This window comes from Proteus vulgaris (assembly GCF_033708015.1).
Classification (GTDB): Bacteria; Pseudomonadota; Gammaproteobacteria; order Enterobacterales; family Enterobacteriaceae; genus Proteus.
Genome location: NZ_CP137920.1, coordinates 346,029 through 403,699 on the forward strand (window position 1 = coordinate 346,029; position 57,671 = coordinate 403,699).

Here is a 57,671-nt window from a genome sequence, read left to right on the forward strand (position 1 = left end):
ACCTGAACTTTCCATGATTTTACCTGCACAGATTATTTCTAATTTAGAACCATTAACGCACGCCTTAAATGCGATGTTTGATATCTTCTTAAGAGAAGTATCATTACAAGGTATTTTATATGTTTGTTCACTTTTGCTGATTTATCCTTTTGCTATCGCCTTCTTGGTTCGCAAACGTATTTTTAAACGATTGGAATTACAGGTAGGTGTTGCATGATGCAGATGTACTTTCAAACTTTTAAGCGTGTTCTATTGGGGATGTTAGAAAAACCCATGTGGATGCTACTTATCGTTTCCCTATGCATTATGAGTTTGGTGTATGCCAAACCTGTTTTATGGGATTTGCCTGTGGCGGTGATTAATCAAGATCATAGCCCAGCAAGTTATTCACTTATTCGAGCATTAAACTCGACACCAAAATTAAGCATTAAGAACTACGATAATTTAGATGAAGCGTGCCATGATATGATTATGCGTGAGCTTTTTGCCATCATTATTATTCCAACTGATTTCGAGAAAAAACTACTTAATGGTAAAAATGTCACTGTGCCAGTCTTCGGTGACGCCACAAACCGCCTTGCCAGCGGGCAAATTCAGCAGGAATTGATGTTGGCTTATCAACGGTTATTAGATTCTTACAATGGGCGCATTTTACAAAATGCAGGCTTTAGTGTTGAACAATCAAAAATTCTATTAAAGCCCATTCAGGGTGAAACCATTGCGATGTATAACCCTGGAGTAAGTTTTGCTGCGATTATTTTCCCAGGATTATTAGTGATGTTATTGCAACACTCCCTTTTAATTGCCTGTGTGCGTGTCAGTATTGCCGTCAGGAGTACGCCAAAAGGAAAGCCACCTTTAGCGGTTTATTTAGGGGCATTATCGGCACTTATCCCTATTTGGTTATTTTTATCTGCGGTATTCTTTGCATTATGGCCTTGGGTATTAGGTTATCGGCAAGAGGCTCCGCTTTACCAAGTATGGATGCTCACTTTCCCATTCCTATTGGCAGTATTAGGTCTCGGCAAGTTAATTACAGAATGCTTACGCAGTGTCGAGATGATTTATCTGACACTGGCATTTGTCACAACCCCCGTATTCTATATTTCCGGCACGATTTGGCCTTTACAAGCGATGCCTGACTGGGTATTTGCCATTTCATCTGCATTACCGTCTACATGGGCAGTCAATGCCATGGCAGGGATTAATCAAATGGGACTATCATTCCAAAGCATATTGGGTGATATCGTGATGATGCTGGTTTTAGGTGTGATTTACACTGTATTAGGCGTACTAGTGGGCATGTTACGTAATGGGGAATTAAGACATATTACGCACCAATTTAAACATTGGTTACATCATCGTGGCGAATCAAAATAAAAAGCCCTTAAGGGCTTTTTATTTCATCATGTTATGATTTACTAAAATATTTTTATTCTACCAATTCCAATCCTGCTAACTTACGCCAATAACCATTACAATCATGGTGATGAACAGTTGTCAGTGGTTGTTGACCCTGTTCATTTTGGCGAAATTGTTTCAAGGTATCAAAAATAGCGTCAGATTCAGGAGATAAGCGGATAATATCGACTAGTCCTGCCATTGATGTTTGATCGTTACCCAAGTTATAACAATAGCCACTTTGTGTCTGAATACCATTAAGAACAAATACTTGCTGATTTTCTTGTGAGCGTACTTCACGGCCTTGAGGATAATTTTGACAGCAGGTTTCACAATCATCTTTAGCGCGATTTTCAGAACGAGCCGTAAAACAGCGCGCTGAATAAGCTAAAGGAAGATGCCCATAAGCCAGTACTTCAACGTCAAACTTATTGCGAATACCTAATTCTTCACATTGATTTAAAAGATTATTTAACCATTCGCGCGAAAGCTCAACGGGCATACACCAGCGCATCATGCCTTGTTTATATAATAAACGTAGTGCATAAGCGTTGTAGCAGTTAAGCCCGTGGCCTGCGACAAAAGGAAGATGCCGTTCATAAAGCATATTGATCACACCAAAATCATGTGCTTCAACTAAAAACTCACCGTTATCAACTAATTTAGCAATTTCTTTTAATTCAGAGGGGGCTTGTAATAATGCTAAGGTCGAAAGAACCACTTGCTTACCGCTTTTAGCGACTTCTTTGGCGAGATTTATCCAATCTTGTGGCTTGGTCTCCCGACGTTTACTACAAACCGTTTCACCTAAATAAATGATATCAGCATCACTCTGTTTTGCTTTTTCATAGAACGCTTCAAGTGTTTCTTTTTGCCAATAATAAAGTACAGATCCTAATGCATATTTCATTTTCTTATCCTTATTATTGCCATTTACGGTGATAAGCACCCAATGTTGTTTGTGTCCCTTCTGACATTTTTCCTAATGCGTTCATCCAACGTGGATCCGTGTTAAAGCCTTGAGGATCCTTCTTACATTGATCAATTGCCGCGCGCCAAACTCTTGCGACCTCTGTGACATAAGCGGGACTACGTTGACGACCTTCAATTTTAACGGATGCAATATTCATCGCTATCAGCTCAGGTAATAGAGAAAGCGTATTGAGGCTTGTTGGCTCTTCTAATGCGTGATAACAGTGATCATCAACAAAATAGCGTCCTTTACATAATGTTGGGTAACCTGCATTTTCATTGGGTGAATAGCGGTCGATAAGCACCTCATTAAGGCGAGATTCCATTCCTTGTGGTGTCTGTTGCCAGCGTACAAAACGGGCAGGAGAGCAAGCACCTACGGTATTTGGAGATTCACCTGTTAAATAAGAAGAAAGATAGCATCGACCTTCAGCCATAATACATAAGCTACCAAAGGCAAAAACTTCTAAAGGTACTGGGCTAGTTTGTGCTAATTGTTTGACCTGATGAATAGATAGAACACGGGGAAGAACAATGCGCGCCACATCGAAGTTACGTTGATAAAACGCAATCGCTTGTGTATTGGTTGCAGAAGCTTGTACCGAAACATGACGTTCAATATGAGGATAACGCTCGGCAGCATACTCTAACATGGCGATATCCGCCAAGATCAGCGCATCAGCACCTAAAGATGCCGCCATATCAACGGCTTTTTGCCAGCGTTCAAACCCATCGGGGTGAGCAAAGGTATTTATTGCGATATGCAATTTTCGCTGGTGGCGATGAACATAATTAACCGCTTCTTGTAACTTCTTTTCTGTGAAATTTAGACCTGCAAAATGTCTTGCATTAGTATCATCTTTTAAGCCGATATAAACGGCATCCGCACCATTATCTATGGCCGCTTTTAAGGCAGGTAAGTTACCCGCAGGGCACAGCAATTCCATCTTCACTTCCCTTTAGAAATTAAGAATGATCAGAAATTGTAATGAGCAAGATAAAAAAAGGTTTTGATTTAGGGCAGAGAACGCTGTTTTTTGCTTAAGTAAAATCAAAGAACTCAAAATGTGAACAACGGATTAACTGAATATTGATATAGGATCGCAGAATATCTGTCTATATCTGGCACAATAGCCCATAATTTTATTTATAGGAGTCCGAACGTGTTTAACAAAATTCGTACCCATTTGGTTAAAGAGGGACCTCGTTTTTTACGTTACCCTTTACAAGTTACGCCATTTGCTTTGCAACGCGATATCTTAGAACAGTTTTTAAGTTGGCAGTTTCGTGAATCATTAGCTGAGGGTGATTTACATTTTTTAGAAGATAAATGGCTAAAAGTTGAGATAAGAGACTTACATTTACAGTGGTTTATCAGTGTTCGTGATGATAAATTAGTGGTCAGTCGCTTAGAAAAAGAAGATGTCAGCTTTAGCGGAAATGCGAATGATCTGATTTTAATTGCTGCTCGCAAAGAAGATCCTGACACCTTATTTTTCCAACGTCGTCTACAAATTGAGGGTGATACAGAACTTGGGTTATATGTTAAGAACCTGATGGATGCAATTGAATTAGACTCAATGCCGTCTGTGTTGCGTTTTGGTTTATTACAACTGGCTGAGTTTGTAAAAAGTGGGCTTCAAGAAGAAAATGAAGACACTTTGCGCAGCCATGAACTGAGCTCAACTTCATGCTAATACGTGTTGAAATTCCCGTTGATATTCCTGCAATTGATAACCTTTTACGTCAAGCGTTTCCGACAGGCGCTGAAGCAGATTTAGTCGGGCATTTACGTGAAGAAGGGTTATTAACATTAGGTATGGTGGCAATTAGCGATGAAGGCCAATTGGTTGGCTATATCGGTTTTACACCTGTTGATATTGATGGAAAAGATTGCCAGTGGGTTGGGCTTGCACCTCTGGCTGTTGCACCTGATTTCCAGAAACAAGGTATTGGACGTCAACTGATTAATGAAGGGTTAGATAGCCTAAATGAATTTGGTTACGGTGCCGTTGTGGTGTTAGGGGATCCTGAGTACTATCAAAAATCAGGTTTTATTCCAGCTAACTCACAGGGTTTACATTGTAAATGGCCTGATACAGAAGATGCTTTTCAGCTTTATACGTTAGAAAATGGCAATGTTGATGATATCCATGGTTTAGTCAATTATTCACCATTATTTGACCAATTTAGCTAAATTTATTTAGTTGTATTAAATACAGTGCAATGTCTGAAGGCTGGTCAATGATCAGCTTTTCTTTTTGTGTCTTTTTCAACTGCTTTAATTGGTATTCAAGCTGAGAAGCACGTTGCCGATCTCCTACTTGACAATAAAACGCCAGTAATAAAGGACCTTTGCCTTTCAGAGCTTTAGCGCCAGTTCCATTCTGATGTTGTTGAAAACGTCTCTCAACATTTGTTGTGATCCCTGTATAAAGAGAACCGAGACGATTTCTAACAATATAGAGTGACCATATTGTCTCTGTCATCATTTTTTCCTTTTTGTGCTATTTTTTCTTTTGATAAATAATACTTCTTAATTTTTTAAGTGAGTCATTTATCGGTTTATCAAAATAAAATCTATTAGATATATCAATATGTTGTGAAAATTTTGTGACAATAGACACTATTATTAAAAAAAAGACATTCAATTTTTTTGAAATTGAACAGCAATTATTGCTAATTTTAAAGTTAAATTAAAGCGCATAATATGATCCACATCACAGAGAGACACTCCGCGATACCTAACAAAATTAGAATTTATTTGGAGTTTATTATGAAAAAATCTACATTAATCGCTGCAACATTAGCTTTAAGTGCTATTTCATTCGGTTCACTGGCATCTGATAGTGTATCAAAAAGTCCTTCAGTTAATGGTGAGTATATCACAATCACAGGTAGTGATACTCTAGATGGTTTAACAACTAAAATTGCTCAAATCGCAAAAGATGAAGGCGCAAAAGGTTTTAAAGTTGTTGGTGCAACAGGTGATGATTACCTCACTGTAAATGCTGAAATTTATCGTTAATTTTCACTGCTGACGATAAATAGCCTGTAATAAGAGACACGCGGTAAGACGCTCGTTTTGGTGATATAATTATCAACTAAACAGCGTCTCTTTTTGTATCTATACAGGTATATTATGTCTTCCTTAGACTCGATCAAAATAATTAAACAATATATAAGTGGCAACCATGTGTTTACCGTATGCACAACGTGCTCGGTAGATGATATTTGGTGTGCGAATTGTTTTTATTGGTTTGATGAAAATCAGATGAGGCTTGTTTTTCTTTCTGAAAAGAAAACACGGCATGCTCAAATGATGCAGAAAAATTTATTAGTTGCAGGCAGTATTAGCACACAAGAAATGGTTGTATCCGAATTGCAAGGTATTCAATTTACTGGGACTGTTTCTTTATTGACAGGTAAGGACGACATCAACGCAAGAAAACATTATTGTTTACGCTTTCCTGTCGCATTAGCCGCCATCCATGTGCCTTTATGGGAACTGCAATTGCAAGAAATTAAGATGGTCAATAATCAGCTAGGTTTTGGTACTAAGCTCTATTGGCAGCGTGATTAAATTTCTTTTTTAATTTTCGACTATTCCCAAAAATAGTGGTTTTTCTGTTCCCATCCTTTTAAAGACATACAAGAAGTGTAAAAGGTTTTTCTGTCTTCTTGGTTTATGTCTTCAACATAGCTTTCTGTCATAGGGACACGTTCAGTATAGGTTTTTTTATCACCACAGTGGTCTTTATCATCTTTGCGACACGTCTTTTGCACATCACGATAAACGGTACGTTGTAGCACTTCTTTGCGGATAGGGTAGCGAGTATTCGCATCAAACTCACAAAGCATTTTAGCTTCCTGTAATGTGTAATCTGATGCACCTTTAGGTTCCCAAGTACTACTACAACCTGAAAGTAAAGTTATTGAGAATAAAGAAAAAATTGCTAATTTCATATCAAATACAATCATAAAAAGAATAGTTAAGAGAGTTAATAATAAAACAAAACTAATCTCTTTGACTATCTTTTTTGAAAATGATTCGCATTTGATAACTGGCGTGATTAAGTCAGAGTGGTAAGAGAAAAAAGCCCATTATATAAATGGGCTTTTAAGGATTACTCAAATGAGGAAAGATTTTTTTCTATCTCAGCATCTATTTCAGTATGTTGGAGATGTTTAGCACCGAGTTTCTTTTTCAATTCGGTGCCTAGTTTCACGAGTTGTTCTCGATTCGCTTTAGACTGCTTCTTACCCCATTTTTTTAAATGGTAGTTCAGTTCATGATCTTCAGAAAAGCTTACATATTTATTATCACTTAAAGGCATACATCCTCCAGCTAATTCAATGTGTATTACTTCAATTTATGGATCACCTGATTACTACTACCACGCCACAGTAATGCGGGATCATAAAGTTCTTGTACGAACTTCCCATCAATCAGTACGTTAATATGGTTAACAACTTCTTGCTGCTCTGGGGTTAAGTCAGCCAGTAAGTAGCCAGTCCAAACCCAAATATCTTTATCAGGGCATTCCGTTTTAATACGTAGTACTAATTTTAATATAGCAGAAAGATTTTGAGGGTGTAGGGGATCGCCACCTGAAAGTGATAATCCTTGCCGTTTTATACGAGTGTCTTGGAGATCAGCAATGATCTGATCTTCCATTTCTTGGGTAAAAGGTTTGCCGGACGTTAATGACCACGTTGATTTGTTATAACAGCCTCGGCATTGATGAATGCACCCTGCAACGAACAGGGTGCAACGAGTACCAGGGCCATTGACTACATCAACAGGGTAATATTGATGGTAATTCACACTATTAACCTAACTGGCCATTTGCCAGATGTTTTACACGACGCTTAACTTCTTCTTGTTTACCTGCATTAAATGGACGTGAGTCTGGACTGCCTAAATATCCACAGACACGACGAATAACTGAGACTCTTGCTGGATTATGATTACCACAACGCGGGCAAGTAAACCCTTTACTGGTACAAGAGAATTCACCGGTATAACCACAATCGTAACATTCATCAATTGGCGTGTTTGTACCGTAGTAAGGAACTCGGGTATAGCTGTAATCCCACACATCCTCTAACGCTTTAAGGTTATGTTGTAGGTTAGGGTATTCGCCATAACAGATAAAACCGCCATTAGCTAAAGGAGGATAAGGCGCTTCAAAGTCTAATTTATCGTATGGGTTTACTTTCTTTTCAACATCTAAGTGGAAGCTATTGGTGTAATAACCTTTATCTGTAACACCAGGAATAATGCCAAATTCAGCCGTATCTAAACGACAGAAGCGATCACAGAGGTTTTCACTTGGTGTGCTGTAAAGGCTAAATCCATAACCTGTCTCAGCTTTCCATTGATCGGTTGCTTCACGTAGACGATGAATAATGGCGACCGCTTTTTCTCTTAAGGTTTCATCATCAAAAACGTGTGTTTGAGTGCCAAACAGTGCATTAATGGTTTCATGGACACCGATATAACCTAATGAGATTGAGGCTCTGCCATTTTTAAAGATTTCAGCTACATTATCATCTGCTTTTAAGCGAACACCGCACGCTCCTTCCATATAAAGGATTGGGGCTACACGGGCTTTGACATTTTCTAAACGCGCAATACGTGTCATCAGTGCTTTTTTCGCTAATTCGAGGCGATCATCAAGTAGTGACCAGAAAGTGGCTTCATCACCTTTAGCTTCAATAGCAATACGCGGTAAGTTTAGGCTGATGACCCCAAGGTTATTACGACCTTCATGGATCATCTCACCATTTTCTTCGTAAACACCTAAGAAGCTACGGCAACCCATTGGCGTTTTAAATGAACCTGTTACTTTAACAACTTGATCGTAATTTAAGATATCGGGATACATACGTTTACTTGCGCATTCAAGAGCAAGCTGCTTGATATCGTAATTAGGATCACCAAATTTATGATTTAAGCCATCTTTGATGGCAAAAACGAGTTTAGGGAACACTGCCGTTTTACGGTTTTTTCCTAAACCAGCCATACGATTTTCAAGAATAGCGCGTTGAATTAGACGGGCTTCTTTTGAGGTACCGAGACCAAATCCAAAAGTAACAAATGGTGTTTGTCCATTCGCAGTATGTAGTGTATTAACTTCATACTCTAAAGATTGGAATGCGTCGTAACACTCTTTTTCAGTGCGTGCATTAGCATAAGCTTCTTTATCAGCTATTTGCCATTCTTGCGCGACTTTATAGTGTTTGTCATAACTTGATTTTACAAATGGGGCTAATACTTCATCAATACGATTTATCGTTGTACCGCCATAAATATGGCTTGCCACTTGTGCAATAATTTGTGCAGTTACTGCTGTTGCTGTTGAAATAGATTTAGGGGGTTCTATTTCTGCATTTCCCATTTTAAAGCCGTTGTTTAACATGCCGTTAAGGTCAATTAGCATACAGTTAAACATAGGGAAAAACGGTGAATAATCGAGATCATGATAATGAATTTCACCACGCTCATGAGCCAGTACCACATCTCTTGGCAGGATATGTAATTTTGCGTAATGTTTAGCCACAATGCCTGCGAGTAAATCGCGCTGGGTCGGGATAACCTTACTGTCTTTATTTGCATTTTCATGAAGAATAGAGACATCACTTTGTTCGATAAGACCTCGGATTTCCTGAGTGAGTCTTCCTCGTTGCTCACGAGCAACATCTCGGTCATGACGGTATTCAATATAGGCTCTGGCGACATCTTTATGTGCGCCAGCCATCAGCTGATTTTCTACGGCGTCTTGGATCTCACGGATATCGACATTCGAACGTCCTGCGAGAGATTGTGAAACAGATTGAGCGATGGATTCGCAATAATCATCATCAGTGATCTCACAAGCTACGGCGGCTCTTTTGATAGCATCGCTGATGCGGGTTTGGTCAAAAGAGACTTTACATCCGTCTCGTTTTATCACTATGGTTTTCACAATCTTGCTCCTTAATTATTTATCCACAGGCTCAAATCCCATAAAAACAGGTGATGGCACAGCATTCAGGCTTATTGTGGATAAGATGTGCATAATTACTATATATTGTAGGTTGGTGTGTATTAAAGCACAATATGTAGTAATTGAAAGGGAAATAATCTTCATTAAAACTGATCTACATCAAGGTATTTTTGCTACATCAGGCATCAAGAGGGATTGGCTGAATTGTAAATATGTGCCAAACACAGAAGTGATAAATTATTCATCAAAAAGTGAGAACATAAAAAAAGCAAAGTGCTCATAAAGAGACCTTTGCTTTTTTATGGCTTGCTATCGAGACGAAATTAACGGATAGCGATAACTTCGATTTCTACTTTTGCATCTTTTGGTAAGCGTGCAACTTCAACACAAGAGCGAGCAGGAAATGCCGCGTTATGCTCTTTGAAAAATGCTTCATAAGCAGCATTGATTGTACCAAAATCATTTAAATCTTTTACGAAAACAGTTGTTTTGATGATATTAGCAACAGTTAAACCTGCTTTTTCAATGATTGCTTTTACGTTTTCTAAAGATTGACGAGCTTGTTCCGCTGCATTATCAGAAACAAATTCACCAGTTGCAGGATCAACAGGTAATTGACCTGAAGTGATCACTAAATTACCTAAATCAACCCCTTGTACATAAGGGCCGATCGCTGCTGGGGCTTTATCGGTATTAATTTCGTAAGACATGTAAAACTCCTGTTTTTATAAGATTAACGCTAACATTCGATTAGTGTGGCGCTATTATAGCCAGTGCTTTAGGTTAGCAATATGACAGATGTCAGGCTTTATCATAAAGTCTACAAGTCTAAAAAGAAAATAAACGTAGAGCTAGAGGGGGGGTTAACACTGGTTTTAAACCATAAAAATGGGCAAGTGATAGTAATATTTTTTATAAAAAAGAAAAAATAGACTATTTTTATTTTTACTAAAAATAGTCTTGGGACTTTTAAGAGATAATTATTCTATTTTTATAAAAAATGATCTGCCCTTGCGGGCAGAGAGTGAAAAGAATTAACGAATGACGGCGTGGCGTTCGAACTCTTTTTCACAATACTTGCAGGTTAATACAACATCTGAGGCCAGTTTTTTTACTCGGAAACTACTTTGTACTGGCTCGTTATGACTAATACAGTTGCTATTAGGACAAGGTACTACATCTTCAAGTAGCTCTGGTAAGCTTAATGCCATCTTATTAACGACTTGATAATCATCGATAATATTTACAGTTGCTTGAGGCGCATACATTGCTAAACGGTTTGCTTGTTCTGAGGTTAAAAAGACATTTTCAATTTTTATTAAGTCTTTCTTGCCTAAGTTTTCAGATGGTAAATTAAAGCCGACTGTAATTCTTTCGTCCGTTTCAGTTAAACGAAACAGGGAGAGAATTTTAAAGCCCACCTGCGCTGGAATATGATCAATAACAGTCCCACGTTTGATAGCTTCAACTTTTAGTTTGTGATCATGTGTCATGGTGTGCTCCTTATTAAAGAACTAAGTTTTTATTCAGAACTAAGGCAAGTAATGCCTGACGTGCATAGATACCGTTGCCTGCTTGTTGGAAATAATAAGCGTAAGGCGTTTTATCGACATCTGTTGTGATTTCATCAATACGTGGTAGTGGGTGTAGGATCTTGAGATTTTCTTTCACATTCACAAGGTCTGCACTGGTCAAGATAAATTGTGCTTTAACATTTGCGTATTCAGATGGGTCTAAACGCTCTTTCTGCACGCGTGTCATATAGAGGATATCCAGCTCTGACATGACTTCATCTACGGTTTCATGCTGGCTATATTCAACACCTTTTTCGTCCAGTAAGTGAAGAATATGTTCTGGCATGGCGAGTACTTTAGGGGCAATAAAATAGAGATGATTGCCTGTAAATTTCGCTAATGCTTGTGCTAGTGAGTGCACTGTTCGACCATATTTTAAATCACCAACCATTGCGATATTGAGATTATCTAAGCGACCTTGTGTTTCTTGAATGGTAAACAAATCCAGTAAAGTTTGTGTTGGATGTTGGTTAGCACCATCTCCAGCATTCAGTACTGGAATATCGCCCGCAAATTCAGAGGCTAAACGTGCTGCGCCTTCTTGAGGATGGCGAATAACAATGGCGTCAGCATAAGTACGAAGAACCGAAATGGTATCCGCTAATGTTTCACCTTTTTTACCCAGTGAAGTGTTGCTTCCATCAGAAAAACCGACAACTGATGCGCCTAGACGGTGGATCGCTGTCTCAAATGATAAGCGAGTACGTGTTGATGCTTCAAAAAAGCAACTCGCAATCACTTTGTCTTTCAACAATTCGTTGTTAGGTTGCTGTTTTAGTTTATTAGCAACGTGAAGAACAGACTCCAAATCTTCTCGGTCCAGATCATTGATGGAGATAATATGCTTTTGGTAGAGCGGATTAGTCATTAGAGTTCTCCTTTAGCGATGAATTGTGCGATAGAGGGTTTTTTATAGGCCAAAAAAAACCCCTCAATAAGAGGGGTTTTAAAAAATTGGGCTATTGGAAAAAAGAGAATGCGCTTGCGACCCGCTAAGGTGCTTGTTTTTGTTACAAATTGGAATAGGCGCTGTTTCATCTTTCCTCCTGACAAATTGTGGCGCATTATACGCATCTTAATGTTGCACGCAAGCGTTTGCTTTTATTTTTTACAAAAAAAAATTTTTTAATTTAAAAATCAATAAGCTTGAGTTTGAACGAAGAAAACACCTATTTTTTATCAATAAAAAAATAGGTGTTTTGCATGATTATGTATTTTAGAAAGGATTGGCAAGGGTAGCGACCATCACCGCTTTGATCGTGTGAAGACGATTTTCAGCTTCATCAAATACAATGCTGTGTTTTGATTCAAAAACCTCATCCGTAACTTCAAAACCCCCATATAGGTTAAATTCTTCAGCTAATGCTTTACCCATGGTTGTTTCTTCATCATGAAAAGCGGGTAAACAGTGAAGGAATTTAACGTCTGGATTGCCTGTTAATTTAATCACATCCATATTGACCTGATAAGGCTTGAGTAAAGCAATACGCTCTTGCCAAACTTCTTTCGGTTCACCCATAGAAACCCACACATCAGTGTAAAGAAAATCCGCATTTTTAACGCCTTCAGCAACATTTTCAGTGAGTGTGATATTTCCACCATTCTTCTTGGCAATCTCTTGGCATTGCGCCACTAAATTTGCTTCTGGCCAACATGCTTTAGGGGCAACGAGGCGTAAATCCATACCCGTTAATGCCGCCGCTTCCAGTAGGGTATTTCCCATGTTATTACGAGCATCACCAAGGTAAGCAAAGATCGTTTCTGATAACGGCTTAGCTTGATGTTCAGTGATAGTGAGTAAATCAGCTAATAACTGTGTTGGGTGAAATTCATTAGTTAAACCATTCCAAACAGGTACACCTGAATATTGAGCAAGGGCATCTACCGTTTTTTGACCGTAACCCCGATACTGAATACCATCATACATACGGCCTAGTACTCGAGCGGTATCTTTTATCGATTCTTTATGCCCAATTTGGCTTCCGCCTCCTAAATAAGTCACTCTTGCGCCTTGATCAAAGGCAGCAACTTCAAATGCACAACGGGTACGTGTTGAGTCTTTTTCAAAAATCAGTGCGATATTTTTTCCAGTAAGATATTGCGTTTCCTGACCTGATTTTTTAGCTTTTTTCAATTGTGCTGACAATGTAAGTAGTTGCTGAATTTCTGCAGGTGAAAAATCAAGTAAACGTAAGAATGATTTTTGATAAAAAGGGTTCATAGCGTAATATCCTATTATTGAATTTATATTCAATTTATATCAATAAATATTCATCATCAACCCCTAAAGGAAAACTTTTAATTTAAACAGTCTGCGATAAGGGTGGCATATTAAGTATGGAGTGTTGATTCGCCCTGTGGGAGAATGAAGAAGATACCTTTCAGACTATTGCGGAGCATGATTATGGCGGACAGCAAAGAATTAGCAGAACAACGTGAAGAAACACGTCTTATTATTGAAGAATTACTGGAAGATGGCAGTGATCCTGATGCACTGTATGCCATTGAGCACCATATTTCTTGTGAAAATTTTGAAACCCTAGAAAAAGCAGCAGTTGAAGTCTTTAAATTAGGTTACGAAGTCACTGAGCCTGAGGAAATCGAAGTCGAATCAGGTGAGATCTTAGTTTGTTTTGATGCAGTGAGTGAAAGTGGTTTGAATGCTGAACTTATTGATGCCCAAGTTGAGCAATTAATGAATTTAGCTGAAAAAATGGGTGTCTATTACGATGGTTGGGGGACTTATTTTGAAGATCCTGACGCAGAGTATGATGATGAAGACGGTGAAGACGAAGACGGCGAAGAAGAAGAGTCTGATAAGTCATCTCGCTTACATTAATTTTTGCTAAATGTTGTCCCTTGTACCTGAGTTATCAGTGCAAAATAATAGCACCAGCCACAAAAGTATTGCTTTGTGACTGGTGTTATTGGTTTTAGGGGAAGGTCATTAATTCATTACACCAAATATGCCATTGTCATAATCATCAAAAGCTTGTTGTAACTCTTCTTGAGTGTTCATCACAAAAGGCCCTTGGCCTGCAATAGGTTCATTAATCGGCTTACCCGTTAGAATTAAAACAATGGTGTCACCCATTGATTCTAATGTCAGTGTATCGCCATGATTATCTAACACTACCATATCGTGTTGGCGTGCAATTTCACTGTCATTGATATGTACCGCACCTTTCACCACAAACAGCATTGCATTGTGACCTTCTGGAATACGGTAATGTGAAACACCTGCGCGATTTAAACGCAGATCCCACACATTTAGCGGTGAGTAGGTCATTGCGACACCTTGTGTATTGGCGTAATCACCCGCAATCACTCTGACATAACCTTGGTTATTCGGTAATTCAACATGAGGGATATCCTCTGCTTTCAGCGCCTGATAACGAGGCTGTGTCATTTTGTACGCTGCTGGCAGATTCACCCAAAGTTGTACCATTTCCAAAACACCGCCTGCTTTGGTCATTTTTTCAGAGTGATACTCTTTATGCAAAATACCCGAAGCGGCAGTCATCCATTGCACATCACCTGCGGTAATAGTACCTGCATGACCTTTAGAGTCATGGTGAGAGACTTCGCCTTGATAAGCGATTGTCACGGTTTCAAATCCACGATGAGGATGAGCCCCTACACCACGGGCATTGGTAACAGGTTTAAACAGTGTTGGCTCGGCATAATCCATCAGCAGAAACGGGCTATGTTTCTCACCATTTTCCTGATAGGAAAATAAGGTGCTGACTGGAAAGCCATTACCTACCCAGTGTGAATTTGGCGCCGAATAAATATGATTAATCTGTCTGATAGTCATGATTGTTCTCCGAGTTAAGGAAAGAAACCGCAATAACCAAGACACAGAAGGAGGTAATACAGATTATTGCGATTTCTTAATGAGGTTGATCATAAAGTGTTCGCGAGATGAACAAAATAGGGGGAATTTGTTGATGGTATTCAAAAAAAATGAATGACTTTAATCAGTGGGAATGAAAGAAAAAGAATGTAATAAAGAGAATATAAATAATAAAGTGGTTATATTTAAATAATTAATAAAACAGTGATTGGTTTAATAGAATTTAATTTGATCCTTAAAAAGGAAAATAAAAACTACATTCTTTCTTAGCAACAATGAGTCAGAATGTAGTTTATGAATACGTTTATTTCTTAAATCTTATTTGCTTGTGTCGCCACAACCGCCAATAATTTTAGAAATAGAAACAGCAGGGTGCAGTAAGTAGTCGTAGTTACAGTCTTTTTCTTTATTGTATACGCTACCAGTACAACCCGTCATTACGGTAATTACAGAAGCAATAAGTGCAATTTTAACAAAGTTTTTCATGAAGAAATTCCTTTTAGATTTTAGAGTTATAAAAGTCAATGCATGACTTTATCTGCATAAAGATATTAAATTAGATATAAATAGCAATATAAAAAAATCTTTTTTTTTAAATATAAAATAAGATAAATAATATTTTATTTAAGAAGAGAAATATCATTATCTAGAGTGAAATGGAAAAAAAATTAAACTTGTGAATTTTAATGAAATTAAAGATAAAAATTTCATTAATAATATTTTGGTAATAATTAATTAAGAAATTAATTGTGAAAATAAGCATGGAAATATACCGTATTTATATCATTTTGATAAATAGGATTTGTGCTAATAGGTACTATTTTTGCTAATAAAAACCCGCATAAAAATGCGGGTAAAACAGTGCTTATTTTATTTATTGTATTACGTAGGGAACAGCAAGAATGCTTAAAGTGATTTCACCATACGGATCTCACAGTCACTATGTCCCGTGTTACCTAATGCTTCATCAATAAATTCGAATCCGAGTTTTTCATATAAACCGACAGCTGCTTTTAAGATGTCTGTGGTTTCTAAATAGCAACGGCTAAAGCCTTGCTCTTTACCAAATTCAAGAGATTGTAGAACAATTTTTTTCGCAATACCTTTGCCACGTAGTTTGGATGAAAGGTACATCTTTTGTAATTCACAAGTATTGCCATCACCTCCAGCAAGTGGCGCGACACCACCACCACCAACAACTTCCCCCTCCATTTCAACAACCCAGTAAGCACTGCGTGGCTGATGATAAACTTCATAGAGGGTATCTAAAATGGGATCGGCAACCGCAAAGCCTTTATCGGCGGTTAAGCCATGCTCAGCAGAGACTTCACGAATAACGCGTGCAATACCTGCGTTGTCTTTTTCTTCAATAGCTCGGATAACAATATTTGGGGTTATAGTTTGGATTGCAGTCATAGTTGCACTCATCGTTTCACTTATTAGTAGAATATTTTTTGATTATTTATTGAGAGAGCACCGGAAAGGAACTTCTTCATTGAAAGTAGCACGGATAGCTACAAAAACTATCTTAATTGATTAAGTGGGTTTGTAAACCGTTAACCCTTTTTCTTTGCTTACTTATTCTGTTTATTTTTAGCGTTATATTTTAGTGAGTGAGCAAATTTAAGCGAAAATAAGGAATGAAAAGGCACATTGGCGAGAATAGAACTGGGAATAATAAAAAATGAAGTGAAAAATGGTTTTATTTTTTAGCTGAATAATATTAAGTAAAAACCCGCGATAAACGCGGGTTTTCATTATCAATCTCAGTACCTTTAAAGCGATAGTGCTTATAAAGAGGCGATAGAGATTTTCTGTGCGATTAGCTTCTCTTTTGCATTTAAGCATGTCGCTAAGCGTTCACGCTCTTTAGCAACAACCGCTTCTGGTGCTCGGCTAACAAAACCATCGTTAGATAATTTACTGTCTAAAGTGGTGATATCTTTCTCTACTTTTTCAAGCTCTTTATCTAAACGAACAAGCTCTGCATCTTTATCGATAAAGCCTGCCATTGGGATCAGCAATTCTGCGCCGCTAACCAGTTTGGTCACTGATAATGGCGCTTCTTCACCTTCTGCTAATGGACGAATATCCGCTAAACGCCCCATAGCTTTTAAGAAACCAATATTGTCGCTGACACGGCGCTTAGCATTGTCATCTGCACCACGTAAAATAACCTCAAGTGGTTTGCCTGGAGCGATATTCATTTCAGCACGGATATTACGAACCGCAACAATCACTTCTTTGATCCACTCAAGATCGTTAAGTGCATGTTCATCCACCAGCGATGCATCGAACTCAGGGAAAGCTTGTAGCATGATGGTTTCACCTTCAATGCCTTTCACTTCCTTCACTCGTTGCCAGATGGTTTCTGTGATAAATGGAATGATTGGATGAGCAAGACGTAATAAGCCTTCTAATACTTCAATCAGCGTATGACGTGCTGCGCGTTTTTGTGCATCATTACCTTTGTGTACTGCAGGTTTTGATAGCTCAAGATACCAGTCACAGAATTGGTTCCAAGTAAATTCATATAAAATACCCGCAGCGATATCGAAACGATAGTTGTCTAACGCTTCACGATAAGCTTTAACGGTATTGTTGAATTCTGCTAAGATCCAACGGTCAGCGAGTGAGTATGTCATCTCACCACCTTGGTAGCCACAATCTTGCTCTTCTGTATTCATCAGAACAAAGCGACTTGCGTTCCACAGCTTATTACAGAAGTTACGGTAACCCGATAAACGTTTCATATCCCAGTTAATATCGCGACCGGTTGAAGCCAACGCAGCTAAGGTAAAGCGCAAGGCATCTGTACCGTGTGCTTCAATACCTTCTGGGAACTCTTTGCGAGTACGTTTAGCAATTTTTTCAGCCATCTGAGGCTGCATCATATTACCTGTACGTTTTTCTAACAGGTTTTCTAATGAAATACCGTCGATCATATCCAGAGGGTCGAGTACGTTACCTTTGGATTTTGACATCTTCTGACCTTCTTCATCACGAATAAGACCTGTCATGTAAACCGTATTAAATGGAATTTGCGGTTTACCGTCTTCATCTTTGATAAAGTGCATGGTCATCATGATCATGCGGGCGATCCAGAAGAAAATGATATCGAATCCACTGACTAAGACATTCGTTGGATGGAATGTTTTCAGTGCTTCGGTGTTTTCAGGCCAGCCTAATGTTGAAAATGTCCACAGTGCAGATGAGAACCACGTATCCAGTACGTCATCATCTTGGCGTAATGCCACATCTGCTGCGATATTGTTTTCACGACGAACTTCTTCCTCGTCACGACCGACGTAGACATTACCTTCATTATCATACCAAGCAGGAATACGGTGACCCCACCACAGTTGACGAGAAATACACCAATCTTGGATATCGTTCATCCATGAGAAGTACATATTTTCGTACTGTTTTGGTACAAATTGGATATCGCCATTTTTAACCGCTTCAACAGCAGGTTTTGCTAAAGGCGCTGCGCGAACATACCATTGGTCTGTTAATAGAGGCTCGATAACTACGCCACCACGGTCGCCGTAAGGTACCGTTAAATCGTGAGGTTTGATCTCTTCTAATAAACCTAGGCGTTCAAATTCAGCAACCATAGCTTTACGTGCAGCAAAGCGTTCCATACCTTGGTAGGCTTCTGGAATTTCAGTGCTGTAAACATCAGATTCAACACCATTGGTGTCTAATACTTCTGCGCTAACACGGATATTGCCGTCAAAATCCATGATATTAATCATGGGTAATTGATGGCGGCGTCCAACTTCGTAGTCGTTAAAGTCGTGAGCAGGGGTGATTTTTACGCAACCGGTCCCTTTTTCCATATCAGCGTGTTCGTCCGCTAAAATCGGGATACGACGGTTAACGATGGGTAAAATAATTTCTTTACCAATTAAATCTTTATAGCGAGGATCTTCTGGGTTAACTGCAACACCGGTATCACCTAACATGGTTTCAGGCCGTGTTGTTGCAACAATGAGGTAATCTTTGCCTTCCGCTGTTTTTGCTCCATCAGCTAAAGGATAGCGCAGGTGCCACATAGATCCTTTAACTTCACGGTTTTCGACTTCAAGATCAGAAATCGCGGTGTGTAATTTAGGATCCCAGTTTACAAGGCGTTTGCCGCGGTAGATAAGATCTTCTTTATGTAAACGAACAAAAGCTTCTTTTACCGCTTTAGATAATCCTTCATCCATGGTGAAACGTTCACGTTCCCAATCAACAGAATTACCTAAACGACGCATTTGGTTAGAAATGTTACCACCTGATTCTGCCTTCCATTCCCAAATTTTGTCGATAAATGCATCACGACCATAGTCATGACGATTTTTACCTTCTTCAGCAGCAATTTTACGCTCAACAACCATTTGAGTTGCGATACCTGCATGGTCAGTACCTGACTGCCATAAGGTATTTTTACCTTGCATGCGCTGATAACGGATCATGGTATCCATAATGGTCTGCTGGAAAGCATGACCCATATGTAGACTACCTGTGACGTTTGGCGGTGGGATCACGATACAGAAGCTTTCTTTTGTTGTATCGCCATTGGCTTTGAAATAGCCATTTTTTTCCCAATGCTGATACAGAGGTTGTTCAATCTCTGCTGGATTATATGTTGTGTCGAGCGATGGCTCTTTCGGTGCGGATTTATTTTCCATATTCTTTACGTATTCAATAGGTTGGCGGCGTAGCCATTGTCAAAGTAAAGCCGACGCTACGATAAATTTTATATCGTTCACGCGCCAACTGTTTCAATTGTTCATCAATAGGTACAAAGTCTATCACTTCATGGAAAGCTGTGGCAAAGTCTACGAATTGCGATTGCAAATTAATCAAGAGATCACGAGGTGCATTACCACGTTTTCCAGGCCAACATAATTCAACAGGAGAGCCATAACGAGGTCCTTCACCTGCAAGATTATGAGGAACAAACTGATGAGGTTCTCTTGCCCATAATGCCTCATCAAGCAATTCAGCTTGAGCTTGAGACTCACAAACCAACAAAATACGTTTGCCTAATCGCCAATGTTCAGCGGTAAGTTGACAGGCAAGCCACTCATGAGCCTGTAAATCATCATGTATTGATGGGTGTTCCATTAAATAAAACGTGGCGTTTTTCATGATATCCCGATAACAGAAGGGTATTGCGTTGCAATACCCTTCTTGGAGTCTGCTCTATTTACCCTAATAATAGGGTAATACCTTAACCTTGATAATTATGCGGTATTACTCGTCGCTATTCAAACCTGCGCGATTAAGTAAGAACTGAGACAATAAAGAAACAGGACGGCCTGTTGCCCCTTTTGCTTTACCTGAACGCCATGCTGTACCGGCAATATCTAAGTGAGCCCAGTTATATTTAGTTGCAAAACGCGCTAAGAAACAACCCGCAGTAATTGCCCCCCCTAAACGCCCACCTGTATTGGCTAAATCAGCAAAATTAGATTCGATTTGTTCATAGAACTCATCGCCTAATGGTAAACGCCAAGCGCGGTCACCTGCCTGCTCTGATGCATTCATTAATTCATGCGCTAATGGATTATGATTAGACATTAATCCGCTGTAGTGATGGCCTAAAGCCACCATACATGCACCGGTTAAGGTTGCGATATCAACAACTAACTCAGGTTCAAAGCGTTCAACATAGGTTAATGTATCGCACAGCACTAAACGACCTTCAGCATCGGTGTTTAATACTTCGACGGTTTGACCTGACATAGTTGTTAAAATATCACCAGGACGATACGCTTTTCCACCCGGCATATTTTCACAACCCGCAAGCACACCAATGACATTGATTGGTAACTGGAGTTCAGCAACGACGCGCATCACACCATAAACCGTTGCGGCACCACACATGTCGTATTTCATCTCATCCATGCCATCAGCAGGTTTAATAGAAATACCACCCGAGTCAAATGTCAGCCCTTTACCCACTAACACAATTGGGCGAGCTTCAGGATCTTTATTGCCTTTATATTCGATAATCGACATTAAAGATTCATTTTGAGAGCCTTGCCCTACCGCAAGGTAAGCATTCATATTTAGCTCTTTCATTTGTTCTTCGCCAATAACACGCGTAGAAACATTGGTAGATGAATCGGCTAGTTGGCGAGCTTGAGAGGCTAAATAAGCAGCATTACAGATATTGGGAGGCATGTTAGCTAAATCTTTACATGCTTTAATACCTGATGCGATGGCTAAACCGTGTGCAATTGCGCGTTCACCACTTGGCAATTCACGACGAGTAGGTACATTAAAGACCATCTTACGTAATGGACGACGTAATTCTGTCTTATTGCTTTTTAGTTGATCAAAGGTATAGAGGCAGTCTTTTGCAGTCTCAACCGCTTGACGCACTTTCCAGTAATTATTACGACCTTTAACGTGTAACTCAGTCAGAAAGCATACGGCTTCCATAGAGCCAGTTTCATTGAGTGTATTAATGGTTTTCTGAATGATCTGTTTATACTGGCGTTCATCCAATTCACGCTCTTTACCGCAACCAATCAGTAAAACGCGCTCAGAGAGAACATTAGGTACATGATGTAACAGCAATGATTGTCCGACTTTGCCTTCCAGTTCACCTCTGCGTAACAAGGCGCTGATATAGCCATCACTGATTTTATCAAGTTGCTCCGCGATCGGAGATAAACGACGAGGCTCAAACACCCCCACGATAATACAAGCGCTGCGTTGTTTCTCTGGGCTGCCGCTTTTTACATTAAACTCCATGCGTTCTCCTGAATATTAAAGACAAAAACGGAAAGTATCGTTTAGAATAGTGATCCGCATTAATCTACCCCATAGAAAGTTTACTTTTTATGTTAAGCTAAATGCATTAATTGAACACAACTAATTTAGCTAACTTATAAGCTTGTTCTTATTGGGAACCTGTTTATAGCATGTTTTGATATCATTTGGGCTGCAAGAATGTCTAACTGAGATGCACAAATGATAGATTTACAACGAAGTTAGCGATTTTCCTGCAAAAAGACAAGTTTTCACAGGCATAACTAGCGTGATTATAATTCGATATTTAGCTCGGGAAACCCTTAAAAGTCAGATAGCCATCTTATTTATTCTGATGCTTATCTTTTTTAGCCAGAAACTGGTTGAAATTTTAGGGGCTGCTGTTGAAGGTAACATTCCTACAAACCTCGTGGTTTCTCTGCTGTGGCTGGGAATTCCTGAGATGGCACAGCTTATTCTTCCATTAAGCCTTTTTCTTGGGCTTCTGATGACTTACAGCAAACTTTATGTTGAAAGTGAGATAACCGTCATGAATGCGTGCGGAATAGGTAAGAAAGCATTAGTGCAAGCTGCACTGTTGCTCTCATTACTGACCAGCGCATTAGCAGCAGGAAATGTCATTTGGCTTATTCCTTGGTCTTCAGCGCATCAAGAGCAAGTACTTGAGGATGCTAAAGCCAACCCAAGTTTAGCGGCATTGATGGAAGGGCAATTTAAAATGTCCAGCGACCGTAATATGGTGCTCTATCTTGGTAGTGTAAAAGGAAATCAATTCCAAGATGTCTTCCTTGCACAACTGCGTCCAACGCAAGATCAGCGTCCTTCTGTTGTGGTGGCAGATAAAGGCTATACCAAAGAATTACCTAACGGGAATCAGATAGTCGTATTAAGCGAGGGAACTCGCTATGAAGGTACGGCGGTACTACGTGATTTTCGTATTACCGATTTTAATGATTACCAAGCGGTTATTGGGCACCGTGAATCGACCATCAGCAGTAATCGTGTAGAACAAAAGACGATGACTGAACTTTGGCATTCGAATGAAACAGAGTCTATTGCTGAATTCCATTGGCGCTTAACCTTGATTTTCTCTGTTGTCATTATGGCTGTGATGGTCGTACCCTTAAGTGAGGTTAATCCACGTCAAGGCCGCGTATTAAGTATGTTACCAGCTATGCTGCTTTATCTGGTGTTCTTCTTGCTACAAAGTTCATTGCACTCTAATGGTGAAAAAGGAAAAGTTGATCCTCTCATTGCGATGTGGAGTGTTAATGGCGTTTATCTCGCCTTAGCTCTCTTATTAAATGTTTGGGATACCTTGCCTATGCGTAAATTCCGTGCTCGCTTTAAGAAAGGAGTTGCCTGATGTTTGGTGTATTAGATAGATATATCGGGCGTACTATTTTACAGTCAATTTTGATGACACTATTTTTGCTGGTTTCATTATCCGGCATTATCAAATTTGTCGATCAACTTCGTAAAGTAGGGCAAGGTGATTTCACCACGCTGGATGCAGGTGTTTACGCCATTTTAAATATCCTTAAAGATGTGCAAATTTTCTTTCCTATGGCTGCCTTATTGGGGGCATTATTAGGATTAGGTGCATTAGCAACGCGTAGTGAGTTGGTAGTAATGCAAGCATCAGGATTTACCCGCTTGCAAATTGCAGGCTCGGTGATGAAAACCGCTATTCCGTTAGTTCTGTTAACAGTACTGATTGGTGAATGGGGGGCTCCACAGGGTGAACAATATGCTCGTAACTATCGTGCTGAAAAAATCATGGGTAACTCTTTAGTTTCTACTAACCGCGGTATGTGGGCTAAAGATGGCAACCAATTTATTCATATCAACCGAATAAAGAGCCAAAATGAGATGCAAGGCATCACGCTCTATGATTTTAATCATGATAGAAAACTAGAAACGGTACGTTATGCATCAAGCGCAACCTACGATACGAATAAAAAAACGTGGATGTTGAAACAGGTTGAAGAGTCAGATTTAACGGATCTACAAAAAATCACCGGTAAAAAACAGGTATCACTTGAATGGCAAACACGACTCACGCCAGAAAAATTAAGCGTTGTGGCGTTAGATCCGGATGCTTTATCGATCAGCGGGCTTTATCAGTACGTTAAATATCTAAAACAAAGTGGGCAAGAGTCAGCAAACTATGAGCTGAATTTTTGGAAAAAAATCTTTGCCCCAATCTCTGTTGCAGTAATGATGTTAATGGCATTGTCATTTATTTTTGGTCCATTACGTACTGTACCAATGGGATTAAGAGTTTTAACCGGTATCTCTTTTGGTTTCTTATTCTATATCGTCAATGAAGTTTCAGGACGATTAAGTTTGGTTTATGGCATACCCGCAGTGATTGCAGCATTAGTCCCGGGAATACTCTTTCTAACTCTGAGTCTATGGTTATTGATGAAGCGTAATCGCTAAGTCAATATCAGCCAGAAAAATAAAAGCGCCTTATTAAGGCGCTTTTATTATCACTATCGAGTATCTGACTACTGATAAAAATCTTTTGCCAGAGCACGAACAAGCGCATTCGTACCTTGAGTCACTTCACTAAACTTAGTGCCGTTAGGTTTACGGGTGATCACCACAAATACACCGATATTTAATTCAGGAATGGTTGCCATATAAGTATTAAACCCACCGCCACCGCCTGTTTTTTGGTAAATCGCGGGAATACCATTGGCGGGAGCCATATAAACCCATCCTAAACCCACGCCATCAGCACGACCTGCAACATCCATCCCTTCTATTGAAGAGAGCCGATTACGTGGGAAGTAGACTGCCTGCTCTTTACTTGCAGTTGTTTTTCTCATGGCATGATGAGAAGTCAAAAAGCCTTGCATCCAACGTTGCATATCAGCAGGTGTTGAGTACACACCACCACTCCCAGCGGCGGCAATAGTATCAGAGCATGGACTGGGCTTATATCCCACTAATAGCCGTTGACATTGTGCTGGTGTCGGCGTCAATGTGGTATTAGTCATACCGGCGGGCTGAGTGACATATTGCTGTAAAAGTTGAGGGTAACTTTTACCTGATGCTTTTACCAAGGCATCCGCTAATAGATCGTAAGCTAGGTTTGAATAAGCCGCTTGCTCTCCTGCGGTAGCTGTCAGTGTCGCTTTTTTCAGCCAGTTCCAGCGGTCGCCATGCGTTGGCCATATAAAAACAGGTCTTCCCCATTTTCCACCAGGTTGTTCTCGCGGAAAACCACTCGTGTGGCTTGCTAAATGATAAAGACGGATAGGGGATTGAGCGCTGACTAATGGAATGTCGACACCATAGTAGCTGTATTTTTGCAGTGGATCAGTGACTAATAATTTTCCATCCTCTTGTAGTTTTAACATCACTTCGCTTGTCATTAGCTTTGTGATAGAAGCGATGCGGATCAATGAGTTCATGGAGGGGGCGTTGCGACTTTTAGGTGTTGTTGTCCCAAAAGAACGATTCAAGGTTTGAGAGTTATTGATCATGACAATAACCATACCTTGAGGATTACTTTTTTGATAAATCTGTGAAGCGTATTTATCAAACAGTGTTCTTGCATTATTGACATTAGGACTTAATGCCGTAGGCCATTGTGTTAATTCAGGCACACTGTTCTGTTGGTTTAACATGGAAGGCGGTGTCGCTGGTGGTAATGACGAACGTTGGCTACACGCATTCAATGTCAGCAAAGCGACAGGGATCATAAGATATTTTAGAAAATGTTTTTTCATTTTTACTTTCAACAGAAGTCAGTGAGGTGAAAGGAATGCGATCAACATAAACTTATTTATGTTTTAATTTGGTGCCTGTTTTATCGCGCTATTTTTTCTTTATCATTTTTAATACGGCACCTAAGATAATACCAACAAATATGCCTGTTATAATCCAGCCAACAATGCCCATAACACCGCCTTCTAATCAGATTTAAACCAAATTTTGATTATATTATCAGAAATAAGAATGTCTATCAGTGCGAGAGTCAGTTATCAAAAAGTTGGCATTAAATGTGTCAAATTGTCTCTAAGAAAAAGATAGTGAAGAAAAACTGCATCATAAAAAGATATTTTTCTTATATTTTTCCTCTAAAAATGAGGTAAATATTACAGCTAAGTTACAATCTTCCTCTGTTTATACCCGTTTTCAATCCTATTATTAGTTTTTCTTTATTATTAAGTTAAAATGTGTATATCAAGAAAATGTTAATTAACAGTGTTATAGTTTGAGTTACATTGATTTTATAAACTATTATGCTGTTGTTTGTTTTTGAAGTGATTTATATTGAAGCTTTATAAAGATAATATCAGTGTATGTCATATTTTGTAATAATTTACTGATTGTGGGATTGTGAAATTAAATTTATTATAGATTCATCAAGTCGAGAGACTAAGAATATAAACGTTAAAGAGCAAAGATAGCGCAGCAATAATAGAGAGAAGTAATAAGAAGACATATTATTAAATAGCCTCTTCAATAATAAATAAGTTATATATTAGTCGTAATATTTCAACACCATTTTATTAAAGAGTAAAACCTTCTTTATAGTAGTCGAACAGTCCTTTTATATTAGATAGTCGTAGCATTATTAAATTGTTAAATAAGTTCCTTTATATTAGAGAGTAGTACCTTTGTTAAAGTAGTAAGCCCATTATATTAATAAGATACAGTATAAATAAAGAAGTACATTATATTAATAAAATATAATTACCCTCTTCCTCACACCAGGGAAGAAAAGGGCAGTGACATTATAAAAACAACTTATAGTCATTAAAATAAAACTAAGCCCTCAATTAGTAGTACTATTGGATCAAAACAACTAACCCGAGTTTTGATCCTTTTTTTATTTACCGTTATGTATTTTAAAATATATCGATTAAGTCAATTAGTTTTAACTCATTTATATAATGATGATGTTATATTAAAAAAAGATAAGAAAAAATAGAAATAAGGTAATGAATAAATAGAAATAAGGTAATGAATAAATTTAGATAAAATAACAGCAAGATAATTGATCTATTGATACAGCATGATTAAAGTATTAATGGCAGATACCTGATGTAACTAATAACTCGTGTTTTATGATAGTTATAAACCCTGACGGCTTCTCGCTCTAGGTGAGGATTTACGGTATTTTTTTCGCTAAATGCACTTTTTTTCGCCAATCAAACTGAAAACTAACAATAATTGTTGCGAGGGTTCTTCACGCAAGTATAATGGGCAGGTTTTCCAAATACACTTCAGTGCCGGAGTGGCGAAATTGGTAGACGCAGTTGATTCAAAATCAACCGCCTTCGGGTGTGCCGGTTCGAGTCCGGCCTTCGGCACCAAAAATCAGACGCTAAGAGCGTCTTTTTTTATGCCTGAAATCTCAGTTTATCTAAGACTTTGTAACCCTCTGTCCTTTAAGGGCGGTTAGGATGCCAATGGTTTTTAGTGCGTGAAGATATCTTTGATATTGTTGCTGAAAAGCGAGAACAAATACAATCTCTTATGTTACCACCACCACAACAAGCTTTAGCGCAAGCGGCACTCACGTATCGCTATGGCTGTATGGTCAAGTAAAAGTTGGAAATATTACAATATTACCAAGTAAGGCTTGTCTTCACCCTTCAGGAACTTTTTATACAGAGGACGGAGATCCACGAATATCAGGTTTAGACTGGATTACTTTAGCTAGTTTACGAGATTCTGATAACTCTATGATGAGTTACAGTGAAGTGGACGACAGCGTAGTTTCTGGCATCACCTTTTGGGGAATATTGACGATAATTAACTCTAGTTGTTTCCTTCACAATGGAAACAACTGTTTATTATCACCGTTTACTACGGCAGGATGATTATTCATAATAATTATAGATAGAAGTCATTATTAGTTTTCTACTACTATTAGATCTTTCACTTAAAGTAGAACAAGTTAATGGATTTTTATTTATATCAAAATCAGTACACTCTACGTCTGTATTTGTTAATAATTTCATCATGTCATTCTTAGGTTGAATCAATTTATTAAATATTATATCCGTTAATTGATTTTTATTATTAAATTTAAAACGTTTTATAATTTCACCATTTTTTGTAACTGTATTTATTAGGTTGTTTTCGTAAGTGTAATTTATGTTATTTTTTAGATCTTTAATTATATTGCAACTTGAATCTAACAAATACATTTCTTCTTTAAACTTTCCTTTTATATCTTTGTTAAATACCAAGTTGTTATTTATTCTATATAATTTAACTCTATCCTCATTATTCTCATTTGTTTTCTTTATCATCTCTATAGCGTCAATACACCCATTTGGAGATAGACTTAACCTAATGCCTTGAAATGGTAAGGATTCAGTATCATAATTGAATACTTGTACTGCACTTTCAATATTTCCTTTTATGGGTGAGAATTCAAATATAGCAGCGTATGAAGCCATTTTATCTGAATATTCTTTATCATTTGCAAAAGAACCTAATGATATACTTATCAGTATAAAAAATAATATTTTTTTCATAATGCTAAATCCTTTTATGATCACAATAAATTGATTTTATCAGTAGCCATTTTTAACCACAATTTTTAAATATCTATCCTACAATGGATAAAACATTATTAATCGATTTTTGGAGGTATGGCTTTTAAGCCATTAAGATAAGTATGAAAAAGATTTTTATTATCTGCATTTCATTGTTATTTACAGCGTGTACTTTAAATGCTGATATTACTCCCTATGGTAATTCTCTTCCAGATGCAAGGATTGGAATATTTTACACCAGTGAAATAAATATAACTGGGGGCGCTGTATCAACTTTGGACTCGAATGGAAGAGAAAGATTTGTCGGCGAGATAATCCCATCAGATGTAGGATTAAGTTTAAAGTATTGCAACGATTCTCCAGCCCATAATTGTATAAAGATTCAAGGTATACCCGTAAAGTCAGGAATAGTTACTGTACGGGTATATGGTGGATTATTTGGCACTAACATAGCTACCGGCGGTGAATTCGACAAAACTTATTCCATTAGGATAAAATAGATTAATGAGTTGCACTGTAGCTTCACTAACATCTACAGATGTTATGTTATAGATTGATATCTTATAAAAAATCATTGGATTGTTTGAACAGTCTTCTCACCGATGCAAACAATTTCTTTTCATATCACCCCCAGCAATTCTGAATTATCATGGAGCCCAATGATTGCATACCACTCTCTGGGTAAAGTTCAAAAAGATATAGATTTCCATACAATTACTATATCAGAGATCCCATTAAAGAAGGAGGGTATCCAAATTAAGATATCAGGCTTTACCTATGAAACCATATGTCTAGGAAAAGAGTTTAATAAACTTAAGAAATAAAAGTCGATTAACCCATTTTTCAAACTCTATACTATTGAGTATATATTTAAGTATACAAAAAATTTCATATAAATTTATATCAAATAAAAACAATGCATTGCCTAATAAAAGCGAGTCCGGCCTTCGCACCAAAAATCAGACGCTAAGAGCGTCTTTTTTTATGCCTGAAATTTAGGGCTTATGGTGTGTTTTCCTTCTGTCCACTCCCCCTGATATTTCACTTGCAGAAGCCCAGAGAGAAAAGAGATACAGCCAGAAAGTTAATTGCTAATGGTTTTGATCCCTGCGAAAAACGTAAAGAAGTGAGAGAGGGTTGCCGAAACAGATTTGAGTCGATAATGGTCTTGAACTCATTTCTGTTAACTTATTGAATTATTGTGAAGATAACCAAATTTCGCTGTGTCGTATTCAACCGGGAAAATCGCAACAAAATGGGGTTATCGAGTGTTTTAATGGTTTATTCCTTCGTGAATTTTTAATGTGGTATTTATTTGGATCGTAAAGCCAAGTTCGAAAATTAGCGTGGTTTGGGCTGCAAGGATATAACCAAAATCGAACTTACGAAAGTTTCAATCAGCCCCCATCGGAGGCCTATGGTAAACAGTTAGAAAACTCTATGTTGGTGTGTCTCAACTAACCCCACATTAACAATATAATCTTTAGTGACTGCTCCCCGCCGTAAACGGCGAGGCTTCCCACTTCTCAGACCGCAACCCTCTGTACGACGGATTTACGCGGGTCTCCATGGGCTGAAACGACGAGTCCCGCCGCGTGTAATTCCAATATGCCCTTGTGTCGGATATTGATTGCCGCATTGATATCTCGGTCATGTTCAACTCCACATTCAGGGCATTGCCAGATACGCTTATGTAGTGGCATTTCTGACATTTTATGACCGCAACAATGACAGGTTTTCGAACTGGCAAACCATTGATCCAGTTTTACCAGATGGACGCCTTTTTCTGCGGCTTTATATTCCAGCTTTGTGATAAAACCATGCCAGCCTGCATCACCGATAGCGCGAGCCAGACAGTGGTTTTTCATCATATTCGCCGATTTCAGTGTCTCGACAATTACCGCTTGGTTTTCGTCAACAATTGCACGAGAGAGTTTGTGTTGAAAATCAGCACGGGCATTGGCTACCCGTTCGTGTACACCTGCAAGCTGTATTCGGGCTTTACGGCGATTAGCACTCCCTTTTTGCTTGCGAGATAAGGCTTTTTGTTTTCGACGTAGGTGACGGCTGGCATTGATAAGGTGGCGCGGATTAGCAATCTTATTGCCGTCTGATTTGATGGCGTAATGACTCAGCCCCACATCAAGCCCCGTGATATTTGATATCAATGTTGGCTTTGCCGGTGCTTCTACCCCGTCATCACAGAGTAGTGACGCATAGTATTTTCCGGTTGCGCTGCGGCTCAGTGTGATACTTTTCAGCGCCCCCGTAATTTCACGATGTAAACGCGCTTCAATCGGTGCGATTTTCGGGATTTTTATCGCGCCATCAATGACTTTGATCCCGACACAATGATAGCTAGATTGTCTGCCATGCTTACTTTTAAACGTGGGAAAACGGGCTTTTAGTTTCGGATTAAAAAAGTTGGAGAAAGCCACGTCAAGGTTAATCACCGCCTGCTGCAATGCAATTGAATCATATTCTTTAAGCCACCCATATCTGCGGGATTTTTTCGCCACGGCAAGCAGCGGTTTAAGGTCTTTACGCGGGTTTAAATTTACGCCGTGCCGCTGGTAAGCGTCTTTCTTGATGTGCAGCGCTTTGTTGTACGCAAAACGAACCGCACCGAACTGAGCGTTGAGATATTCAGCCTGTTCTGGTGTTGGGTAGATGCGTACTTTTGTTGCTCTTAATATCATCAGCGCTCATTGATATAATATTTTTATTTTAACATGTTAGGGCAATATATCAATTGAGTAATCATGATGATTTACTGGCGGGAACCCTCAGAAAGCGGCACAGTGTCAGTAAACTGGTCGTGCCTCTGATCTTTACGACAAAGTATCGACGTAAGCTATTTGACGGACAGATGATCGCTCAACTGCGTGATGCATTTGACTCCGCTGCGGCAAAACTTGAATGCGAAATTATTGAGATGGACGGAGAGCCTGACCATGTGCATCTGCTGGTTGCTTACCCGCCAAAACTGGCGGTCAGTGTGATGGTCAACAATCTGAAATCAGTATCGTCGCGCCTGCTGCGCCAGCAAAACACACATTTACGGACACAAAGTAAAACGGGACTTTTGTGGTCAAGGTCGTACTTTGTCTGTAGCACCGGAGGGGCAACGATTGAAACACTCAGAGCCTACGTTCAGAGCCAGTCAACGCTTGATTGATCTTTAAAGCCCTGCAGGCCTTTCGCCTTATATCTCCGCCCGCACTGGGCGAGGGTTTACGGCGTTTTTCGCTAAATACTTTTTCATAACCTGCTTTTTCAAACCATTTTGCTAATACCCACCATGTGGTCGCGCCAGAAAGGGGGGAATCTATAGTATCAAAGCTAAGTATTGTGCTTTCTGTGTCTCTAAGGCTTGCTAATGTTACCCAATCAAGTCCTGAAATAACTGAGCCATAAGCATCATTGAAATGTCCATTAGGATTACGGCAACCTTTACTTGGTATTATTCTTAAGTTGCCAATCTTAGTTGTACCATATTGCCATAGTTCTTTTGCAGCTTGTTCATAGATATCAGGTCTATCTCTTAGCAGACAATAAAAAAATGCAGCAGATCCACACAAGCTTGTTCCTCCTTGATTGGGATAATCAAAATGCTCCATTCGCTGAGGTAATTCAAACTTAAATAGGCTCTTTTCAAACGGATCTTTAGCACTTCCTTGGGGTATTCTTTTGCAATAAATTGTCTTTCAGGCACAGTAAGTTGCAATTTAATGGTGTTATCACCTTCATTAGCTGGCTTTGTTTGCCCACTTGATTCGAAATAACAAGCTTGGTCAGACTGCTTTCTGTACGAGTGCTAGATTTTATTGATGGTTCGGTTACATAACAATCTTGAATAGAATTAATGAGTTTTGCTTTGCAAGGGCAGGCGCTAAAGCTGTCTAAGGTTCCTGCGATACGCGGTTATTTCCCAAAACATAACTAATACCACCCAGTATTTGGTAAGTTCCAGAGTGTTTACCACAGGTAACAAGATCGCCTTCGCGTGCTGCGGAGGAGCCATAAAACTTAAAAGTATCATCACCTGTTATTATTTGACCACCACAGGTTGTTTTATTACCTACTCGTAAAAAATATCCATTAGCCATATAAATTCCCTTTTGACTTAAGTGAAATTACATTGTTGGCTAGATAAAGATAATTAACAAGTTATTTTTAAGTATCTATTTGATTTTTAATTTTTTTATGTAGGCTGATATTTTCGAATAACATTATGGGAGGTAAAAATGATCAACAGGAAACGGTCTGATTGACTATTTTTTGGACAATACTCTAATCTTATTCACCGCATTCTTATTAAAAAATCCCCATATCAAATAACTAATTTTTAATATGGGGAAAGTAAATAATCATCACTATTTAAATGTTTATATAAAAATACATTTAAATTGAGTAAATTATATTTTAGTCAGATCCTTCACTTTCTAAAATCAATTTACATGATATCCTATTGAGCTCAATGAATTCATTCCATGTGTATTGTTTATGATAATGCAATAGATATTGCCGATCGACTCGGCATATATCAGGGCGTTCATGATAAATTGAGCATAGCATGGTTTTTTCATCATAATTCATGCAAATTCCATCACCTCTATCAAGAAACTGTGTTTCTTCAGCTTGATTGACATGACGACAACATGCTCCACATTTTTCACATGGAAATGAATGTGTAGTAGTTAATATCATAATGAATTTAACCAGCCACCAAATGCATTATCATCATTAGCATCGAATGGTAACTCTATGTTATTGCGTTTAATTTCATTATTAAGAATTAATTTTCTTTCAAATTCTGAATTTGTGTTTTGTAGAGAAGTGACAAATTGCTGCATCTCTATAATATTGAAATTAAATTCAAGCTTAGTTAATTCCTCTAAATATCTATCAAGTTCTCGATTAACATTCTGATAATATTCTAATGTTAATTCATATTTATCACGAAATTTATTTAAAAAATTCCATACTCGTTGCATCAATGCGCTATGCTCTAAAAAATAACACATTGTTAATGTTAATAACCCTGAAGACAATGCACCAATAAATAAGGCAACATCATTACCAAATGGGAATGTAAGAATACCATTAAGCCAAGATGTTATTATCGAACCTAAAATAACAGAAATACTAGTAGAAATAATTTTAGTTGTTGCTTTTAATAACTCACCAAGTGGTAAATTATCTGGGTTAAAAAATATAAGTTTTAAAGCGGAAACTAAACTACTCCAAGACTCTCTAATTAATTTTCCTATCAATTTTGTTGAGGTCAGAAAAATATTAAGCAATGTTGTCGTTACGCTAGCTAATAAGCCACCAAAAAAACCATTTTTAAACTCAGTGAAAAAATCTTTAAATCTAATTTTTAATCTTTCCCAAATATTGGCAACAACGTCACCAAGATCCTTTAAGAAAAAATCAAATTTAAAGTTTGATTTATGATTAGTGATAAGTTTAGGAATGGAATCTTTTAATTCAAACCATAGTTCAGCAAATATAATTCCCAGCATTTGCCTTGTACCCATTCGAAAACCAATATTTATTGCTGAAGAGGCTGTGCTAGAAAAAAATTTGCTACTGGTATAATACTTACTATCAATTTCAGCATCATATTTTTTTCTTGCTTTGGCATCTATAGCAACCATTTCTTCAAAATTGGCTTTTTCTTTATTTTTAAGAGAGGTTAATCTTTTTCTTTCATTATCTGTTAGTTGTGCTTTTTTTTCTAAGGTATTAATTTCAGAATTTATTTCAGTCTGTTGGGTTTGTAACCTTAGGATAAAATCAGACATCGAATCTGCTTTTTTGGATTTATTTAATGTCTCATTTGTAAAAGTAAGATTATAATCTCTATTCGCTAAATCTTTACCATCAAGCTCAGCAAGAAGACGTGCAGGATCATTATGTATCTCGTGGGCAGCGATAATATGGTCTAGGTTAATTTTATCGTTTTGGTTAAAAGTCTCGCCAGTATAAGAATCTTTTAATTCCCCATTTAATTTATGCTGCTTTCCTTCTCTGTTTGTATTTATATAGTTCTGATGTTTATGATAAGCATCTTTGTCATATTTTTCACGATTTTCATAATTGGATTTTTCAGTATCCGTAGCCCAAATATTTTCTCTCACATTATGTGTTGTATCAACATCACCACCTTTTTTGTCTTTTAATAATAAAAAATCTAAACCAAAAGATGTTACAAGGCTTTGAACAATCGTATTATTAATTTCTTGTTGCCAATTATAATCTGTACGTTCCATGATTTTGTACCTATAAATAGCAGCATAATTACTGCTATTTATTTTGAATTAAGCTCTTAAGATAATGTCGCGTTTTTTGCTATATTCAATTGCTTTTCTAAAGCATCTTGATTCAGTACTTGCAAGCCGTTACTATCAGTTTGAATTTGAATAACTCCATCAGTAATAACTGCTTCTTGCTTATCATTTAACTGCGGTTTAAAAAGTGGGGTAGTGATTAAGTGTGTCATGATTGCAGCTAATTTATAGCCATTTTCAATTGTTTTAATAATGTTTTCACTAACACCTTCTAAATTAGCTCTTCCCATCGCTTTGTTTTGTTGCATTTTTTTATCGGTATCGATTAAATCCAACAGATAAGGCTCAAAAATTTTAAATTGGGCAGTCAGAACATCATAGATTGAAACTACATATTCTTTTGTTTTGATTAAATGTTTTTGTGCTAATTCCATTTTTTTGACAGCTGAAGAGACTTCTGAACGAATTTTTTGTGCATTATCTAATGCTTTTTCAGCGTGATTTGCATAAGCCCAGCCAGCGATTGCAAGAATAGGCGCGACAACTGCACCACCAAGCACCATTGCGCCACCTGCCATGCCCCAACCGCCTGCTGCTAATGAGCCACCACCAATTGCAGCCATTGTTGCATTATAGGCTGCCGCTCCTGATAAAGCTGCAATAGGCGTTCCTGTTGAAGCCGCCGCAAATGCCATCACACCACCATATACAGCGAAACCAGCTGCGGCACTTGACGCACCAGCACCTACAACAGTACCTAAATATTCTGTTGCAGAAATAGCTAAATTTTCAATTTTATTGATTTCATGACGTGGTATGGTGATGGAAATGTCATTTCCAGACTTATTAATTTTTTTCAAAATCTCTTGGGCTATTGTATTAAATTTATTGAAATCTTTACCTATTTGTAATTCAAGAGCACCCAATTTTTCTAAATGAATAGAGGTATTATTGTTTACACGATCAAGTTCTTCTTTTTTACTATCATATTTATCTTTAGCAGTTGATAAAATATCATCAGCTTCTGATTTTGTTTGATATCCATCATAAGCTTTCTTTCCGCCAAATGCAGCAGCAGCGATCGCAGCACCTGCAATAATAAATGGTATTGCCATAACCTATTCTCCAATTATCTATAATTGATTAATATATTCTCGTAAACTCTCTTCAAATTTCAACTTCAACCACTGCGGTTCTAATATCTTAATATTAGGAAGCCAATATTGAATAAGAGGTAAAATCTGTTTTTCACTCACTGCGGAGCAAGATATAGTTAAAAATTTGTTATCTTCATTCACTATTAATTGACTTGGTAAGATATCCCTTCTTTTAAAATAATGAGCAATAGAAGATGATACTGATATTAAAACATCAAAATGTTCATTAGTCGTCCATGGATCTTTACTCTCAATGAGTATGTTTTTTATCTTTTTATCAGGTAAAAAAGTTTCTTTATCAATATCAAGCCATTCGATTCTATTGAGTGAAAATGATTTTAGTTTATCTTCTTCAGTGGCCTTTAAATACCAAATAGTATTGTGACAAATAAGCTTGTATGGGTTGATGATTCGATTTTTACCCTTGTATAAAATCTTACATTTTCTTTTATTTTCAATGGCATATTTGATTGAATCATAGTGTTTTTTAAGATAGCTTTTGATCTTATGTTCAACACCATTGAACTCAATAGATACACTTTCATTTTTTATTGTGCTCGGAATACTTTTTAAAAATGCTTGATTAAAGTCAGGCAAATATTTATCGATACCAAAAAATGAAATCATTTTGTAATATTCTACAACAGTGGAAAACCCATATTTCGAGTTTCCTTTGTGTTCTAAAATTAAACTCAATGAACCTAAATCTCGATAAATTGTGCGTTCGCTTACATTAAAGCGATTTGCAAGTTCATATTTATCGACTTCTCCATGTAAGTATGTATCTAGAATAATAGTTGCTAATCTTATTCCTTGATTCTTTTTATCATCATCCATTTTTGACTCAGAAATAATATAACGTTTAATTTTATTTGAAATTAATATACCAAATAGAATGACAAATGGTGTCAGTGGAAAGTAGTTTATTTTATAAGATAAATCTTAAAATCAGTGTTATTTAAATTAATGCTATGAATAACGATTATTTTCATACCTAATTCATGTGATGAAAAGAATAGACGTTTATTTTAAAAAGTTAAGTTAATTACTTATATGTTTATTATATAGGTAAGTATAAATAACAACCAATGTACATAAATGATTGGTGTTTTTATATAAAACAAAGTTTAATCTTATGGTTTTTAAATTTAATAAGTTGATTTATATCAATAAAATAATTTAAGAATTTAACTCGGTTAAATGAGAAATTTATGGCTTCAAGATAAAATGTATTTTTATAACTATCAGCATCAGTTAGAAAATGATACCTAATTAATAACTTATTTCCTGTGTTGCTAATAAAAAAACGCCATTAAATTTGATTTAATGGCGTTCAGACAGCTGACAAAGCCCTCACTTCCCTTTATGGCTAGCGGTTTTTTGTTTCTTAATTAAAGTGCTCATGATGATAAAGGGCGACATTCGTTGTCTGCTATGTCAACCATATCACTTAAGAGATCATCTGTTTTTGCAAAAATAAACTGCTTTAAAAACTGATCAATGCGAATATTTAATTTAAATGGAGGTAAAGTGACACCATCTTGTTTTTCAAGGTAGATTTTAGCTTTTGCTTTATCTACGGTCGCTTTTAATGCATCGAAGCGACCAAAATTGTTAAGGTTTTTCTCAGTAACACTATCAGCCATTAATGCCATCAGTAATTCTTTATTTAAACCAAGTGCATTAACAACGGCACTTATTTGTGCATTCTCGGCGTTATCTTTATAGGTATTGATATAGTCCCTAAAAGTATGACCTTCAATTAATTGCGCATCGCCACGTTGTAAGTCATGTAAGAAAAGTTTCGCGTATTTCTGTTCGTTTTGTGTCAGTGAGGCAAACGACTTATGCAGCTCGTTTAATGTGTTTTCAATACTTGCAACGTCTTGAGGATCATTAAGTTCTTTTAAATATTTATCAAAGCGACTATTCATATAGTCAGCGTCGATTTTCCCAGTATCTATTTCAGTTAAGTAACCGCTGATATCAAAAGGAACATCTCCACCATCAGAACCACTTCCATCCTCTTTACTGACTAACTCTTTATAACGAAGGACGAGGCTTAAATAGGTTTGTTCATCTATGGATAGTGTGACTTCATGTTCTTCATCGTTTTCAGTAGATGGTTAACATGAATTTCTATACTATGGCACTGAACTTCACGGATGTTAAGTTAGAGATGGAGTGTATTATAACTGTCTATAATTAGGCGCTTACTTCAAATTCAAATAATTATAATTATCTTATCCTTTCAGCTCCGGCTCTCTTCCTAGTTTTGTTTTGATCCCTAGTGATTTTTTATTTTCCTATATAAAGTCGCAATACTGATACCTAAGATTTTTGCCGCTTTTTTCTTTCCTTCCAATGTGGTTCCTGTTTTTTCTAATATATTCATAATGGTTTGATACTCTGAGGTCAGGTTCTGCGTTTTGAGACATTCGTGTGTGTTTAACGATTGCGTTTTAGCTTTTGTATAAACCTCACTGCGTTTTTCTTTTTCTGATGTATCAGTATGTGTTGTTTCTACTAGGTAAGGAGGAAGATGACTAAGATTAAAATCAGCGGTATCACCTTGCATAACATACATATATTCAATCACATTACGTAGCTCTCTGATATTACCCGGCCACTCATAAGAATATAAATAGTTAATAATAGAGTTAGGGATCTTCGTCGTAGGACGTTTATAGGTTAAAGCTAAATCATCAGCAAAAAACTGAGCGAGCTCTGCGATATCTTCTCGATGATCACGTAGGGCGGGCGTGTGAATAGGGACAACGTTAAGACGATAAAACAGATCTTCACGGAATTGCCCTTTATTGACCATGTCGCGCAGATCTTTATTTGTGGCTGCAATAATACGTACATCGATATTAATCATATTGTTAGAGCCAACACGCGTAATGCTTTTTTCTTGAAGTACACGCAAAAGTTTGGCTTGTAAATGTAACGGCATATCGCCGATTTCATCAAGAAATAGGCTTCCACCGTGGGCTAATTCAAATTTACCAATGCGTCCTTTAGGATCTGCACCACTAAACGCGCCTCGCACATAACCAAAAAGCTCACTTTCTAACAGCTGTTCTGGAATAGCAGCACAGTTAATAGTAATAAATGGCTGCTTTGTCCGTAAACTCTGTTGGTGAATGGTATAGGCGACGACTTCTTTACCTGATCCACTTTCTCCAGTGATAAGTACGCTGGCGTGGCTAACCGCAACTTTGCTTAACATGCTTTTTAATTGGAGCATATTGTGTGAGTTGCCAATTAAAGGGGAGTGCGGATTTTCATCAACAGATAAGGTATTTACCTGTGTCATATAATCACGAGCATCATGGAAAATGACCATGGTGAGTTGGTCATTATCGACAGAAGAGAAGGTGATTTTTTTACAGAGCACATGATAACGCTGTTTATTTAAAATCAGCCAAGCCTCTTCATCGCCATAAAGAATATCGCCAGTCATATCGATATCAAGAGATTGCCCAATTAATTCACAATCAAAGAAACGTAGAGCAGATAGGTTGGCATGCCAAATTTTACTTTGGCTATCGATGGCAATTACCCCTCTATCCATGACATCAATCAAGTTTCGAAAAGTACCAAATCGCTCTTGCTCTCTCAGCCTTTCAAGGCATTCAAAAACACGACTTGAAATCATCTCCGAAAACTGTTCGATAAAGGTGATAAAGGCTTGTTTTTGTTTCATCAAAAACATTTTCTGTTCTCGGTTAGAACAGATAATACCAATGACACCAATAACTTGGTTATTGAGAAAAATTGGCGCATTGAGATCAAGCTCTTCGGTACAAGTTAAGCGATTTTGACATAGCTGACAGAGATCGTTTTCTTTTGGATCTTCAATGAGAATTGTTTTTTGGACTTGCAGTACATGGCGATAAATATACCCATTGCTAGAGACATCTTGATTGAGCATATAGCGATAACGTCCCGTACCTGCAATACGAATTAAATTGTTATCAATAATTTCAACATCGGTACCGGTGATACCCGCAATGGCATCGGTGTACTTGCTGATTTCATCTTGCAGGGTACTGAGTAATGAGTGCATCACATTCTCACCTTAAAATTATCATAATTGATAATAAATTATCATTATTCATTTAATGGGTTTAATTAAATTATTATTTATTAGTTAGTTATACGTTTTTTGTGTAAAGCTCACACAGTTTCTTATTATTGATAATTTATCATCTAAATAAAACCGCCTAGATCACAGCTTTTCTGCATGATTAATCCCATATTTTAATCGTTTAAATAATAAAAATGTTTTAAATCAGTTAATTATATCTTTATTAAATGCTTTTTGAGTGAGTTGGCATACATATTGCGATACAGGGGATAACCCTATGTATTCCGATTAATCGCGATATTGGGTTATCGCGAATTTTAAAGTGTGATTAAGAGGTAATTCCATGCAGGAGCAATTGCAGTACCTGATTAACCAAAGTTCATTTACGCGAAAACCAACCGCTGAGCTTGCCCCTTTTCGTTATGAAGAGTTAGCTAAAGCGTTAGATTTTCACCGAACTATTCCAGGATACGCACCTACACCGTTATTTCATTTACCCCATCTAGCCAAAACATTAGGAGTGGGTGAGTTATATCTCAAAGATGAATCTTTTCGTTTTGGTTTGAAAGCATTTAAAGCGTTAGGTGGTGCTTATGCGATGGCACGCCATATTGCTGATTTCCTCGAAATGGACATCAGTGAATTACCTTATGAGGTCATGATCAGTGATGAGATCAGAAAAAAGTTAAATGGTGTCACTTTTGCGACAACCACTGACGGGAATCATGGACGTGGTGTTGCTTGGATGGCAAGACAGTTGAAGCAAAAAGCCGTGGTCTATATGCCAAAAGGATCGTCACAAGAACGTTTAGATGCCATCTTGCGTGAAGGTGCAGTCGCTGAAATCGTTGATATGAACTATGACGATGCCGTGAGAATGACGGCTGAAATGGCTGAAAAATATGGCTGGATTGTGGTTCAAGACACGGCATGGGATGGCTATGAAGAGATCCCTCTTTGGATCATGCAGGGCTATGGCACGTTAATGCTGGAATCTCTTGCGCAATTACATGAAGTCCCCCCAACGCATATTTTTGTGCAAGCCGGAGTGGGCTCTTTTGCGGGTATGGTACAAGGCATGGTTACCGCCGCTTATGGCAAACAAGCACCCAAAGTGATTGTGGCTGAAGCGCGTATTGCCGACTGTTTATATCAATCTGCGGTATCAGGAAAAGCGGATGCAACGCCTGTTGGTGGGGATTTACAAACCGTTATGGCAGGGCTGGCTTGTGGTGAAGCCAATAGTATTGGGTGGAATTTATTACGTGATTATTCAGCGGCATTTTTCTCTTGCCCTGATGCCGTCGCAACGAGGGGAATGCGGATTTTAGGGAATCCTTTACCCGGTGATCCGCACATCATTTCTGGTGAATCTGGTGCCGTGACAACAGGCTTGCTCTCTATTTTGATGCAATCACCTGTTTATCACAGTGCGAAGGAAGAACTGGGATTAGATGAAAATGCAAGAGTGCTTGTGATAAGCACTGAAGGTGACACCGATCCTGAACGTTATCGCGATATCGTGTGGGATGGCGAGTTACCTAGCTTCAAACAATTTTAAAAAACAAATAAGTCTTTTGGAGTGAACAGTATGTTATCAGCAAACCGATTTGATCAAGTTATTAAGAATTGCCAATTATTAATCCAACAAAAAAGCTATTCAGGTGAAGAAGGTAATGTTGTTAAAGTCATAGAAGAGATGATGAAAAACTATGATTTTGACGATATTCATATTGATAAATACGGCAATATTATTGGTGGAATTATAGGTCAACATCCAGGGAAAACCCTTATTTTTGATGGTCATATCGACACTGTGCCGGTTAGTGAGCGTGACTGGAAAGAAAAGCCTTATGGCGGAGAAATAAAAGACGGCAAGATTTATGGTCGTGGCACCAGTGATATGAAAGGCGCCGTTGCTGCGATGATTTCAGCGATCGGTTTTTATGGTCAAGATAATCAGCGTAACTTTGCTGGTCGTATTTATGTCTCTTGTATTGTGCATGAAGAGTGTTTTGAAGGTGTTGCCGCAAGACTCGTTTCTGAGCGCTATAAACCAGACTATGTCGTGATTGGGGAAGCTTCCGAATTAAACCTCAAAATTGGACAACGTGGTCGTGCTGAAATTGTTGTTGAAACCTTTGGTAAACCTGCTCACTCCGCCAATCCAGATGCCGGGATCAACTCTGTTTATAAAATGGCAAAACTGATCGAGAAGATCAGAACCTTAACCCCCTCAGTTCATCCCGTCTTAGGAAAAGGGATCTTAGAACTCACAGATATTAAATCATCACCTTATCCGGGCGCTTCGGTTGTGCCTGAATATTGTCGTGCTACTTATGATCGCCGTTTATTAGTGGGTGAAACGAAAGAAGCCGTGCTCGCACCATTACAAAAAGCTATTGATGAACTCGCCTCTCAAGATGCTGATTTTAAAGCTAAAGTTTCTTATGCCTACGGCACTGAAAAATGTTACACCGGCGCCACTATTGAAGGTGAGCGCTTCTTCCCTGGGTGGGTATTAGAAGAGAGTGATCCTTATGTACAAAGCGTTTTAAAAGGGCTGCATGAGTCCGGCTTTAAACCGACGGTCACACAATACTCTTTCTGTACTAACGGTAGCCACTATGCCGGTGAAGCGGGTATTAAAACCATTGGTTTTGGCCCATCTCGCGAAAACTTAGCACACACCATTGATGAATATATTGAAATTGAACAGTTAAAAGGTGCTGCGAGTGGTTATTACAGCATTATGAACAGCCTTTATCACCTTTAAGTCTTACGAAATAAATCCTTACTAGAAGAGTATCTGGTGAAACTGTCAGATGCTCTTTGGAGAAATAACAGAATGAAAACAATATTTAAAAACGCCACTGTTATTGATGGAACAGGGGCAAGTGCATTTCAAGCTGATGTTGTGGTTAATGAAGGTAAAATAATAAAAATCGGTCAGTTTGAGGCGAAAGTGAATGATCAGATTATTGATGCCACAGGAAAAATAGTTTGTCCCGGTTTTATTGATACTCACACTCACTCTGATCTTTCTGCTCTGTTAAATCCCGCTTTATCCGCCAAAATCCGTCAAGGGATCACCACTGAATTGTTAGGGCAAGATGGTGTCGCGTTAGCGCCATTACCAGAACAATATATCTCAGCATGGCGTAAAAATATTGCGGGGTTAGATGGTGATTCTGACCGCATTGATTGGCATTTTAAAAATACCGAAGGTTACTTAGGTATGTTAGAAGCGAGAGGCTCTGCAACGAATCTTGCTTACCTTGTTCCTCATGGCAACATTCGGATGGAAGCGATGGGATTAGAAGGTAATCCGTCTACTCGTGAAGATGTCGCCAAGATGTGTGAGATCTTAGAGCGTGAGTTAAAAGCAGGGGCATTTGGCTTATCAACAGGACTGATTTATATGCCTTGTGCCTTTGGTGATACCGCTGAAATGATCGAACTTTGTAAGGTCACTGCAAAACATAATGGTATTTTTGTTGTTCACCAGCGTAGTGAAGCCGACGATATTATTGAATCAACTCAAGAACTTATTGATATTGCTAAAGCATCGGGTGTTTGGTTGCATATTTCCCATATGAAGGTTTGCGGTAAGAAAAACTGGGGATTAATCGATGAAATGCTAGGTATGTTAGAGCAAGCACAGAAAGAGGGCATTCGTATCTCTTTTGACCAATATCCGTATGTCGCAGGCAGCACCATGCTTGGGGTGATTTTACCGCCTTGGGTTCACGCAGGAGGTACAGAGAAATTATTAGAACGCTTAGCTTCTCCTGAGCTGCGTAAAAAGATGATTGAAGATATCGAAAAAGGCATTCCAGGTTGGGATAACTTTATTGATTTTGCGGGGTTAGAAAATATTTATGTGACGAGCTCTAAAACAGAAAAAAACCAAGATGCCGTTGGTCTTAGTCTTGTAGAGCTAGGCAAATTAAGAGGTAAAGATCCGTATAACGCAACCTTCGACCTGCTATATGAAGAAGAAAATGCAGTAGGAATGGTGGATTTTTATGGCACAGAAGAACACGTTATCAAATTCTTATGTCGCCCCGAACAAAACGTATGTACTGATGGATTAATGGGAGCCGGTAAGCCTCATCCCCGTGTATTTGGTGCATTCCCTCGTGTTTTAGGGAAATACGTCAGAGAAGAAAAATGCCTTACATGGGAACAAGCTATCCGCAAAATGACAGGTAAACCTGCTGAAGTTCTTCGATTAACGGACAGAGGATTAATTAAAGAGGGATATGCCGCAGATATTGTGATGTTTGACCCTGAAACCATTATTGATAAAGGCACGTTTGTTGAACCAAACCAATATCCCGAAGGGATCGATTTAGTGATGGTTAATGGCCGTATCGCATTAGTTAATGGGATCGAAAGTTACGCCTGTAGTGGCCATGTTTTAAGAGCATAACCACACAATAACGCTCTTAAACGTTAAATCTTATCTCTGTTTATCACGGTTGTTCTTCAACCGTGATGGTTTTCCCTTACCTGAGGAACAGGAAAATGAGTTCAAATATTATTCCAGACCTTCAACAGAAAAAAACATGGAAAGCTCGTTACACCGTTTTATCCTTAATTTGGTTAGCTTGGTTACTTTCATTCTTAGATAGAATGGTAATGAGTGTTTCATTACCTTTTATTGGGCGTGATCTTAATCTTGATACCACACAACAAGGCTTAATAATCAGTGCGTTCTTTGTCGGTTATGCCGCATTCCAAATACCGGGGGGGTTTTTAGCTGACCGCTTTGGTGCTCGTAAAATTATGGCTATCGGGATTGCATGGTGGTCAGTTTTCACCAGCTTAACGGGGATGGTATTTACATTACCGTTAATGTTAGCGGTGCGCTTCTTATTTGGTATTGGTGAAGGCTGTTTCCCATCCGCTTCTTGGAAAATGATCTCAACGTATTTCCCATCGAAAGAGCGTGGTCGTGCAACAGCAATTCAATCAACCGTAAATACCTTAGGACCAGCATTAGCGGTTATTGTTGCGGCGAGTATTATCGGTGCTTTTGGCTGGCATATGGTGTTTATTGTTTTAGGTATTCCTGGTCTATTAATTGCAGCCGGTATTTATTTCTTCACGCGTGATAATCCTAAAGATCACCCAAGTATTACTCAACAAGATCTCGATGAGTTAGCCGCAGATGGCACATTATCGGATAAACCCGCTGAAGCAGTGCCTTTTAAAGATGTTTTAAAAATGCCCGTATTGTGGCAAATGGCAGCAATTTGGTTTCTGTTTGATATTACCTTTTGGGGATTCTCAACATGGTTACCCAGTTATTTAATTACTGTTCGTGAATTCTCTTTGGCGAAAACAGGTGTAATGGCGGCTATTCCATTCTTATTTGGTGCGGGTGGTACATTATTAGGGGGCTATGTTTCTGATAAATGTAAATCACAGCGTAAATGGTTATATATGATCACCGCAGTGATTGCAGCAGGCTTCTTATATATGACATATACCGTTGAAAGTGCTGATATGGCTGTTGTATATCAGTGTATTTCCGCACTATTTATGTTTTTCGCTATGGCAATGTTTTGGGGTATTTTAATGGATACTATCCCAAATAAAATTATGGGACGTGCTTCAGGGATTGTTAATTTCGGCGGTCAAATGGCGGGTGTTGTTTCCGCACCGGTTATGGGGTTCTTAATCAAAGCCAGTGGCGGTAGTTATGACAGTGCATTTATGTTTATGATAATTGCATTAGTCGCCTCTGCTGTTGTGACGTTTACGGTTAAAATGAAAAACACACCCGCACAAGCTTAATTAATCAGTATCAATAACGTTTATATTTAAATAAGTGTGATCTTATTAAAACAAATAAGATTAATTAAATAAAATAACGGTATTAACTGTAAGATTTATTTATTAAAACTCATTATACGCTTATGGATTTTTTAATTTAAAAAATCTTATTGTAGGGTGCTTTTGTCCTAAAAAAGCCACGATGAAAGATCGTGGCTTTGCTTTTATTAGATTAATTACATTATTTGTTTATAAGCACAAAGTCGCTACCACTAAAACAGAGTGTGGCATCACCACGAATAACTCGGTGATGGGCAATATGGCGTTGGCTATTTAATGAAGCATGTTGTTTCATCATATAAGCCTCTAAATGCCATGCAATAAGTTGCTTAGCGAGTTTTTTATTCGCGTGCTGGCTACGTTCAGATTGCACTTTTACACTAATGCCTGTGGCAATATGCGTTGCTCTGACAGCTGATTCGGTTTTGTTAACATGCTGACCTCCAGGGCCATTTGAACGCATGGTTTCAAAGACAATTTCTTTGTCATTAATTTCATCAGGTTGTTCAAAACAAGCAACACCAATAAACCAGTTTTTACGCTTATGTCGTGGTCGTAACGTGCTTGCACATTGCCATTGTATAGATCCTGCCCATTGTTGTGCGATAGCCTGTGCATCCGCACCTTCAAGAGACACTAACGCTGATTTTAAACCATGGCGTGAAGGTTCTTTTTCAAGCACGGTGACGTTCACTTGTCGTTTAGTAGTGGATTTCAAAAAGTAATTTAACGCTTTTTCAACCGCCAAACAGCACTCTTCAGGGCCTTGTGCAGAGGTGAATTGTAATAACATTACGCCATCTCTCCACTTGTTTTATAGGTGATCACGGGTTTTAAACGAGCGATAACTTCGATTAATCCAATACTCACCATACTTTCAATCACTGTCTCAATCGATTTATAAGATTGCGGGGCTTCTTCATAAATCAGTTGTTTATTGGCACAAATAATACGGCTACCTAATGCCGTTCGTGAAAGTTGTAAAGGGGTAAAACGGTGTGACAATCGACCTTTGCACTCTGTACGCATCCATTTTCTACCTGCACCATGAGGGAGTGAATGGAGGCTTAATTCAGACACAATGGGCTTAACAATATAGCTATAATCACCGCGAGAACCTGGGATCACCACGATATCGTGATGCGCGGGTGTTGCACCTTTGCGATGTAACCAACCTTGTTGACCATGTAATTCACAAGGCTCTACAAGATTATGATTTACATCAGAAATAACTTCACCTTGAGTGCGAATTTGGCGCATCATTCTTTCACCAATAAGGCGACGATTAATTTTTGCATAATCCAGTGCATTATTGTGAGCTTGCAAATATTTATTTGCATCTTCGGTGTTAGCCACAAGTCCTTTATGACCAAATTGTTCGGTATGGGCACGTAAGATAGATTGCCCAAAACCTCTCGATCCGCTGTGAACTAATAGCAATAACTGTTTTTTATTGATACCACTTTCAACGAAAAGTGTTTCATTAAGCACTTGGTCAATTTGTTGGAATTCAGCAAAGTGATTCCCCCCACCAATAGAGCCTAAAGAGCCAGCGAATGGGTGGTTTTGCATTTCAGTGGATAGATGCGCTTCTAGCCATTCTGAAGGTGCGATATCACGCATTTCACTCAGCTGTTTTTCGGCTTTATCTAAGTTGAGTTTGCTGTTTTTAAATTCAGTTTGAAAGAGTGTCATGCCACAGCCAATATCATTTCCGACTAAGGCAGGGTAAAAACGATTAACAGAAAAAAAGGCTGCACCAATAGGATAACCACGACCTGGATGTAGGTCTGGCATACCTGCGACATAAGCCATATCAGGAAGTTGAGCCGTTGTTTCTAGTTGTTGGATTGCTTTGCTTTCAATCCAAGTATTATCCGATGCGATATAACAAACGCGATCAGATAAATAATGAACACACTTGTCCATATACCAATCCATATAATGTAAAGGATAAAAAAATAAATTGATTGGCGGACAGCAAAAAGAAGGAAAAAAGGATTACTTCTGAGATTGTCCGCAAAGGGTATTCATATTTGTTGTTGTCATGGGATACCTCCTTGCAGCGATGTAAAATGGGTGAGAAATATTAAATCGCGGGCATAGTAACCACTTTTTTTTGTTTTAGCAATGAAAAAGTGGTGTGGTTTTCTTTATTTTAAAAAAAGAATAAATAGATTTTATTTAATTTAAAACTGGTTTTCTTTTATTATTTATTTTAGTTAGCTTTCTATTATTTAATTTAATAAATTATTTTTACTGAGCTTTTTCTGCAATAATCTTCATAATCATCCGTTAATTTTCTATCTGTAATGATAACGTCAAACTGAGCTAAATCGCCCATATTGCCTGTCGCTGTTTCATCAAAAAAGTGATATTTGGTGAGTAAGATCTTACGAATAGATTTATCCATCGCTTTTTTCTTCATATAAAGATCGTCGATGTTATAACAGGTAACGCCAAAATCGAGATGAACCCCTTCGGCTGAAATAAAGGCTTTTTTGGGATTGATGCTATCCAGATAAGAAGGTTGAGTCGGATTGTAGAATGAGTCACTTTTAGGGCGATATTCTCCTCCGCAGAGTAATACAGTGGCATTTTTTTTCTGGCTTAATGCTAAAAATACGCGATGAGAATAACAGATCCCTGTGAAATGCAGATTATCGGGGATAAGTTCAATCAGCGCGGGAATAAGCTGCCCATTATCGAAAAAAAGAACATCGCCGTCAGATACCATACCTGCAGCAAGATTAGGAATATGAAGTTCTGCCGTTTGATCTGGCGTAATAATATCAGAGGATGTTGAGATTAACCCTGAATGAGGCTGGGCTAATGCAACAATGTAGCCACCTAGTAATGACATTGGAAAAGGGTTTTCAGCGTCAGAACTTAAGTCGCGCCGAATTGTCATTTCAGAAACTTCAAGGATCCTCGCGGCGTCTTTAAGATGAATGCGACCTGAGCGTTTTATACATTCACTGAGGCGGCGCAAACGTTCGTGCTGTTTGGTCTCTATCACCGAAGGATCCTTGTATTATCGAGTAGCGTACTCCAAGAAAATAGACGCTAAATAATTAGTAAGTTGATTCAGGTGCATCTGAATCTGTTGCGATAGCGACACTTGCACTAGCGCCAATACGTGTTGCACCTGCTTTGATCATGTTTAATGCGGTTTGGCGATCGCGAACACCACCTGATGCTTTCACGCCGACTTCATCACCAACGGTTTTGCGCATTAAAGCGACATGATGTTCCGTTGCGCCCATTGTACTGTATCCTGTTGATGTTTTCACAAAATCAACGCGGATCTCACGACACATTTCACAAACTAAACGTACTTCGTCGTCAGTTAATAAGCAAGTTTCTAAAATAACTTTCAGAGTTGTATTACCGCAAGCTGCTTTTACTGCTTCAATATCTTGTTTTACGAAGTCTAAACGACCACTTTTTAACATGCCGATATTGATAACCATATCGACTTCTTGTGCCCCTTGACGAATAGCTTCAGCCGCTTCAAATGCTTTTGTTGCAGTTAAACCTGCACCAAATGGGAAATCGATAACACAACATACTTTGACATCACTTCCTTCAAGGCAAGTTCTTGCTAAAGGGATGTAAGAAGTGTTAATACAAACAGAGAAGAAACCGTGTTCAACGGCTTCAGCACACAATTTCTTGATTTGTGCTTCAGTTGTATCTGCTGCAAGAAGGGTATGATCGATATAATTAGCTAATGGACGCATAGTATATTCCTTGATAAGAAGATTGTTATTTATCACTCATGTTAGTTTGGCAACATATTAGTGCTGTTTTAACATGATAACAATCACAAATGATATTTAAATAACATGATATTGTTATACATCTATCATAATGTCACTATTTTAACATTTATAAATTTTACATAAGAGTAAGAGGCGCTATGGATATCGCAGTGATTGGTTCAAATATGGTGGATTTGATCACCTATATAGATAGGATGCCAAAAGAGGGGGAAACCCTTGAGGCGCCAGCATTTAAAATGGGTTGTGGCGGTAAAGGAGCGAATCAAGCGGTTGCTGCTGCTAAATTAAATTCAAAAGTGATGATGTTAACAAAGGTTGGCGATGATATTTTCGCGGATAACACCATCATGAATTTAGGATCTTATGGCATTAATACACGCTATGTTGAAAAAGTACCCGGTACAACAAGTGGCGTTGCACCTATTTTTGTGACTTCTCAATCATCAAATAGCATTTTAATTGTTAAAGGTGCGAATCAGCATTTGTCACCCGAAGATATTGATAGAGCAGCAGATAGTCTAAAAAAATGCAAAATAATCGTCCTGCAATTAGAGATCCCGCTTGAAACGGTCTATCACGCTATTGCGTTCGGTAACAAACACCATATTCCTGTGTTATTTAATCCAGCACCAGCGTCAAAAGCATTAGATCTTAAGATTGCGGCTCGTTGTGACTTTTTTGTTCCGAATGAAACAGAACTTGAAATTTTGACGGGGATGCCAATCACTACAATGGATGAAATTCGCGAAGCCGCATGTTCTTTATTACAAAAAGGCTTTAAGAATGTCATCGTTACATTAGGTGAAAAAGGGGCATTATGGATGAATGGTGAGATTGAAAAATACATTCCTGCCATCGACGTTGATGCCATAGATACCAGTGGTGCAGGCGATGCCTTTATTGGTTGTTTCTCCCATTATTATGTTCATACCAATAATATTGAAGAGGCGTTAAATAAAGCCGTGATGTTTTCTGGTTTAAGTGTTGCCGGAAAAGGCACACAATCTTCTTACCCTAGTATTGAAGAGTTTGGGCAGTTTTTAGCGCAAGCGAAGTAGTACACTTCTGCACTATCCTCTCTTTATATTCCACTTGTTATCTTATTTAGGTGACCAGTGGAATTCATTTTAAATCAATAGATTACTCTATTTTTATAATCACTATTGAATGTCTGACAAAGAAAAAAGGCTTAACTTAATGTGATTGATTTCACAAAGTAGTGACAAATACAATTGAAATGTAATTTCACTGGATGTATTTTTAATTGAAATTTAGTTTCATAAGGTTGTTGTGATGAAAGAAGATGCATTAAGCGAATGTCTTAAGAATGAAAGCAATCAAGAAACGACACAGTTTTCTGAATCAAGCGCTTTAGAGTTGGTTACGTTCATCAATAGTGCAGATATGACGGTTGCCAATGCAGTGAAAAAAGAATTACCTGCTATTGCTAAAGCGGTAGAAAAAATTACTGAGCGTTTGCAAAAAGGGGGACGTATTTTTTATGTTGGTGCCGGAACAAGTGGGCGATTAGCGGTACTCGATAGTGCCGAATGCCCTCCTACTTTTGGTGTCTCTCCTACATTAGTGCAGGCGATTATTGCAGGCGGTCATGATGCAATGCTAAAAGCGGTTGAAAATATTGAAGATAGCCAAGACGCGGCAATTGAAGAGCTTCAACGTCGTGACGTTAGTGATAACGATGTGGTTATTGGCATTGCGGCAAGCGGTCGTACGCCTTTCACTGTTGCCGCTTTGCAATATGGCAAAAAGTTAAAAGCATTGACAGTATCTATTACTACACGTGGCAAAAGTATGATGAGTGAAATTGCTGACTTATCTATTGCGCCAGATGTGGGGGCAGAGGTGTTAACAGGCTCCACAAGAATGAAAAGCGGTACGGCTCAAAAAATGATTTTGGGTATGTTAAGCACGAGTGTCATGACTAAACTAGGAAAAGTGCATAAAAACCTGATGGTCGATGTCATTGCAAGTAATGAGAAATTGCAACGTCGTGCTGAAGGAATTGTCAGCGAAGTGTGTGGCGTTTCACATGAAAAAGCCAGAACGCTATTACAAATGGTCAATTACCATCCTAGAAAAGCCATTTTAATGTATGAACTCCATCTGAGTGTGGAGAAAGTGAATCAAATTACACAGCAATATCCTTATTGTTCGCTACAACAGCAACTTGCCCTATTTAACGAATAACAATATGAGTAAACACTTCAAACTTTAGCAGGCACACATATGGCTAATAAAATAGAACATCTCGACACGTTAGCAATAGAAATAGAAAAACACGCTGGTGGATTTCAAAATGTGGCAACCCTAACACATTGTATGACTCGTATTCGACTGATTTTAAAAGACAGTTCGTTATTTAATGCAGATGCTTTAAAACAAGTCGAAGGTGTTAAAGGTGTTGTATTTAATGGCGAACAGCATCAAGTTATTGTAGGAATGGGAACGGCGGCAAAAGTGTATTCCATCATGAATAAGCGTATGCAAAACAGTTCAGCAAGTCGTGAAGAAGAGCCTACGTCAACCCCCGTGAAAAAAGGCTTCTCCATTCGTCGTATGCTAAATACATTAGCCGCTATTTTTGTGCCGACAATTCCTGCTTTAATTGGTTGCGGTTTGATTATGGGGTTAATTAATATTATCCGCTTAGTCGCACCGGGTTTAGTTGAACAATTCCCTGAGCTATTTAAATTATTCAAATTAATAGGCAGTACGGTATTTGCGTATCTCTCTATTATGATTGGGATAAATACCGCTAAAGAATTGGGCGCGTCAACATCGATTGGTGCGGTAATGGCGGGATTATTAGCCATGCCTGGACTTGCTGATATCACTTTATTTGGTGAGAAATTACAGCCAAACAGTGGTGGGATCTTTGCCGTATTAATGGTGGTTGTGTTTTCGTCAAAATTAGAATTATGGTTTCGTAGTATTGTTAAAGAGAGTCTCGATCTTATCTTAACGCCATTTGTGACGATTTTAGTCTCTTCTCTTGTGGCGATTATGATATTCCAACCGATCGGTCATTATCTTAATCAGTTATTAGCACAAGGCGTATCATTATCACTTTTAAATCAAGGTAGTGGCGCAGTTGTAACCGGTGCGGCGTTAGGGGGAAGTTTCTTATTTTTACTCTTAACGGGACTGCATCAAGGATTAATTCCTATTCATACTGAAATCTTAAATACATTTGGCTTAAATTATTTGTTCCCTATTTTAGCCATGGGCGGGATGGGGCAAGTAGGCTCTTGTTTTTGGGTTTATCTACGTACTAAAAATCAACGTTTAAAGAAAACATTAATGGGCGCATTGCCTGTGGGTATTTTCGGTGTTGGTGAGCCTTTATTATTTGGTGTGTCCCTTCCATTAGGAAAACCTTTTGTTGCGGGATGTATTGGTGGGGCAGCGGGTGGTGCATTAATGGCATATTTCCAAGTAGGGATCATTATTCCATTTGGTACAGCTGGGTTATCATTAATTCCGTTAGTCGGTGATGGGCAAATTATTAAGTTCCTGATCGCAGTATTAGGTGCATGGATTGTCGGTTTTATTGCCAGCATGCTAATGGGATTTACGGATCCAGAGAAATAAGTCAGAAATAAAAAGGATAACAGAATGTCGACACTGACCAAAAAGCTTGAAAGTTTGCTAATACAGGGTAAAGGCACAGAACAACGTATTGCTCATTATCTATTAGAGAATAGTGAGAACATTGCCAGTATGAATGCGGCTGATCTGGCACTTAAAGCGGGTGTCAGTAGTGCTTCTGTTATTCGTTTCTCTCGCCAAATGGGATATCGAGGCTATCCAGAATTTAAAATTGATTACCTTTCAGAAGAAAAACAACAAAAAAGCAGTGGCGATATTCTCTATGGTAATCTCGCGAAAATAGACTCGACAGAATTAATTATTTCCAAAACAGGGCATCTGTTTACTAGTGCTATTTTGGATTCATTAGCGTTGTTAGATCCCAATACCATTGATGTATTAGCTGAAAAAATGGTATCAGCAAAACGCATTGTATTGTTTGGTATTGGCGCATCATCTATTGTGGCGAGTGATATCTTTCATAAATTAATTCGTGTAAATAAAAACACATTATTTAGTCCAGATCTTCATGCTCAATTAGCTTATTCCGCCAATTTATCTGTTGATGATATTGCCATTGCTGTTACTGCTAGAGGGAATACGACGGATATTAATCGAATGTTGAAGTCCGCAAAAAATGAAGGTTGTTTAACCGTCGCATTAACGCGTTTCGGACAAGATGAAGCCACTCGATTATCAGATTATATATTGCCTTATTTCTATGACGAACAACATTCTCAGTTAGGGGTGATTACACCACAAGTTTTACAGATGGTGGCTTTTGATGTGCTGTTTTTTAAATACATGACATTAGCGAGTGAGTCAGCAGAAAAAGCATTATTAAAAGGGCGAGAAGCTGTTATGCAAGGAAATCAATAATGTTACTTATCACCACATTAGCGGTGGGAGCGGCTATTGGTTTAATTATAAGTACGACAGGAGTAGGCGGCGGTGTTATTGTTTTACCTGTATTGACCTATTTCTTTGGTATGAATGCGTTAATGGCAGTGGCTACTGCCAATTTATTATCGATGTTGATGAAAGTCACTTCCTCTTATATGCATTTTCGCCTTGGAAACATTCCTTTTAAAAGGGCGATGATTGTATTAGGAATAATGCTACCAAGTACTTTTTTAGCCAGTGTTTTGGTTAACTATTTAGGTTCGTTAGCGCAGTATCAGCAGCAAGTCGAATGGGGCATTAATGCGCTTGTTGTCGGCGCTATTGTTTTTTCTTTGTTTCTCTTTGTACAGAGAATGTTTTTCTCATTACCTCCCGTTGTGATTGAAAATACAGCGTTAGCGCCTTTAAATATAAAAGCACTATTACTTCCTGCGATTGCAGCAGGTGTTGTTTTAGGGGCGACGGGGGTGGGCGGTGGTGTCGTGGTATTACCGTTATTGCTACGTTATGCGAACCTTTCTATTAAGCAAGCCATTGGTACTTCTATATTTACCACAACATTGTTATCAGGATCTTCAGCACTGGCCTATATGCAAGATGGACATACAGACATTCATTTAGCACTGTTGTTATTCTTAGGCTCGCTCATCTCTATTCCGCTATCTAAGTGGCTGTTGACTAGAATGCCTGACAGGATGTTTCAGTATGCCACTTTGATTTTAATTATTTGTAGTGCTGTAATGATGCTGATTAAATTATTCTAGTATTAAAATGTATCATGAATGTTAATTGTAAAAATATTATTTAAATAATAACTCAATAAAAATAAATTATATTGGCTATTTTTCAATTACCTTCTTAATTTAATCGATATCATTATTAATATAAAAATAAGTGTCTATTTTTTATATTTTGTTAATGGAATGTATTGTTGGTGATTTATTTTTACTGATGCATGGTTTTTATTGTAAATAGATAATTGAGATGATAGTCACATTAATGTCAATTTCTATATGTTTCACTGTAACCCTCATTTAATACCTATAAGTGAAGGTACTAGTATTATGGAAAATAATAATAGAAAAACACCTCATATTAGACGTATTGCCCACATTATGATGTATAAACAACGTCAATGCTTCCATTTCTCCGTTTTTAACGGATAATCACTTTTTCTATTTTTTAGAAATATAAAGCATGTTTCTTAATAACCTAGGTTATTGAGGATGGCTCTCTATTATTTTTAATAACAAACTATTTTTCAACTCTATTATTATCAAAATAATTAGGAGATAGGATTATTATGTCTATTAATATTAAAGGTAGAAGTTTTTTAAAATTACTCGATTTTTCATCTGCTGAAATTCAATATTTATTAAAGCTGTCTAAACATTTTAAATCATTAAAAATGGCAGGTATTCCGCACCGCTCTTTGGAAGGCAAAAATATCGTTTTATTATTTGAAAAAACCTCAACACGCACACGTTGTGCCTTTGAAGTTGCGGGTTATGATTTAGGGATGGGGGTGACTTATCTTGATCCGGGCTCATCACAAATGGGGAAAAAAGAGTCTATTGAAGATACTGCGCGCGTGTTAGGGCGTTTCTATGATGGTATTGAATATCGTGGTTTTGATCAGTCATTAGTTGAAGAATTGGCGGAGAAATCAGGAGTACCAGTATGGAATGGTCTTACCGATAAATTTCATCCCACTCAGATGTTGGCGGATATGCTTACCGTTGAAGAAAATTTTGGTCATTTAAAAGGGCTTAAGCTGACTTTCTTTGGTGATGCCCGTAATAACGTTGCTAACTCTTTAATGGTCGTTTGTGCCAAATTAGGCCTACATTTTACGGCATGTGGTCCCGCCTCTTTAATGCCAGAAGAACAACTTGTAAAGGCGTGTCGTATCATCGCGGCTGAAAACGAAGGTTCTATCACATTAACAGAAGATATTGAGAAAGGGGCAAAGGACGCTGATGTTCTCTATACCGATATTTGGGTTTCAATGGGTGAGCCTGATAGTGTTTGGGATGAACGCATTCGTTTACTAAAAGCTTATCAAGTCAATGAATCTATGATGAAAATGGCAAATCCTCACGCTATTTTCTTACACTGTTTACCTTCATTCCATGACCGCTTAACCACGATTGGTGAAGATATTTATCAAAAATTTGGCTTGAGTGAAATGGAAGTGGCAGACGGTGTTTTCGAGTCTCGCCAATCAAAAGTTTTCGATCAGGCTGAAAATCGTATGCACACCATTAAAGCTGTTATGTTTGCGACTTTAAGCTAAAGCAAGGAGTTAACAATGCCAAAGAAGGTATTTATTGCTTTAGGGGGAAATGCACTGGGCAGTACGCCACTAGAGCAGAAGCAGATAGTACGAAAAACCGCAAAGCCTATTGTGGATCTGGTTGAGAAAGGTTATCAAGTCATTATTGGTCATGGAAATGGTCCACAAGTTGGGATGATCAATTTAGCTATGGATTATGCATCTCAACAGAACATCGGCACGCCTTATATGCCTTTTGCTGAATGTGGTGCCATGAGCCAAGGTTATATTGGCTATCATCTACAACAAGCTATTAATGACGAGTTATGGGCGAGAAATCTGAATAAAAATCATGGTTGTGCAACCATTGTGACCCAAGTGGTTGTTGATAAAAACGATCCTGCTTTTTTATCACCGACAAAACCGATTGGCGCTTTTTATACCCAACAGCAAGCGGAGGCTATTCAAAAAGAGCACGGTTTTCAGTTTATGGAAGATGCAGGGCGTGGATATCGCCGAGTGATCCCATCACCTCAACCGTTAGAAATTGTAGAATCACCGATTATTAAACAGTTAGTTGAACGTAATATTGTGGTTATTACTGTTGGTGGCGGTGGTATTCCCGTTATTCGAAAAGGGGATGTATTAGAAGGTATTGATGCCGTTATTGATAAAGACAACTCTAGCTCAAAATTAGCCGTAGAATTAAAAGCAGATATTTTATTAATATTAACAGCGGTTGATAAAGTTGCTATTAATTTTAATAAGCCAGAGCAAATGAATTTAGATAACTTAACGCTTTCTCAAGCTCAGGAATATATTTCTCAAGGGCAATTTGCTAAAGGAAGTATGTTACCTAAAGTTGAAGCTTGCCTTAATTTTCTAAAAGAGAGTGATAAAGGTGTACAAGCTGTTATTACTTCTTTAGAGAATGCATTATCTGCTTTAGAAGGAAAAACAGGTACAACAATTATTTCTGATTAATATCATATTTATTATTCTAAATTTAATTCTAATAATAGACTCTGCCAGATAAATATTATTTTTACTGGCAGAGTAACCTCTTATTTAAGTCGAGGACGCTTATGAAACTTAAAAAGTTTGCGTTTCCGACCGCATTTACTATTTTATTTGCAATTACAGTAATTGTGGTTGGCTTAACGTGGATTATTCCAGCAGGAGAATATCAACGATTAAGTTATAACTCCGCGGATCCATCATTAGTGGTTGCGAAAATAGATGGTTCTCATGACGTGTTACCTGCAACTCAAGCGACATTAAATGATTTAAATGTCTCTATTGAGATTAATAAATTTACCGATGGGACAATTAAAAAACCGATAGCGATACCCGGAACATATGAACGAGTAGCACAGCAACCTAAAGGGATAATGGATATAACCGAGAGTATGGTGAAAGGAACGATAGAAGGGGCTGACGTTATTGTTTTTATTCTTGTTTTGGGAGGACTTATTGGTGTTGTTAATAAAACAGGTGCATTCAATGCGGGTTTAACAGCGCTAGCGAATCGAACAAAAGGTAAAGAATTTTTAGTGGTATTTGGTGTTACGATTATATTATCCATTGGCGGGACAAGCTGCGGGATTGAA

Annotated in this window: 57 protein-coding genes, 1 tRNA gene and 2 pseudogenes (2 of these 60 cut by a window edge); 27 read left to right on the forward strand and 33 right to left on the reverse strand. The window is 38.1% G+C overall.

All coding sequences use genetic code 11. The features are described from left to right. Positions 1-217: the 3' end of an ABC transporter permease gene (locus SB028_RS01795; protein ID WP_069369832.1), read on the forward strand. Its footprint begins 929 nt before the window's first position; the window shows 217 of its 1,146 coding nt (coding positions 930-1,146); its start codon lies off the left edge, out of view; its stop codon occupies positions 215-217. Continuing rightward, positions 217-1,380: an ABC transporter permease gene (locus SB028_RS01800; RefSeq protein ID WP_318859755.1), complete on the forward strand. Its 1,164-nt coding sequence runs from the start codon at positions 217-219 to the stop codon at positions 1,378-1,380. The genes SB028_RS01795 and SB028_RS01800 overlap by 1 nt, the downstream gene beginning before the upstream one ends. Positions 1,381-1,432: 52 nt before the next feature. Here the strand turns inward: SB028_RS01800 and SB028_RS01805 are convergent, their stop codons facing one another. Both SB028_RS01805 and ubiU read right to left on the reverse strand, forming a co-directional pair. Beyond that, positions 1,433-2,311, reverse strand: a complete 879-nt coding sequence (locus SB028_RS01805) for a U32 family peptidase (RefSeq protein WP_069369830.1) — start codon at positions 2,309-2,311, stop codon at positions 1,433-1,435. Positions 2,312-2,324: 13 nt separating this feature from the next. Then, positions 2,325-3,320, reverse strand: a complete 996-nt coding sequence (gene ubiU / locus SB028_RS01810; protein ID WP_069369829.1) for a ubiquinone anaerobic biosynthesis protein UbiU — start codon at positions 3,318-3,320, stop codon at positions 2,325-2,327. 216 nt (positions 3,321-3,536) lie between these two features. Between ubiU and ubiT the strand changes: the two genes are divergently transcribed. Both ubiT and SB028_RS01820 read left to right on the forward strand, forming a co-directional pair. Beyond that, entirely contained in the window at positions 3,537-4,070 is a 534-nt protein-coding gene (gene ubiT, locus SB028_RS01815; protein ID WP_069369828.1) for a ubiquinone anaerobic biosynthesis accessory factor UbiT, read from the forward strand. After that, complete coding sequence (locus SB028_RS01820) at positions 4,064-4,570, forward strand: GNAT family N-acetyltransferase (protein ID WP_069369827.1); 507 nt, start codon at positions 4,064-4,066, stop codon at positions 4,568-4,570. Before ubiT ends, SB028_RS01820 begins: the two co-directional genes overlap by 7 nt. Here the strand turns inward: SB028_RS01820 and SB028_RS01825 are convergent. Continuing rightward, positions 4,563-4,862, reverse strand: a complete 300-nt coding sequence (locus SB028_RS01825) for a GIY-YIG nuclease family protein (RefSeq protein WP_069369826.1) — start codon at positions 4,860-4,862, stop codon at positions 4,563-4,565. The two genes, SB028_RS01820 and SB028_RS01825, sit on opposite strands and share 8 nt — an antisense overlap. 287 nt (positions 4,863-5,149) lie before the next feature. Here SB028_RS01825 and SB028_RS01830 point away from each other — a divergent pair, with 287 nt between their 5' ends. Both SB028_RS01830 and SB028_RS01835 read left to right on the forward strand, forming a co-directional pair. Then, entirely contained in the window at positions 5,150-5,401 is a 252-nt protein-coding gene (locus tag SB028_RS01830) for a YdgH/BhsA/McbA-like domain containing protein (protein WP_069369825.1), read from the forward strand. Positions 5,402-5,515: 114 nt separating this feature from the next. Further along, positions 5,516-5,956 carry a YhbP family protein gene (locus SB028_RS01835; protein WP_069369824.1) on the forward strand — a complete coding sequence of 147 codons (441 nt, stop codon included), beginning with the start codon at positions 5,516-5,518 and terminating at the stop codon, positions 5,954-5,956. Positions 5,957-5,976: 20 nt separating this feature from the next. On the opposite strand, the gene SB028_RS01840 is transcribed toward SB028_RS01835, so the two are convergent. The 9 genes from SB028_RS01840 to argF (SB028_RS01880) all read right to left on the reverse strand — a co-directional run bounded on the left by SB028_RS01840 (position 5,977) and on the right by argF (SB028_RS01880) (position 13,160). Continuing rightward, positions 5,977-6,339 carry a hypothetical protein gene (locus SB028_RS01840; protein WP_077885164.1) on the reverse strand — a complete coding sequence of 121 codons (363 nt, stop codon included), beginning with the start codon at positions 6,337-6,339 and terminating at the stop codon, positions 5,977-5,979. Positions 6,340-6,500: 161 nt separating this feature from the next. Then, complete coding sequence (locus SB028_RS01845) at positions 6,501-6,710, reverse strand: hypothetical protein (protein WP_023583554.1); 210 nt, start codon at positions 6,708-6,710, stop codon at positions 6,501-6,503. 26 nt (positions 6,711-6,736) lie between these two features. Beyond that, complete coding sequence (gene nrdG / locus SB028_RS01850) at positions 6,737-7,201, reverse strand: anaerobic ribonucleoside-triphosphate reductase-activating protein (RefSeq protein WP_069369822.1); 465 nt, start codon at positions 7,199-7,201, stop codon at positions 6,737-6,739. 4 nt (positions 7,202-7,205) lie between these two features. Continuing rightward, a complete protein-coding gene (gene nrdD, locus SB028_RS01855) occupies positions 7,206-9,344 on the reverse strand; it encodes an anaerobic ribonucleoside-triphosphate reductase (protein WP_069369821.1) in 2,139 nt (712 codons plus the stop codon). A gap of 344 nt (positions 9,345-9,688) precedes the next feature. Continuing rightward, positions 9,689-10,075 (reverse strand): RidA family protein, encoded by a 387-nt coding sequence (locus SB028_RS01860; RefSeq protein WP_006535650.1) that lies wholly within the window; start codon positions 10,073-10,075, stop codon positions 9,689-9,691. A 324-nt stretch (positions 10,076-10,399) separates the two neighbouring features. Beyond that, a complete protein-coding gene (gene pyrI / locus SB028_RS01865; protein ID WP_006535648.1) occupies positions 10,400-10,858 on the reverse strand; it encodes an aspartate carbamoyltransferase regulatory subunit in 459 nt (152 codons plus the stop codon). Between the two features lie 13 nt (positions 10,859-10,871). After that, complete coding sequence (pyrB, locus tag SB028_RS01870) at positions 10,872-11,807, reverse strand: aspartate carbamoyltransferase (RefSeq protein ID WP_069369819.1); 936 nt, start codon at positions 11,805-11,807, stop codon at positions 10,872-10,874. Continuing rightward, a complete protein-coding gene (locus SB028_RS01875; RefSeq protein WP_171729963.1) occupies positions 11,807-11,977 on the reverse strand; it encodes a hypothetical protein in 171 nt (56 codons plus the stop codon). Before SB028_RS01875 ends, pyrB begins: the two co-directional genes overlap by 1 nt. Before the next feature lie 178 nt (positions 11,978-12,155). Beyond that, positions 12,156-13,160 carry an ornithine carbamoyltransferase gene (argF, locus tag SB028_RS01880; RefSeq protein ID WP_069369818.1) on the reverse strand — a complete coding sequence of 335 codons (1,005 nt, stop codon included), beginning with the start codon at positions 13,158-13,160 and terminating at the stop codon, positions 12,156-12,158. 183 nt (positions 13,161-13,343) lie between these two features. On the opposite strand from argF (SB028_RS01880), the gene rraB reads away from it, so the two are divergent. Then, positions 13,344-13,778, forward strand: a complete 435-nt coding sequence (rraB, locus tag SB028_RS01885) for a ribonuclease E inhibitor RraB (RefSeq protein ID WP_069369817.1) — start codon at positions 13,344-13,346, stop codon at positions 13,776-13,778. 108 nt (positions 13,779-13,886) lie between these two features. Here rraB and SB028_RS01890 read toward each other — a convergent pair whose 3' ends face one another. The 6 genes from SB028_RS01890 to pepA all read right to left on the reverse strand — a co-directional run bounded on the left by SB028_RS01890 (position 13,887) and on the right by pepA (position 21,551). Beyond that, on the reverse strand, positions 13,887-14,756 hold the full coding sequence (locus SB028_RS01890) for a pirin family protein (protein ID WP_069369816.1): 870 nt from the start codon (positions 14,754-14,756) through the stop codon (positions 13,887-13,889). 357 nt (positions 14,757-15,113) lie between these two features. Beyond that, positions 15,114-15,281 carry a YhfL family protein gene (locus tag SB028_RS01895; RefSeq protein WP_036914671.1) on the reverse strand — a complete coding sequence of 56 codons (168 nt, stop codon included), beginning with the start codon at positions 15,279-15,281 and terminating at the stop codon, positions 15,114-15,116. A 420-nt stretch (positions 15,282-15,701) separates the two neighbouring features. Further along, complete coding sequence (locus SB028_RS01900; protein WP_069369932.1) at positions 15,702-16,211, reverse strand: GNAT family N-acetyltransferase; 510 nt, start codon at positions 16,209-16,211, stop codon at positions 15,702-15,704. 374 nt (positions 16,212-16,585) lie between these two features. Then, the gene (locus SB028_RS01905) at positions 16,586-19,474 is read right to left on the reverse strand and encodes a valine--tRNA ligase (protein WP_318859756.1); all 2,889 of its coding nucleotides are present in this window, start codon (positions 19,472-19,474) and stop codon (positions 16,586-16,588) included. Between the two features lie 13 nt (positions 19,475-19,487). Continuing rightward, entirely contained in the window at positions 19,488-19,937 is a 450-nt protein-coding gene (locus tag SB028_RS01910; protein WP_023583544.1) for a DNA polymerase III subunit chi, read from the reverse strand. A 105-nt stretch (positions 19,938-20,042) separates the two neighbouring features. Then, positions 20,043-21,551, reverse strand: coding sequence for a leucyl aminopeptidase (pepA, locus tag SB028_RS01915; protein WP_069369814.1), 1,509 nt, complete (start codon positions 21,549-21,551; stop codon positions 20,043-20,045). Positions 21,552-21,837: 286 nt separating this feature from the next. On the opposite strand from pepA, the gene lptF reads away from it, so the two are divergent. Both lptF and lptG read left to right on the forward strand, forming a co-directional pair. Then, a complete protein-coding gene (gene lptF, locus SB028_RS01920; protein WP_069369813.1) occupies positions 21,838-22,935 on the forward strand; it encodes an LPS export ABC transporter permease LptF in 1,098 nt (365 codons plus the stop codon). Then, on the forward strand, positions 22,935-24,014 hold the full coding sequence (lptG, locus tag SB028_RS01925; protein WP_069369812.1) for an LPS export ABC transporter permease LptG: 1,080 nt from the start codon (positions 22,935-22,937) through the stop codon (positions 24,012-24,014). The genes lptF and lptG overlap by 1 nt, the downstream gene beginning before the upstream one ends. Before the next feature lie 68 nt (positions 24,015-24,082). Here lptG and ampH read toward each other — a convergent pair whose 3' ends face one another. Further along, complete coding sequence (gene ampH, locus SB028_RS01930; protein WP_069369811.1) at positions 24,083-25,312, reverse strand: D-alanyl-D-alanine-carboxypeptidase/endopeptidase AmpH; 1,230 nt, start codon at positions 25,310-25,312, stop codon at positions 24,083-24,085. A 1,508-nt stretch (positions 25,313-26,820) separates the two neighbouring features. On the opposite strand from ampH, the gene SB028_RS01935 reads away from it, so the two are divergent. Further along, a tRNA-Leu gene (locus SB028_RS01935) sits at positions 26,821-26,905 on the forward strand. Positions 26,906-27,023: 118 nt separating this feature from the next. Beyond that, positions 27,024-27,125, forward strand: a pseudogene (locus tag SB028_RS01940) (DUF945 domain-containing protein); the annotation flags it as partial. Positions 27,126-27,415: 290 nt separating this feature from the next. Here SB028_RS01940 and SB028_RS01945 read toward each other — a convergent pair. Further along, on the reverse strand, positions 27,416-28,078 hold the full coding sequence (locus SB028_RS01945; RefSeq protein ID WP_069369810.1) for a hypothetical protein: 663 nt from the start codon (positions 28,076-28,078) through the stop codon (positions 27,416-27,418). Between the two features lie 143 nt (positions 28,079-28,221). On the opposite strand from SB028_RS01945, the gene SB028_RS01950 reads away from it, so the two are divergent. Both SB028_RS01950 and SB028_RS01955 read left to right on the forward strand, forming a co-directional pair. Continuing rightward, positions 28,222-28,599 carry a hypothetical protein gene (locus SB028_RS01950; protein ID WP_069369809.1) on the forward strand — a complete coding sequence of 126 codons (378 nt, stop codon included), beginning with the start codon at positions 28,222-28,224 and terminating at the stop codon, positions 28,597-28,599. A 622-nt stretch (positions 28,600-29,221) separates the two neighbouring features. Continuing rightward, positions 29,222-29,560: pseudogene (locus tag SB028_RS01955) on the forward strand (integrase core domain-containing protein); the annotation flags it as partial. Positions 29,561-29,625: 65 nt separating this feature from the next. On the opposite strand, the gene SB028_RS01960 reads toward SB028_RS01955, so the two are convergent. Next, positions 29,626-30,795 (reverse strand): RNA-guided endonuclease TnpB family protein, encoded by a 1,170-nt coding sequence (locus SB028_RS01960; RefSeq protein ID WP_318860131.1) that lies wholly within the window; start codon positions 30,793-30,795, stop codon positions 29,626-29,628. A 56-nt stretch (positions 30,796-30,851) separates the two neighbouring features. On the opposite strand from SB028_RS01960, the gene tnpA reads away from it, so the two are divergent. After that, entirely contained in the window at positions 30,852-31,277 is a 426-nt protein-coding gene (gene tnpA / locus SB028_RS01965) for an IS200/IS605 family transposase (protein ID WP_318859757.1), read from the forward strand. Here tnpA and SB028_RS01970 read toward each other — a convergent pair. From SB028_RS01970 to SB028_RS02005, 8 genes are all read right to left on the reverse strand, one after another. Beyond that, positions 31,240-31,680 (reverse strand): hypothetical protein, encoded by a 441-nt coding sequence (locus SB028_RS01970; RefSeq protein WP_171729921.1) that lies wholly within the window; start codon positions 31,678-31,680, stop codon positions 31,240-31,242. The genes tnpA and SB028_RS01970 overlap by 38 nt on opposite strands. 321 nt (positions 31,681-32,001) lie before the next feature. Next, positions 32,002-32,208 (reverse strand): PAAR domain-containing protein, encoded by a 207-nt coding sequence (locus SB028_RS01975; protein ID WP_069368096.1) that lies wholly within the window; start codon positions 32,206-32,208, stop codon positions 32,002-32,004. Between the two features lie 316 nt (positions 32,209-32,524). Then, complete coding sequence (locus tag SB028_RS01980; RefSeq protein ID WP_128860610.1) at positions 32,525-32,809, reverse strand: YkgJ family cysteine cluster protein; 285 nt, start codon at positions 32,807-32,809, stop codon at positions 32,525-32,527. Beyond that, a complete protein-coding gene (locus SB028_RS01985; RefSeq protein WP_069368095.1) occupies positions 32,806-34,377 on the reverse strand; it encodes a cobalamin adenosyltransferase in 1,572 nt (523 codons plus the stop codon). The genes SB028_RS01980 and SB028_RS01985 overlap by 4 nt, the downstream gene beginning before the upstream one ends. A 56-nt stretch (positions 34,378-34,433) precedes the next feature. Continuing rightward, positions 34,434-35,510: a chemotaxis protein gene (locus SB028_RS01990; RefSeq protein WP_069368094.1), complete on the reverse strand. Its 1,077-nt coding sequence runs from the start codon at positions 35,508-35,510 to the stop codon at positions 34,434-34,436. An 18-nt stretch (positions 35,511-35,528) separates the two neighbouring features. Then, positions 35,529-36,389: a helix-turn-helix transcriptional regulator gene (locus SB028_RS01995; protein ID WP_069368093.1), complete on the reverse strand. Its 861-nt coding sequence runs from the start codon at positions 36,387-36,389 to the stop codon at positions 35,529-35,531. A 563-nt stretch (positions 36,390-36,952) separates the two neighbouring features. Further along, a complete protein-coding gene (locus SB028_RS02000; protein ID WP_413242933.1) occupies positions 36,953-37,636 on the reverse strand; it encodes a type I restriction endonuclease subunit R, EcoR124 family in 684 nt (227 codons plus the stop codon). A 203-nt stretch (positions 37,637-37,839) separates the two neighbouring features. Beyond that, on the reverse strand, positions 37,840-39,624 hold the full coding sequence (locus tag SB028_RS02005) for a sigma-54 interaction domain-containing protein (RefSeq protein WP_069368091.1): 1,785 nt from the start codon (positions 39,622-39,624) through the stop codon (positions 37,840-37,842). 364 nt (positions 39,625-39,988) lie between these two features. Here SB028_RS02005 and dpaL point away from each other — a divergent pair, with 364 nt between their 5' ends. The 4 genes from dpaL (at position 39,989) to SB028_RS02025 (ending at position 45,450) form a co-directional block, all read left to right on the forward strand. Continuing rightward, positions 39,989-41,206: a diaminopropionate ammonia-lyase gene (gene dpaL, locus SB028_RS02010; RefSeq protein ID WP_069368090.1), complete on the forward strand. Its 1,218-nt coding sequence runs from the start codon at positions 39,989-39,991 to the stop codon at positions 41,204-41,206. Between the two features lie 30 nt (positions 41,207-41,236). Next, positions 41,237-42,421 (forward strand): YgeY family selenium metabolism-linked hydrolase, encoded by a 1,185-nt coding sequence (locus tag SB028_RS02015; protein ID WP_069368089.1) that lies wholly within the window; start codon positions 41,237-41,239, stop codon positions 42,419-42,421. Positions 42,422-42,493: 72 nt separating this feature from the next. Continuing rightward, positions 42,494-44,080: an N-acyl-D-amino-acid deacylase family protein gene (locus SB028_RS02020; RefSeq protein WP_069368088.1), complete on the forward strand. Its 1,587-nt coding sequence runs from the start codon at positions 42,494-42,496 to the stop codon at positions 44,078-44,080. Between the two features lie 95 nt (positions 44,081-44,175). Further along, on the forward strand, positions 44,176-45,450 hold the full coding sequence (locus tag SB028_RS02025) for an MFS transporter (RefSeq protein WP_069368087.1): 1,275 nt from the start codon (positions 44,176-44,178) through the stop codon (positions 45,448-45,450). Positions 45,451-45,670: 220 nt separating this feature from the next. Here SB028_RS02025 and prfH read toward each other — a convergent pair whose 3' ends face one another. From prfH to deoC, 4 genes are all read right to left on the reverse strand, one after another. After that, entirely contained in the window at positions 45,671-46,282 is a 612-nt protein-coding gene (gene prfH / locus SB028_RS02030; RefSeq protein WP_069368086.1) for a peptide chain release factor H, read from the reverse strand. Next, positions 46,282-47,418 (reverse strand): RNA ligase RtcB family protein, encoded by a 1,137-nt coding sequence (locus SB028_RS02035; protein WP_069368085.1) that lies wholly within the window; start codon positions 47,416-47,418, stop codon positions 46,282-46,284. The genes prfH and SB028_RS02035 overlap by 1 nt, the downstream gene beginning before the upstream one ends. Positions 47,419-47,731: 313 nt before the next feature. Beyond that, a complete protein-coding gene (locus SB028_RS02040; RefSeq protein WP_069368084.1) occupies positions 47,732-48,508 on the reverse strand; it encodes a DeoR family transcriptional regulator in 777 nt (258 codons plus the stop codon). 55 nt (positions 48,509-48,563) lie between these two features. Then, a complete protein-coding gene (deoC, locus tag SB028_RS02045) occupies positions 48,564-49,232 on the reverse strand; it encodes a deoxyribose-phosphate aldolase (RefSeq protein ID WP_069368083.1) in 669 nt (222 codons plus the stop codon). Between the two features lie 179 nt (positions 49,233-49,411). Here deoC and rbsK point away from each other — a divergent pair, with 179 nt between their 5' ends. The 9 genes from rbsK to SB028_RS02090 all read left to right on the forward strand — a co-directional run. Beyond that, positions 49,412-50,332 (forward strand): ribokinase, encoded by a 921-nt coding sequence (rbsK, locus tag SB028_RS02050; protein WP_069368082.1) that lies wholly within the window; start codon positions 49,412-49,414, stop codon positions 50,330-50,332. A gap of 235 nt (positions 50,333-50,567) precedes the next feature. Beyond that, the gene (gene murQ, locus SB028_RS02055; protein ID WP_318859758.1) at positions 50,568-51,482 is read left to right on the forward strand and encodes an N-acetylmuramic acid 6-phosphate etherase; all 915 of its coding nucleotides are present in this window, start codon (positions 50,568-50,570) and stop codon (positions 51,480-51,482) included. A gap of 39 nt (positions 51,483-51,521) precedes the next feature. Beyond that, on the forward strand, positions 51,522-52,886 hold the full coding sequence (locus tag SB028_RS02060; RefSeq protein ID WP_069368080.1) for a PTS transporter subunit EIIC: 1,365 nt from the start codon (positions 51,522-51,524) through the stop codon (positions 52,884-52,886). A 24-nt stretch (positions 52,887-52,910) separates the two neighbouring features. Beyond that, positions 52,911-53,762: a MurR/RpiR family transcriptional regulator gene (locus tag SB028_RS02065; RefSeq protein WP_248619808.1), complete on the forward strand. Its 852-nt coding sequence runs from the start codon at positions 52,911-52,913 to the stop codon at positions 53,760-53,762. Continuing rightward, complete coding sequence (locus SB028_RS02070; RefSeq protein ID WP_069368078.1) at positions 53,762-54,550, forward strand: sulfite exporter TauE/SafE family protein; 789 nt, start codon at positions 53,762-53,764, stop codon at positions 54,548-54,550. Before SB028_RS02065 ends, SB028_RS02070 begins: the two co-directional genes overlap by 1 nt. A 300-nt stretch (positions 54,551-54,850) precedes the next feature. Continuing rightward, complete coding sequence (gene speFL, locus SB028_RS02075) at positions 54,851-54,952, forward strand: leader peptide SpeFL (RefSeq protein WP_109372621.1); 102 nt, start codon at positions 54,851-54,853, stop codon at positions 54,950-54,952. A 137-nt stretch (positions 54,953-55,089) separates the two neighbouring features. Continuing rightward, on the forward strand, positions 55,090-56,082 hold the full coding sequence (gene argF / locus SB028_RS02080) for an ornithine carbamoyltransferase (protein ID WP_069368077.1): 993 nt from the start codon (positions 55,090-55,092) through the stop codon (positions 56,080-56,082). 15 nt (positions 56,083-56,097) lie between these two features. Beyond that, positions 56,098-57,045 (forward strand): carbamate kinase, encoded by a 948-nt coding sequence (gene arcC, locus SB028_RS02085; RefSeq protein WP_069368076.1) that lies wholly within the window; start codon positions 56,098-56,100, stop codon positions 57,043-57,045. A gap of 101 nt (positions 57,046-57,146) precedes the next feature. Continuing rightward, on the forward strand, positions 57,147-57,671 hold the start of the coding sequence (locus SB028_RS02090; protein ID WP_069368075.1) for a YfcC family protein. 987 nt of this gene lie beyond the right edge of the window; the window shows 525 of its 1,512 coding nt (coding positions 1-525); it begins with the start codon at positions 57,147-57,149; its stop codon lies off the right edge, out of view.

Excerpts from the sequence above, each read along its gene's own strand:
- SB028_RS01800 (WP_318859755.1), top strand. The coding sequence starts at position 217 with ATGCAGATGTACTTTCAAACTTTTAAGCGTGTTCTATTGGGGATGTTA.
- SB028_RS01805 (WP_069369830.1), bottom strand. The coding sequence starts at position 2,311 with ATGAAATATGCATTAGGATCTGTACTTTATTATTGGCAAAAAGAAACA.
- ubiU (WP_069369829.1), bottom strand. The coding sequence starts at position 3,320 with ATGGAATTGCTGTGCCCTGCGGGTAACTTACCTGCCTTAAAAGCGGCC.
- SB028_RS01820 (WP_069369827.1), top strand. The coding sequence starts at position 4,064 with ATGCTAATACGTGTTGAAATTCCCGTTGATATTCCTGCAATTGATAAC.
- SB028_RS01825 (WP_069369826.1), bottom strand. The coding sequence starts at position 4,862 with ATGACAGAGACAATATGGTCACTCTATATTGTTAGAAATCGTCTCGGT.
- SB028_RS01830 (WP_069369825.1), top strand. The coding sequence starts at position 5,150 with ATGAAAAAATCTACATTAATCGCTGCAACATTAGCTTTAAGTGCTATT.
- SB028_RS01835 (WP_069369824.1), top strand. The coding sequence starts at position 5,516 with ATGTCTTCCTTAGACTCGATCAAAATAATTAAACAATATATAAGTGGC.
- SB028_RS01840 (WP_077885164.1), bottom strand. The coding sequence starts at position 6,339 with ATGAAATTAGCAATTTTTTCTTTATTCTCAATAACTTTACTTTCAGGT.
- SB028_RS01845 (WP_023583554.1), bottom strand. The coding sequence starts at position 6,710 with ATGCCTTTAAGTGATAATAAATATGTAAGCTTTTCTGAAGATCATGAA.
- SB028_RS01860 (WP_006535650.1), bottom strand. The coding sequence starts at position 10,075 with ATGTCTTACGAAATTAATACCGATAAAGCCCCAGCAGCGATCGGCCCT.
- pyrI (WP_006535648.1), bottom strand. The coding sequence starts at position 10,858 with ATGACACATGATCACAAACTAAAAGTTGAAGCTATCAAACGTGGGACT.
- pyrB (WP_069369819.1), bottom strand. The coding sequence starts at position 11,807 with ATGACTAATCCGCTCTACCAAAAGCATATTATCTCCATCAATGATCTG.
- SB028_RS01875 (WP_171729963.1), bottom strand. The coding sequence starts at position 11,977 with ATGAAACAGCGCCTATTCCAATTTGTAACAAAAACAAGCACCTTAGCG.
- argF (WP_069369818.1), bottom strand. The coding sequence starts at position 13,160 with ATGAACCCTTTTTATCAAAAATCATTCTTACGTTTACTTGATTTTTCA.
- rraB (WP_069369817.1), top strand. The coding sequence starts at position 13,344 with ATGGCGGACAGCAAAGAATTAGCAGAACAACGTGAAGAAACACGTCTT.
- SB028_RS01890 (WP_069369816.1), bottom strand. The coding sequence starts at position 14,756 with ATGACTATCAGACAGATTAATCATATTTATTCGGCGCCAAATTCACAC.
- SB028_RS01895 (WP_036914671.1), bottom strand. The coding sequence starts at position 15,281 with ATGAAAAACTTTGTTAAAATTGCACTTATTGCTTCTGTAATTACCGTA.
- SB028_RS01900 (WP_069369932.1), bottom strand. The coding sequence starts at position 16,211 with ATGACTGCAATCCAAACTATAACCCCAAATATTGTTATCCGAGCTATT.
- SB028_RS01905 (WP_318859756.1), bottom strand. The coding sequence starts at position 19,474 with ATGGAAAATAAATCCGCACCGAAAGAGCCATCGCTCGACACAACATAT.
- SB028_RS01910 (WP_023583544.1), bottom strand. The coding sequence starts at position 19,937 with ATGAAAAACGCCACGTTTTATTTAATGGAACACCCATCAATACATGAT.
- pepA (WP_069369814.1), bottom strand. The coding sequence starts at position 21,551 with ATGGAGTTTAATGTAAAAAGCGGCAGCCCAGAGAAACAACGCAGCGCT.
- lptG (WP_069369812.1), top strand. The coding sequence starts at position 22,935 with ATGTTTGGTGTATTAGATAGATATATCGGGCGTACTATTTTACAGTCA.
- ampH (WP_069369811.1), bottom strand. The coding sequence starts at position 25,312 with ATGAAAAAACATTTTCTAAAATATCTTATGATCCCTGTCGCTTTGCTG.
- SB028_RS01945 (WP_069369810.1), bottom strand. The coding sequence starts at position 28,078 with ATGAAAAAAATATTATTTTTTATACTGATAAGTATATCATTAGGTTCT.
- SB028_RS01950 (WP_069369809.1), top strand. The coding sequence starts at position 28,222 with ATGAAAAAGATTTTTATTATCTGCATTTCATTGTTATTTACAGCGTGT.
- SB028_RS01975 (WP_069368096.1), bottom strand. The coding sequence starts at position 32,208 with ATGGCTAATGGATATTTTTTACGAGTAGGTAATAAAACAACCTGTGGT.
- SB028_RS01980 (WP_128860610.1), bottom strand. The coding sequence starts at position 32,809 with ATGATATTAACTACTACACATTCATTTCCATGTGAAAAATGTGGAGCA.
- SB028_RS01985 (WP_069368095.1), bottom strand. The coding sequence starts at position 34,377 with ATGGAACGTACAGATTATAATTGGCAACAAGAAATTAATAATACGATT.
- SB028_RS01990 (WP_069368094.1), bottom strand. The coding sequence starts at position 35,510 with ATGGCAATACCATTTATTATTGCAGGTGCTGCGATCGCTGCTGCTGCA.
- SB028_RS01995 (WP_069368093.1), bottom strand. The coding sequence starts at position 36,389 with ATGGATGATGATAAAAAGAATCAAGGAATAAGATTAGCAACTATTATT.
- SB028_RS02005 (WP_069368091.1), bottom strand. The coding sequence starts at position 39,624 with ATGCACTCATTACTCAGTACCCTGCAAGATGAAATCAGCAAGTACACC.
- dpaL (WP_069368090.1), top strand. The coding sequence starts at position 39,989 with ATGCAGGAGCAATTGCAGTACCTGATTAACCAAAGTTCATTTACGCGA.
- SB028_RS02015 (WP_069368089.1), top strand. The coding sequence starts at position 41,237 with ATGTTATCAGCAAACCGATTTGATCAAGTTATTAAGAATTGCCAATTA.
- SB028_RS02020 (WP_069368088.1), top strand. The coding sequence starts at position 42,494 with ATGAAAACAATATTTAAAAACGCCACTGTTATTGATGGAACAGGGGCA.
- SB028_RS02025 (WP_069368087.1), top strand. The coding sequence starts at position 44,176 with ATGAGTTCAAATATTATTCCAGACCTTCAACAGAAAAAAACATGGAAA.
- prfH (WP_069368086.1), bottom strand. The coding sequence starts at position 46,282 with ATGTTATTACAATTCACCTCTGCACAAGGCCCTGAAGAGTGCTGTTTG.
- SB028_RS02035 (WP_069368085.1), bottom strand. The coding sequence starts at position 47,418 with ATGGACAAGTGTGTTCATTATTTATCTGATCGCGTTTGTTATATCGCA.
- deoC (WP_069368083.1), bottom strand. The coding sequence starts at position 49,232 with ATGCGTCCATTAGCTAATTATATCGATCATACCCTTCTTGCAGCAGAT.
- rbsK (WP_069368082.1), top strand. The coding sequence starts at position 49,412 with ATGGATATCGCAGTGATTGGTTCAAATATGGTGGATTTGATCACCTAT.
- murQ (WP_318859758.1), top strand. The coding sequence starts at position 50,568 with ATGAAAGAAGATGCATTAAGCGAATGTCTTAAGAATGAAAGCAATCAA.
- SB028_RS02060 (WP_069368080.1), top strand. The coding sequence starts at position 51,522 with ATGGCTAATAAAATAGAACATCTCGACACGTTAGCAATAGAAATAGAA.
- SB028_RS02065 (WP_248619808.1), top strand. The coding sequence starts at position 52,911 with ATGTCGACACTGACCAAAAAGCTTGAAAGTTTGCTAATACAGGGTAAA.
- SB028_RS02070 (WP_069368078.1), top strand. The coding sequence starts at position 53,762 with ATGTTACTTATCACCACATTAGCGGTGGGAGCGGCTATTGGTTTAATT.
- speFL (WP_109372621.1), top strand. The coding sequence starts at position 54,851 with ATGGAAAATAATAATAGAAAAACACCTCATATTAGACGTATTGCCCAC.
- argF (WP_069368077.1), top strand. The coding sequence starts at position 55,090 with ATGTCTATTAATATTAAAGGTAGAAGTTTTTTAAAATTACTCGATTTT.
- arcC (WP_069368076.1), top strand. The coding sequence starts at position 56,098 with ATGCCAAAGAAGGTATTTATTGCTTTAGGGGGAAATGCACTGGGCAGT.